We start from the raw sequence: 54905 nt of genomic DNA on the forward strand, positions 1-54905 counted from the left end.
GCGTGAACGGCATCGCAAACTAGCCATCACGCTGATCCGCGGCAATCACGACAAGCGCGCCGGCGATCCGCCAACGGCACTCAATATCCGCGTCGTCCCCGAGCCATTGCTGTTGGGCCCTTTCGCCGTGCAACACGAGCCTACCCCACATCCAAGTCGACACGTACTCGCCGGGCACGTGCACCCGGTCTACCACCTGAACGGTAAAGGCCGGCAACGCCTGCGCCTGCCTTGCTTCCGCCTCGGTAGCGAGATCAGCCTGCTACCGGCCTTCGGCGCCTTCACGGGAGGCTACCGGGTCGATCAGGACAACGACTGCAAGATCTTCGTGGTGGGCGACAACGAAATATGGCCCGTCAGTTGAAGCGATCAGGCTTCAACAACTGAAGGGCCTTTGGCTGATCAGGCTACGGGCGCGGGAGGCGGTTCGTCCGGAAGAGTCGGTTCGCCGGGTTCGGTAGGCTGTTCGTTAGGGGTATCGGGATCGGGCTGGCCAGGGATGCCGCCCGCCGCTTCAGCAGGGTGGGCCAGTAATGACCAAGCCAGGACGCCGATCTGATTGGGCTCAAGCCTTGCCAGTTCGGCACTGATTCGCGGATCGATCTTCATAGAGCAACTCCTGAGCGAAGGCCCGTTGCGCAGACGCAAAAACGGGCAGTACACCCAATAGAGTGCCTGCCCGCTCAGGAATTCCCACAGCTCGTCAGAATCAGGTACGCGGCAGTGTCACACCGCGCTGACCCTGGTATTTACCGCCACGGTCCTTGTAGGAAACTTCACATTCCTCATCGGACTCAAGGAACAACATCTGCGCCACGCCCTCGTTGGCGTAGATCTTCGCCGGCAGGGTCGTGGTGTTGGAGAACTCCAGGGTCACGTGGCCTTCCCATTCAGGTTCCAGCGGTGTCACGTTAACGATGATGCCGCAGCGGGCGTAGGTGCTTTTACCCAGGCAGATGGTCAGCACGTTGCGCGGGATGCGGAAGTACTCGACGGTGCGGGCCAGGGCGAAAGAGTTCGGCGGGATGATGCAAACGTCGCTCTTTACGTCGACGAAGCTCTTTTCATCGAAATTCTTCGGGTCGACGGTGGCCGAGTTGATGTTGGTGAACACCTTGAATTCGTCGGCGCAGCGCACATCGTAGCCGTAGCTGGAAACGCCGAAGGAAATCAGCCGGTCGGCGCCTTCGCCACGCATCTGGCGCTCTACGAAGGGCTCGATCATGCCGTGCTCTTGCGCCATGCGGCGAATCCACTTGTCCGATTTGATGCTCATGGCGGGTTTCCTGAAATAGCGAGGTGGAAAAAAACTGTCCGGCATCTTACCGGGCCGCGGGGCGGGTTCAAAGTGCGAGACGCAACTCTCGCCGATCCGCCTTGATTTCCGGGCTCTGACGGCTATCGCCATTGCCGTCAGTCATTAAAACCGAGAAACCTTCGCAAAGACCATTGGCACGTTTCGGAAAAAGGGGTAAGGTGGCGTCACTGTGTTGCTTGTGTCACTGAGAATCTCTACACGATATGTTGAATTTCGATCCAACCATCTACAAGAATTTTTCCTGCTCTTTGCACTCAGTCTCGGCCAGGGTTCTTCCTGAGTCGCAGTTATCTTTGTTCAAGGAGTTACACCATGTCTAATCGCCAAACCGGTACCGTTAAGTGGTTCAACGATGAAAAAGGCTTCGGCTTCATCACCCCACAGTCCGGTGACGATCTGTTCGTTCACTTCAAAGCTATCCAATCCGACGGCTTCAAAAGCCTGAAAGAAGGCCAACAGGTTTCTTTCATCGCTACCCGCGGTCAGAAAGGCATGCAAGCTGAAGAAGTTCAAGTTATCTAACTTGTCCTTGCTTTAGTAAGAAGCCCCGCCCTCAAAAGCGGGGCTTTTTTGTGCCTGGGTGTTTTTTGCTAGCACACAAAAAACTGTGGGAACGAGCTTGCTCGCGATAGCGGTGGATCAGCAACATCAATGTTGACTGACAGACCGCTATCGCGAGCAAGCTCGCTCCCACATTGGTTTGGTGGTTACGCGGGTTACCAGGTCACGCCAAACCCGGCGGTGTAGCGCGTCTTGCTCAGGTCGCTGTCTTCGGTCCCTTCGATGACGTCCTTTTCGGCCTTGAGGTTGAGCGACGCCCAGTCAGTGACCTTGTAGCGCAACCCGATCTCCGCGTCATAGGCGTATTCGGCCACGCCTGACAGCGGCTTGCCCACTTCGCCGTTGGTAAACAGCTCGACGCGCTTGCCGATCAGGTAACGGTTGTAGTCCCACTTCATCGCCACGGAATAGAAGTTGTCCTTGCCGCCGTCGCGGTATTCATAATCGGTGCGGTTGAGCAGCGAACCCAGGGAGAAAGCGCCCAGTTCGTCGTCCCAGAACTGATAACCCGGACCGGTACCGACCACGCGCTGGCGGGCCAGATCTTCAACCTTGTCACGCTTGTAGTTCAGGCGACCTTGCCAGAACCATTTTTCCGTGAGGAAGCGGTCGAGGGAATACTCCAGCCGCCAGTTGTCAGCCGACACCACATCATCCTGAAATTCGCGGTTGTATTCGCCTTCGGCGATGTGCCGCCATCTGCCGTGGCGCGCCGAGGTCTTGAAGTCGATGTCGTAATCGTCGGTATCGGCTTCCGCGCGCTGGTAATCCAGTGCAGCGTCGATGTTGCCCTTCCACACGAGGTCCTCGACCACCGGCTTGGGCTTGAGGATCTGCTGGATGCTTGCCAGCTCGACGGTCTTGGGCGCATCACCATTGGCCAGGGTCACCTTGCCATCCTCGGCCGCCTGCAACGCCTTGGCTTTTTCGCCGGTGTAGGCATCCTGCTTGACCAGCAGTTGCTGGTCGCTTTCAAGCGTCTTGACCTGCTTCCAATCAATCGGGATCGCGCCCGCGTAATCGGTCTGGATCAACAATTTGCCGCCGTCGAAAACGGTTATCTTGCCACTGAGCTTGTCGCCGTTCTTCAACCAGACGGTATCGGCAAGCAAAGGCATGGAGGCACTGGTAACAGCTAGGCACAACAGGGTTCTGGACAACATAAGCGATAATAGGCTCAAGTTTGCGAGGAAAAGGCGGCATTATCCCCCAGGATGACACCTCAGCAACGACTGACCTGCATAAGGATGATGAGTTCATTTATCAAATGGCCCTGTGGGCACTAATCTACAGACGGACATTTCCAGGAATCCTCTACGTGACCGACACCCCAGCGGCCCCCGAGAACGCCGCCCAGATCCGCCGCACCACGCTTTACCTGACCCTGGCCCAAGTGCCGGCCGGCCAGGTCGTCACCTATGGTCAGCTCGCCGAAATGGCGGGTCTGGGCCGCGCCGCGCGCTGGGTCGGGCGAACGCTCAGCCAGTTGCCGAACGACACGAAGCTGCCGTGGCATCGAGTCCTCGGTGCCGGTGGTCGGATCAGCCTGCCGGCGGGCAGCGCCTCGGGGGACGAACAGCGCGCTCGCCTGCGCATGGAAGGGATCAGTGTCCTGAATAATCGTGTTGATATTCAGCGTCATGGCTGGCGCCCGGTAGAGCACAGCGGTTAGAGTGCGCGCTTTGTTTTCGCAATTTTTGAGGCAGACTCCAGCCCATGCCCCGTAAAACCTGGCGCGCCGCCCTTGCCGCCTATGCCAGTCCTTCGACGCTCGTGCTGTTGCTGCTTGGCTTCGCCGCCGGCCTGCCTTACATGCTGGTGTTTTCCACGCTGTCGGTCTGGTTGCGCGAGGCCGGCGTGGCCCGCGAAACCATTGGTTACGCAAGCCTGATCGGCCTGGCCTATGCCTTCAAATGGGTCTGGTCGCCCCTTCTCGACCAATGGCGCCTGCCATTGCTCGGCAAACTGGGACGTCGACGCTCGTGGCTGGTGCTCTCCCAGGCCCTGGTGATCCTCGGCCTGGTCGGCATGGGCTTCTGTGACCCACAAAAACACTTGTCCTGGCTGATCGCGATTGCCGTCATCGTGGCCTTCGCCTCGGCCACCCAGGACATCGCCGTCGATGCCTACCGACTGGAAATCGCCGACGACACCCGCCAGGCCGCCCTGGCTGCCAGTTATATGTCCGGCTACCGCGTCGCCGCGTTGCTGGCGACCGCCGGCGCGCTGTTTTTCGCCGAAGGGTTCGGCTCCACCGGGTTCAGCTACAAGCATTCGGCCTGGGCCGGTACGTACCTGCTGTTTGGCTTACTGATGGTCCCGGCGCTGCTGACCTCGCTGTTCATGCGCGAGCCGCCCGTACCGTTGCGTACTCAATTGCAAGCCGGGCGCTATACCTTCGTCCACCAGTTGGCCTCGGTATTCGTATTGATCGTGCTGCTGGTATCGGTCCCGGCGATGTTCACCCAGCTCTACAACACCGACTTTGCCAGCGTGCTGTTCGAAGGCGTCAGCCTGCTCGACCTGCTGCTCCAGGACCGCGCCTTCCTGCGCGCCATCCTCTATATCATCCTGACCGCCCTGTGCCTGTCGTCCATGGGGCGTCGCGGCCTGGCGCCAGTGCTGACGCCGGTCAACGATTTCATCCTGCGCTACCGCTGGCAGGCCCTGCTGCTGCTCGGCCTGATCGCGACCTATCGGATGTCCGACACGGTCATGGGCGTCATGGCCAACGTTTTTTATATCGACCAGGGTTTCACCAAGGACCAGATCGCCAGCGTCAGCAAGATTTTCGGGCTGATCATGACCCTTGTCGGCGCCGGCATGGGAGGGCTGCTGATCGTGCGTTTCGGCATCCTGCCGATCCTGTTCATCGGCGGCGTGTCGTCGGCCGCCACCAACATCCTGTTCCTGATGCTGACGGACATGGGTGCCAACCTGAAGATGCTGATCGTCACGATCTCCCTCGACAACTTCAGCTCCGGCCTGGCCACCTCGGCGTTCGTCGCCTATCTGTCGAGCCTGACCAACCTGAAATTCTCCGCGACCCAATACGCCCTGCTCAGCTCGATCATGCTCTTGTTGCCGCGCCTGATCGGCGGGTACTCAGGGGTCATGGTGGAAAAATTCGGCTATCACGATTTCTTCCTGATCACCGCGTTGCTCGGCGTTCCGACCTTGCTGCTGATCGCCTTGCACTGGTATCAGGAAAATCGCCGAGAGGGCTCGACGCCTGAATCGGCGCCAGAGTCGGAATCGCCGCCGACCCGGCCCGCTCAAGAGTTGTAGGAAATCTCAACAGGCGCCGACGAAAGCGGCGCCTGAATCCGGCGACCGGCCACGCGCCTGTACGCCAGGGCATCTCGCCCGTACAATGCTGCGTCACTTCTCGTCATCAGCAACCGACAACGGCCAACCATGCGCACCAGTCAATTTTTGCTCGCCACACAGAAAGAAACGCCTTCCGACGCCGTCGTGATCAGCCACCAGCTGATGCTGCGCGCAGGCATGATCCGCAAGCTCGCCTCCGGCCTGTACACCTGGCTGCCGATGGGCCTGCGGGTGATGCGCAAGGTCGAAGCCATCGTCCGCGAAGAAATGGACGCCGCCGGCTCTCTGGAAGTGTTGATGCCGAGCACCCAGCCGGCCGAGCTGTGGCAGGAGTCGGGGCGCTGGGAGGAATACGGCCCGGAGCTGCTGCGCATCAAGGACCGCCATGGTCGCGATTTCTGCGCGGGCCCGACTCACGAAGAAGTGATCACCGACCTGATGCGCAACGAGTTGAGCAGCTACAAGCAACTGCCAATCAACCTGTATCAGATCCAGACCAAGTTCCGTGACGAGATCCGTCCACGCTTCGGCCTGATGCGCGGTCGCGAATTCATCATGAAGGATTCTTATTCGTTCCACGCCGACCTGGCCTCGCTGCAAGTCACTTACGACCGCATGCACCAGGCGTACTGCAACGTGTTCACCCGCCTGGGCCTGAAGTTCCGCCCGGTTGAAGCCGACAACGGCTCCATCGGCGGTGCCGGCTCCCACGAATTTCACGTACTGGCCGAGTCCGGCGAAGACGACATCGTCTTCAGCAACGGCTCCGACTACGCCGCGAACATCGAGAAAGCCGAAGCCGTGCCACGGGAAACCTCCCGCGCCGCACCGGCCGAAGAATTGCGTCTGGTAGACACGCCGAACGCCAAGACCATTGCCCAATTGGTGGAAGGCTACAACCTGCCCATCGAACGCACCATCAAGACCCTGATCGTGCGCGCGGAAGAAGAGGGCAAGCTGATTGCCCTGATCATCCGTGGCGACCACGAGCTGAACGAAATCAAGGCCGCCAACCAGCCTGGCGTCGCCAGCCCGCTGGTCATGGCCACCGATGCCGAGCTGCGCGATGCCATTGGTGCCGGTGCCGGCTCCCTCGGCCCGTTGAACCTGCCGTTGCCGATCATCATCGACCGCTCGGTGGAATTGATGAGCGACTTCGCCATCGGTGCCAACATTGATGACAAGCACTATTTCGGCGTGAACTGGGAACGCGACCTGCCGGTCCCAACCGTCGCCGATCTGCGCAACGTCGTGGCCGGCGACCCGAGCCCGGACGGCAAAGGCACGCTGGAAATCAAGCGCGGCATCGAAGTCGGGCATATCTTCCAGCTGGGCGACAAATACAGCAAGGCGATGAAGTGCGAAGTGCTCGGCGAGAACGGTAAGCCCGTCACGCTGCAGATGGGCTGCTACGGCATCGGCGTGTCCCGCGTGGTGGCTGCGGCCATCGAGCAGAACAACGACGAGAACGGCATCATCTGGAGCGACACGCTGGCGCCGTTCCAGGTTGCCCTCGTGCCGCTGCGCTACGAAACCGAACAGGTTCGCGAAGCGACCGACAAGCTCTACGCCGAACTGACGGCCGCCGGCTTCGAAGTACTGCTGGACGACCGCGACAAGAAAACCAGCCCCGGCATCAAGTTCGCGGACATGGAACTGATCGGCATCCCGCACCGGATCGTCGTCAGTGACCGTGGCCTGGCCGATGGCAACCTGGAATACAAGAGCCGTACCGAGGCCGAGGCGCAAGCGCTGCCGGTCGCCGACGTGCTGTCCTTCCTTCAGGCCCGTATCCGCCGCTGAGACCAGATAGAGACGTCATGTTCAAGCGAAACACCTTAGGCCTCGGGGGCGCCGCACTGTGCGGCGCCCTGCTGGTCAGCGGCTGCGCCAACCAGATGTCGCAACGCAACGAGCACGAAGAACGGATCGAGCGCAAATTGCTCGACCATAGCCTGCAGATCGATGTGGGCGAACCCAAGGTGCTCGACCTGCCGCAGCGGCGGGTGCGGATCAACGAGCAGAAGACCTTCGAGGTCACCGAGTTCGAGGTCACTCGCCATTACGATCGCTACACGCCGTACCAGCCTTGGCGGGAGGTCTACGAGATCCCGCTGGGCGCGGTGGCGGTAGTGGCCGGCGTCGGCGCGAACGTGGTCAATGTGTTCGCGCTCGGCAGCTTGCCGGACAGTGCGACCCGCGACTGGATCAGCTACGGTTTTGCCGGACTCAATCCGTTCATGAACGTGCCTTCCAATGGCCGTGCCCAGCAGAACCTGGCAGGTATCGATGAAGTCCAGCGCGACAAACGCACGGAGCATTCGAGCCTGCCCTGGAGCGAGCGTCCGGTACAGGTGAAAGCCGCCCGGCAGACATTCGAGCTGAGCACCGACCGTAACGGCGTGTTGCGCTTGAACCTGCTGGAAAGCCCGTTCGCCGAGCATGACCTGAGCCAGTTCGGCAAACTGCAGATCAGTGTGACGGACGCCCAGGACGAGGTGCACACCGACTCATCCCTGAGCGTCAGCAGTACGTTGCGCAGCAAACTGGTCGAAGCCCACGCCTTGATCTACGACGACCTGGAAGACGACGAAGTGACCCAGTGGGTTCATCGGGTCAAGCGTCTCTCGGAACTGGGGCTTGAAGAAGAGGCCAGCGAACTCGAGCAGAGCCTGATCGAACTGACCCGCAACGATCCGGAACTGCAGGCCGAATTCATCAAGGCCCTGACCAAGGATGGCGGGCGGTTGGTGGCGGACCCGGGCGCGAGCTGACTCTGGAGTGCACCCAGTGGTGAGGGACTTGCTCCCTCACCACTGGGTGTCATGTATTTTCCGAGGCCAGCGGCGTCAACGCTCAAACAACTCCAACTGCTCAAACCCGCCCCGCAAATCCTCCAACCTCACCCCTATCCCTAACAATCGCACCGGCTTGCCGCCGCGGTTGAACGCCTGGGTCAACAGTAGCTGGTAACTGCCCAGGTCCCGCCCTGCCCCGGCCTGCTCAAGGGTGGTCTGGGTGAAGTCATGGAATTTCACTTTGACGAACGGCTTGCCCGGCCGATAGCTGCTGTCGATCCGCGCCATGCGCCCGCCCAGGGTTTCCATCAGTTCGGGCAGTTTGTCGAGGCAGCTTTGCAGATCAGGCAAATCGACGTCGTAGGTGTTTTCCACGCTGATGGATTGCCGCCGGCTGTCGTTGTGCACCAGGCGCTCGTCAATTCCACGGGCGAGGCTCCAGAGTCGCTCGCCGAAACTGCCGAATTCACGCACCAGTGCCAACTTGTCCCACTCGCGCAAGTGCTGGCAGTCAATAATCCCGAGCCTGTTCAACTTGTCGGCGGTGACCTTGCCGACGCCGTGCAGCTTGCTCACCGGCAGCGCCGAGACGAAATCTTCCACTTGGTCAGGAGTGATGACGAACAGGCCGTTGGGCTTTTTCCAGTCACTGGCGATCTTGGCGAGAAACTTGTTCGGCGCCACGCCTGCGGAAACGGTGATGTGCAACTGGTTGGAAACACGCCGGCGAATATCCTGGGCGATGCGCGTGGCACTGCCGCCGAAATGCGGACTGGCGGAGACGTCCAGATAAGCCTCGTCCAGCGACAGCGGTTCGATCAGGTCGGTGTAATCGCTGAAAATCGTCTGAATTTCCCTGGAGGCCTCCCGATAGGCGTCCATCCGCGGCTTGACGATGGTCAGGTCGGGGCAGAGTTTCAGCGCGTGGCCGGAAGACATGGCTGAGCGCACACCGTAGGCCCGCGCCTCGTAATTGCAGGTCGCGATGACCCCACGCCGGTCCGCCGAGCCACCGACCGCCAGGGGTATGCCGGCCAGCCGCGGATCATCGCGCATTTCGATCGCGGCGTAGAAGCAGTCGCAGTCGACGTGGATGATTTTGCGTTGCGTCATATAAGCAGCGGTACATGCGATGGATCGGAGCGCCAGTATCTCACTCGAACCTGTACATAGCACCAGTAGTTTGAAAGATCCTTCGACATATCTGGAAAATGCCTACATGAATGTGTTTCTTCAATCGCAGCGAACCGCCCAATAGAGCGCCAGGCCTTGCCAGGCTTGCGTCACAGCGCTGTCACATTGCCTTGGCGCAGGCTAACCGATTGAAGCTGAACAGGTTTTTGCAGCAAAGGGGTTGACAGTCGGGCGATTCGCTGTAGAATGCCGCCACACAGACGCGGGATGGAGCAGTCTGGTAGCTCGTCGGGCTCATAACCCGAAGGTCGTCGGTTCAAATCCGGCTCCCGCAACCAAACATCAGAAAAGGCTACTCGAAAGAGTGGCCTTTTTTGTGCGCGCCTGTTTTCCCCTTCCGGTGCATTCCATGTCACTACGGCCATCGCAAAACGTGGAAGTTGTAGGACGATTTCCGTTTGTTTTCGCGCATTTAGGTGAACCGGCCGTTTATTTCATCCGGCGCTCTATTAACGGTTGACAGTCCGGCGTTCGCCTGTAGAATGCCGCCACACAGACGCGGGATGGAGCAGTCTGGTAGCTCGTCGGGCTCATAACCCGAAGGTCGTCGGTTCAAATCCGGCTCCCGCAACCAAATATCAAGAAAGGCTGCTCGAAAGAGTGGCCTTTTTTGTGTGTGCCGAAAAAGCTCCATTACAAATATTTTGTAATTATTTTCCGCCGCAGGGATTGGTAACTTGGCTGGATACCCCCATCCTGTCGCGCATAGCTCAAGAGGTGATTGATGCGCGCCCACTCGTCTGACCCACAAGACACTGTCAATGCGACACAACCGATCAAGGCCGAGCGATTGCGCTGGCTGGACCGGATCAGCCAGTACCGGCAACCGATCGGCCTCGCCGTCACGCTGCTGCTGTTTGCGATTGCCTTGATCGCCTGCCGTCACCTCCTGAGCGAACTCGACCTCTACGCCCTTCACGACTCGATCCTCGAGGTGCCGCGGCCGGCGCTGCTCGGTGCGATAGCCGCCACCGTGGCCGGCTTCATCATTCTGCTGGGCTATGAATGGTCCGCCACTCGCTACGCCGGCGTGAAGCTGCCCACCCAAACCCTGATTCTCGGCGGCTTCAGCGCGTTTGCCATCGGCAATGCGATCGGCCTGTCGCTGCTGTCGGGCGGTTCGGTTCGCTACCGCCTGTATGCCCGCCACGGCCTGGGGGCGGCGGACGTCGCCCACATGACATTGTTCGCCAGCCTGTCACTGGGTTGCGCGCTGCCGCCACTGGCGGCCCTGGCGACGTTGAGCAATCTGCCTGCCGCCTCTGCCGCCCTGCACCTTCCCGCCACTTTGCTGGGGGTGATCGCCGTCGCCGTGCTGCTGCTGACCAGTGCACTGGCCATCGGCATCTATCGCCGTCGCCTGCCGGAACAACCCTATCGGGATGCGCTGCTGGTCAAGGCCGGTCGCCGCACGCTGCGTCTGCCGGGCCGCCGGCTGACGTTCCTGCAACTGATCATCACCGCGCTGGACGTCGCCGCCGCTGCAACGGTGCTCTATCTGTTGCTGCCGGAGGCGCCACCGTTCGGCCCCTTCCTGCTGGTTTACCTGCTCGCGCTGGCCGCCGGCGTCCTCAGTCATGTGCCGGGCGGCGTCGGGGTGTTCGAAGCGATCCTGCTGGCCGCGTTCGCCGACAAACTCGGGGCTGCGCCGCTGGCGGCCGCCCTGCTGCTGTATCGCCTGATCTACGTGCTGCTGCCGATGCTGGTGGCGTGCGTATTGTTGTTGATCAATGAGGCGCAACGGCTGTTCCAGACCCGCCAGACCCTGCGGGCGGCGTCCGGTTTCGCGGCACCGATCCTTGCGGTGCTGGTGTTCCTGTCTGGCGTGGTGCTGCTGTTTTCCGGCGTGACGCCGGAGATCGACACGCGCCTGGAGCACATCGGTTTCCTGATCCCGCATCGCCTGGTGGACGCCTCGCACTTTGGCGCCAGCCTGGTGGGCGTGTTGTGCCTGTTGCTCGCCCAGGGCCTGCGCCGCCGCTTGTCCGCAGCCTGGATGCTGACCACTGTCCTGTTGCTGGTGGGCGCCCTGCTCTCGCTGCTCAAGGGTTTCGACTGGGAAGAGGCCACCCTGCTGACGCTGACCGCAGCCCTGCTGGCGGTCTTCCGGCGTTCCTTTTACCGTCCAAGTCGCCTGACCGAGCTGCCGTTCTCGCCGTTGTTCCTGATTGCCAGCCTGTGCGTGCTGGGTGCGTCGATCTGGCTGCTGCTGTTTGCCTATCAGGATGTGCCCTATAGCCATCAACTGTGGTGGCAGTTCACCCTGGACGCCGACGCGCCGCGTGGCCTGCGCTCGCTGCTGGGTGCCGCGGTGCTGCTGGTGGTGGTGTCCCTGACCTGGCTGCTGCGCACCGCTCGGCCGGTGATTCATCTGCCTACGGCTGAAGAACTGGAGCGCGCCAGGACGATTCTCATGGCGTCTTCGCAACCCGACGGCGGCCTGGCCCTGACCGGCGACAAGGCGCTGCTGTTTCATCCCAACGATGAAGCCTTCCTGATGTATGCCCGCCGTGGCCGCAGCCTGGTCGCGTTGTACGACCCGATCGGGCCGACCCAGCAACGGGCGGAAATGATCTGGCAGTTTCGTGACCTGTGCGACATCTACCACGCCAGGCCAGTGTTCTATCAGGTGCGCGCGGAGAACCTGCCCTATTACATGGACATCGGCCTGACCGCGATTAAGCTGGGCGAAGAAGCGCGGGTCGATCTCAAGCGTTTTGATCTCGAAGCCAAGGGCAAGGAGATGAAGGACCTGCGCTACACCTGGAACCGCGGCACCCGTGACGGCCTGTCACTGGAGATCCATGAACCGGGCCAGGCGCCGATGGACGAACTCAAGGTTATTTCCGATGCCTGGCTGACCGGCAAGAATGTGCGCGAGAAAGGTTTCTCCCTGGGGCGATTCAGCCATGATTACCTCAAGCACTTCCGCATCGCGGTGATTCGTTTCGAGGGGCGTCCGGTGGCGTTCGCCAACCTGCTGGAAACCCATAGCCATGAGCTGGCCAGCCTTGACCTGATGCGTGCTCATCCCGAAGCCCCGAAGCTGACCATGGAGTTCATGATGGTCGGCCTCATCCAGCATTACAAAAACCATGACTACGCCCGCTTCAGCCTCGGCATGGTCCCGCTCTCGGGCCTGCAACCGCGTCGCGGCGCTCCATTGACCCAGCGCCTGGGTTCGATGGTGTTTCGCCGTGGCGAGCAGCTCTACAATTTCCAGGGCCTGCGCCGCTTCAAAGACAAATTCCAGCCTGACTGGGAACCTCGTTACATGGCCGTGCCCGCCGGACTCGATCCGCTGGTGGCGCTGGCCGATACCGCCGCCCTGATTGCGGGCGGCCTGACTGGATTGGTGAAACGCTGATGATGCAACGCTCCTGGCGATACGTAGTGGCCGCCCTGCTGGTGCTGGCGGTGATTCTCGGTGGCGGCTACTGGTACTGGAACCGCCCGGCCCCGCAACCGACCCTGGAACAACTGGAGCCGGCCGATGGCGTGCCGATGACCCGAGTCATCCCCGGCACCAAGGCACTCGCCCAGGTGCTGGTGGCGGTCAACGAGGACCAGAAGCTCAGCGACACCCAATTGACGACCCTCAGCCGCAGCGGCTCGGCGCAGATCGTCCAGGTGATCCTGCCCAAGGACTGCATGCTCCAAGGGCGCGCCTTGCAAGCCGGCCTGCGGCAGCTGCACGGCCCGGCCACGCTGGTCAGCGGCATCGGTCCCGGCGCGGTGCTGGCCTGGCGCTGGCTGGCTGAACAGAAGGACGACAAGGCCCAGGCCGTCTCGGTCGACCTCGCCCTGGAAAAACCCGGCTGCACCCACCTGCTACCCAAAAGCGCCGCCCATGGTCGCTGGCTGGTGGCCTGGAACGATAACCCCGACGATACCAGCGCCGCTTTCGTGCGCGACCAGAAGAATGCCGAAACCAGCATCAGCGACTACGACATCAACCTGGCGCAGGTACTCAACAACGAGCTGCGCAAGATCCTGGTGGGCGCCGACAAGGGCAAGGGCGGCCTGAGCATCCCGGTGGTGGAAGTCCCCGCCAGCCAGGCCCGGGACACCGTGACGCTGTTTCTCTCTGGCGACGGTGGCTGGCGTGACCTGGACCGCGACGTGGCCGATGAAATGGCCAAGGTCGGTTACCCGGTGGTCGGCATCGACACCCTGCGCTATTACTGGCAGCACAAGAGCCCCGAACAGAGCGCGACCGACCTGACCGAGCTGATGCAACACTATCGCCAGATCTGGGGCACCAAACGCTTCATCCTGACCGGCTATTCCTTCGGCGCCGATGTCCTGCCGGCAATCTACAACCGCCTGCCGGCGACAGAACAGCAACGGGTCGATGCGATTATCCTGCTCGCCTTTGCCCGCACCGGCAGCTTCGAAATCGAAGTCGAGGGCTGGCTCGGCAACGCCGGCACCGAAGCCGCCACCGGCCCGGAAATGGCCAAGCTGCCGGCGGAAAAAGTGGTGTGCATCTATGGCGCGGAAGAAGCCAACGAAAGTGGCTGCACCGACAAGACCGCCGTAGGCGAAGCCATAAAGCTGCCCGGCGGCCATCACTTCGATGAAAACTACCCGGCCCTGGCCAAGCGGTTGATCGATGAGATCAACAAGCGGCAGACCACACCTGCCGCGCAGTGAGCTGATACACAGCTGACAAAAAGCCCCTGCCACCTCACGGTGCAGGGGCTTTTTAGTCGGCCGCCTGGTATCTCCCTGTGGGAGCGAGCTTGCTCGCGATAGCGTCCGGTCAGCTTACCTTGATGTTGAATGTCCCTGAGCCATCGCGAGCAAGCTCGCTCCCACAAGGGGCAAGGAGCAGGGAGCTCGCCTTGCTATCGGGCCTTGGGCCTACATCTCCACCTGCGTACCCAGCTCGATCACTCGGTTCAACGGCAGATTGAAGAAGCGCAGGTTGCCGTTGGCGTTCTTCAGCATGAAGGCGAACAGCGACTCGCGCCAGCGGGCCATGCCTTCGAGCTTGGAGGCGATGACGGTCTCGCGGCTGAGGAAGTACGTCGTGCGCATCGGGCTGAAATCCAGTTCATCCAGATGGCAGAGCTTGAGCGCCTGGGGCACGTCCGGTTCGTCGGTGAAGCCGAAATGCAGGATGACCCGGAAGAAGCCCTCGCCGTAGGCATCGACCTCGAAGCGCCGCTGCGACGGTACGCGGGGAATGTCCTCGTAGACCACGGTCAACAACACCACCTGCTCGTGCAGCACCTGATTGTGCAACAGGTTATGCAACAGCGCGTGGGGCACGGCATCCGAGCGCGCGGTCAGGAACACCGCTGTGCCCTGCACACGATGCGGCGGCTGCACGCGGATGCTGCTGATGAAAACCGGCAACGGCAACGCACCTTCGTCCAGGCGCTCCACCAGCAGTTGTTTGCCGCGCTTCCAGGTGGTCATCAGTACGAACAGGGCGATACCGGCAATGACCGGGAACGCGCCGCCCTGGATGATCTTCGGCACGTTGGCGGCGAAGTACAGCCCATCTACCAGCAGGAAACCGAACAGCACCGGCACCGCTAGCAACGGCGGCCATTTCCACAACAACAGGATCACGGCGGAGACCAGGATCGTGGTCATCAACATCGTACCGGTCACCGCCACGCCGTAGGCTGAAGCCAGCGCTCCGGACGACTCGAAGCCCAGCACCAGCAGCACCACGCCGACCATCAACGACCAATTCACCGCACCGATGTAGATCTGGCCCTGTTCGGCACTGGAGGTGTGCTGGATGTACATGCGCGGGATGTAGCCGAGCTGGATTGCCTGGCGCGTCAGCGAGAACGCGCCGGAAATCACCGCTTGCGAAGCGATCACCGTCGCCAGGGTCGACAGGCCCACCAATGGCAGTAATGCCCAGCTCGGCGCCAGCAGATAGAACGGGTTGCGCGCCGCTTCAGGGTCGCCGAGCAGCAAGGCGCCCTGGCCGAAATAGTTGAGCATAAGGCCCGGCAGCACGAGGATAAACCAGGCGCGAGCGATCGGCTTGCGACCGAAATGCCCCATGTCGGCATACAGCGCTTCAGCCCCGGTCAGCGCCAGCACCACCGCGCCAAGGATCGCCACGCCCATGCCCGGGTGGACGACAAAAAAACGCACGGCCCAGGCCGGGTTCACTGCGTTTAATACTTCCGGATGTTGGCTGATGCCATACACGCCCAGAGCGCCGAGCACGAGGAACCAAGTCACCATGATCGGGCCGAACAGGATGCCGATCCGCGCGGTGCCGTGACGCTGGATCAGGAACAACGCGACCAGCACCACCACCGAAAGCGGCACCACCCAGTGATCGATGCCTTCAAATGCCAGGCCGAGGCCTTCAACCGCCGACAGTACCGAGATCGCCGGGGTGATCATACTATCGCCATAGAACAGCGCCGCACCGATCAGCCCGCAGACCACCAGCAACGTGCGCAACCGCGCCCTGCCGGCCGCCGCCCGCCGCGCCAGGGCGGTCAGGGCCATGATCCCGCCCTCGCCCTGGTTGTCGGCGCGCAGGACGAACATCATGTATTTGATCGACACGACCCAGATCAGCGACCAGAAAATCAGCGACAGAATCCCCAGCACCCCGTCATGGTTGACCGGCACGCCATAGCCGCCGGAAAACACTTCCTTCAGGGTATACAGGGGGCTTGTGCCGATGTCGCCATATACCACTCCGACCGCCGCGACCAGCATGCTCAGCGGCTTGGTTGCCGCATGCTCGGCAGTCGCCGCCTGACTACTTGCATGACCCATCCAACACTCCTGATTCCCAGACCTGTCTTCTTTTAAAAGAAGCCTTACGCTTTGTGCCGCAGCATGCGCTGTTTTACGCTTTGTTACAGACGTTTTGTTGACTGTAGCAATCGCCAGAAGGCAAAGGCGCGAAGCATAGCGCAGCACTCGTCGTTTTTCCCTGCATAAAGCTGGTCAAGTGCGCCCGCCATGGATAGAATTGCGCACTTTTTGATCAGAGGCGCGTCAGGCGCCCTGTCTCGCACGAGACGATCCCCCTTATACCGAGGTTAGACATGTCCACCACTCCCGCGCCAGCCAACCCGAAGGTTGGCTTCGTATCCCTGGGTTGCCCGAAGGCTCTGGTCGACTCCGAGCGCATCCTGACCCAACTGCGCATGGAAGGTTATGACGTGGTGTCCACCTACCAGGACGCCGACGTGGTAGTGGTCAACACCTGCGGCTTCATCGACTCCGCCAAGGCCGAATCCCTCGAAGTCATCGGCGAAGCCATCAAGGAAAACGGCAAGGTCATCGTGACCGGCTGCATGGGCGTGGAAGAAGGCAACATCCGCAACGTGCACCCGAGCGTGTTGTCGGTGACCGGTCCGCAGCAGTACGAGCAAGTGGTCAACGCCGTGCACGAAGTCGTGCCGCCGCGCCAGGACCACAACCCGCTGATCGACCTGGTGCCGCCGCAAGGCATCAAGCTGACCCCGCGTCACTACGCCTACCTGAAGATTTCCGAAGGCTGCAACCACAGTTGCAGCTTCTGCATCATCCCGTCGATGCGCGGCAAACTGGTCAGCCGTCCGGTCGGTGATGTACTCGACGAGGCCCAGCGCCTGGTCAAGTCTGGCGTCAAGGAGCTGCTGGTGATTTCCCAGGACACCAGTGCCTATGGTGTCGACGTGAAATACCGCACCGGTTTCTGGAACGGCGCGCCGGTGAAAACCCGCATGACCGAGCTGTGCGAAGCGCTCAGCAGCCTCGGCGTCTGGGTCCGCCTGCATTACGTCTACCCGTATCCGCATGTCGACGAGCTGATCCCGCTGATGGCCGCCGGCAAGATCCTGCCGTACCTCGACATCCCGTTCCAGCACGCCAGCCCGAAAGTGCTCAAGGCGATGAAGCGCCCGGCCTTTGAAGACAAGACCCTGGCACGTATCAAGAACTGGCGCGAAATCTGCCCGGACCTGATCATCCGCTCGACCTTCATCGTCGGCTTCCCCGGCGAAACCGAGGAAGACTTCCAATACCTGCTGAATTGGCTGACCGAAGCCCAGCTCGACCGCGTCGGTTGCTTCCAGTACTCGCCGGTCGAAGGCGCACCGGCCAACGACCTGGACCTGGACGTGGTCCCGGACGAAGTCAAGCAGGAGCGTTGGGAACGCTTCATGGCGCACCAGCAGGCGATCAGCTCGGCCCGCCTGCAAATGCGCATCGGCCGTGAAATCGAAGTGCTCGTGGACGAAGTCGACGAGCAAGGCGCCGTCGGCCGCTGCTTCTTCGACGCCCCGGAAATCGACGGCAACGTCTTCATCGACAACGGCAGCAACCTCAAGCCGGGCGACAAGGTCTGGTGCAAAGTCACCGACGCCGATGAGTATGATTTGTGGGCTGAGCAGATCGGTTGAGCAGGGCCTGGACTCAAGGGGTAATGCGGTTCACTCGGGAAAAATGCTGTACCCGTGGCGAGGGAGCTTGCTCCCGCTCGGCTGCGAAGCAGTCGTAAACCGGCGGGTGCGGTGTGACTGACGCTCCGCATGCGACAGTTTTTGGGGCCGCTTCGCGGCCCAGCGGGAGCAAGCTCCCTCGCCACGGGAATGTGCATATTTTTCCGGCTGCCCTGGACTTAGAAAATCATGAAGCCCTGCTCTGTAACAAGATGCGGGGCTTTTTTACGGCTATCGTATGCAGACATAACATTTCCACCATAAGGAACAGGCGGACATGCGTCAGCATTCGGTCATCCACACACCGAAACCGAGCGATTACGAGGAATTGACCCGGGTCTGGGAAGCGTCGGTACGCGCTACCCATGACTTCCTGCCGGACAGCTACATCGAGCTGCTGAAGAACCTGGTACTCACCCGTTACCTGGACGCGGTGATGCTGATCTGTACCCGCGACCACCGTCAACGTATCACCGGGTTTGCCGGTGTGGCGGCCGGCAAGATCGAAATGCTGTTCATCGACCCGCAACACCGGGGCCAAGGCCTGGGCAAACAACTGCTGCGCTATGCCATGGAGCACCTGAACGCCAACGAGCTGGACGTCAACGAACAGAACCCGCAAGCCCTGGGCTTTTATCTCAAGCAAGGCTTTGAAGTGGTCGGGCGTTCCGCACGGGATGGCATGAACCAGCCCTACCCGTTGCTGCACATGCGCTACAAGCAACCCGACCTGAAGGCCGGACGCGGCTAAAAGCTGCCTGAGGCAAATGGACCCGCGATTAACCGGCGCCAGACAGGTACAATGCCCACCCTCTTTTTGTTACGGCCCCGTCATGACTGACCCGATTCGTCTCTCCAAACGCCTCATCGAACTCGTCGGCTGCTCCCGTCGGGAGGCTGAGCTGTTCATTGAGGGCGGCTGGGTCACCGTGGACGGCGAAGTGATCGACGAGCCGCAGTTCAAGGTCACCGGCCAGAAGGTCGAACTCGACCCGCAAGCCAAGGCCACTGCGCCGGAGCCGGTGACGATCCTGCTCAACGTCCCGGCGGGCATGGACGTCGACACCGCCATGGCAACCCTCGGACCGGAGACCCTGAGCGACGAACATCGCTTCGGCAAGCGCCCGCTCAAGGGCCATTTCCTGCGCCTGACCGCCAGCGCCGACTTGCAGGCCAATGCCAGCGGCCTGCTGGTGTTCACCCAGGACTGGAAGATCCTGCGCAAGCTCACCGCCGACGCGGCCAAGATCGAGCAGGAATACGTGGTCGAAGTCGAGGGTGAAATGGTCGCCCACGGTCTTAATCGCCTGAACCACGGCCTGACCTACAAAGGCAAGGAATTGCCTGCGGTCAAGGCCAGCTGGCAGAACGAAAACCGCCTGCGCTTCGCCATGAAGAACCCGCAACCGGGCGTCATTGCATTGTTTTGCCAGGCGGTCGGCCTGAAGGTCGTCGCTATCCGCCGCATCCGCATCGGCGGCGTGTCCATTGGCAAGGTGCCGTTGGGCCAATGGCGCTATCTATCCGCCAAAGAAAAATTCTAGATACGACTCTACTGGCGCCACACCGATCTGGGGCGCCCACTGCCGATTGATCAGGACTGCATTCATGATTCACAACGACGTACTGCGCAGCGTGCGCTACATGCTCGACATCAGCGACAAAAAAGTCATCGAGATTATCAAGCTGGGCGGCCTGGACGTTTCCCTGGAAGACCTGACTGGCTACCTCAAGAAAGACGAGGAAGAAGGCTTCGTGTTCTGCCCGGACCTGGTCATGGCGCATTTTCTCGATGGCCTGGTGATCTTCAAGCGCGGCAAGGACGAAAGCCGTCCGCCGCAGCCGATCGAAGTGCCGGTGACCAACAACATCATCCTGAAGAAACTGCGCGTGGCGTTCGAGCTGAAGGAAGACGACATGCACGCCATTCTCAAGGCCGCCGAATTCCCGGTGTCAAAGCCGGAGTTGAGCGCGCTGTTCCGCAAATTCGGCCACACCAACTATCGCCCGTGCGGCGACCAGTTGCTGCGCAATTTCCTCAAGGGCCTGACGCTGCGCGTACGCGGCTGACTTTCCAGACCTCCTGGGCCTTTGTGGCGTGGGAGCTTGCTCCCGCTGGATGCGCAGCGTCCCCTTGCAGTGTGTCAGACAAACCAGGGGGGCTGCTTCGCAGCCCAGCGGGAGCAAGCTCCCTCGCCACAGAGAACAGTGCCAACCTGGCCCCTCGCGTTATGATGTCTTTTCAACCTCGCTCCGATTCCAACCCATGACCTACAACGTTTCCCCCATCGGCTTCGTCCGCTCCTGCTTCAAGGAGAAGTTCGCCATTCCGCGCCAGCCACACCTGGCCCCGGCCGCGCGTGGCGTGCTGGAGCTGGTGGCGCCGTTCGACCAGGGCGAAGCGGTGCAGGGCCTGGAGCAGGTCAGTCATGTCTGGCTGCTGTTCCTGTTCCACCAGGCCCTGGAGGAAAAACCACGATTGAAGGTGCGTCCGCCCCGACTGGGCGGCAACAAGTCCATGGGCGTATTCGCCACCCGCGCCACCCATCGCCCCAACGGCATCGGTCAGTCAGTGGTGAAACTGGAACGGGTCGAAGCGGGTCGGCTGTGGATTTCGGGCATCGATCTGCTGGACGCGACGCCAGTGCTGGACATCAAGCCCTACGTGCCCTACGCCGACATCATCGGCTCGGCGACGAACAGCATCGCCAGCGCAGCGCCTGAGTTGATTCCGGTGCAATGGGCGGATACCGCCCTGCTGCAAGCATGCGAGCATGCCATGCGCCTGGGGGAACCCCTGGTGGAGCTGATTGAACAATGCCTGGCCCAAGACCCACGTCCGGCGTATCAGGTCCCCGCAGCCGAACGGGAATACGGCGCGCAGTTCTGGGACCTGGATGTGCGCTGGCATTATCCGCAGCCGGGATTGATTCGGGTACTGGAAGTGATCCCGGCGCGGGAATAATCGCTGGAAACGAAAAAGCCCGCGCGGCCTGGATCAGGCGGCGCGGGCTTTTTTGTGGGCTACTGCTGGACCGAGGCGCCTTCTTCGCGAGCAGGCTCGCTCCCACAGGGTTTTGTGTTGTGTCAGATCTCTCGAACAACACAAATCAACTGTGGGAGCGAGCCTACTCGCGAAGGCGATCGGTCAGCCACCGCATAAATCGCGGTTTATTTCTCTACAAACGCCCGCTCGATCAGGTAATCACCCGGCTCACGCATACGCGGCGAAACGGTCAGGCCGAAGCTGTTGAGCACTTCGCTGGTCTCGTCGAGCATGCTTGGGCTGCCGCACAACATGGCGCGGTCGTCCTGCGGGTTGATCGGTGGCAGGCCGATGTCGCGGAACAGCTTGCCGCTGCGCATCAGGTCGGTCAGGCGGCCTTCGTTCTCGAAGGGCTCGCGGGTCACGGTCGGGTAGTAGATCAGCTTTTCGCGGAGCGCTTCGCCGAAGAATTCGTTCTGTGGCAGATGCTCGGTAATGAATTCGCGGTAGGCGACTTCATTGACGTAACGCACGCCGTGGCACAGGATCACTTTCTCGAAACGCTCGTAGGTTTCCGGATCCTGGATCACGCTCATGAATGGCGCCAGCCCGGTGCCGGTGCTGAGCAGATACAGATGCTTGCCAGGCTTGAGGTCGTCGAGCACCAGCGTGCCGGTAGGCTTCTTGCTGATGATGATCTCGTCGCCTTCCTTCAGGTGCTGCAGCTGGGAAGTCAGCGGACCGTCGGGAACCTTGATGCTGAAAAATTCGAGATGCTCTTCCCAATTCGGGCTGGCAATTGAGTAAGCGCGCATAAGCGGGCGGCCGTTGGGCTGCTGCAGGCCGATCATCACGAACTGACCGTTCTCAAAGCGCAGGCCCGGATCGCGGGTGCACTTGAAGCTGAACAGAGTGTCGTTCCAGTGATGAACACTGAGGACACGCTCGTGGTTCATGTTGCTCATGTACGGGGGACTCCTGGAAATGATGCCTGCGCCGATAATCTGCGCAATTGCATCGCATTCTAATGGCGGCGACAATATCTGTTAAATGGATTATTAAGATAAGGGTTATCGGTTATATCGATATGCGATTTACTCTACGTCAACTTCAAGTCTTCGTCGCCGTCGCCCAGCAGGAAAGCGTGTCCCGTGCTGCGGGCCTGCTCAACCTGTCGCAGTCGGCCGCCAGCACTTCCATCACCGAATTGGAGCGCCAGTCCAGCTGCCAACTCTTCGACCGCGCCGGCAAACGCCTGAGCCTCAACGCCCTCGGCAAGCAACTGCTACCCCAAGCGGTGGCGTTGCTGGACCAGGCCAAGGAGATCGAAGACCTGCTCAACGGCAAGTCCGGCTTCGGTTCACTGGCGGTCGGCGCCACCCTGACCATTGGCAATTACCTGGCGACCCTGTTGATCGGCGGCTTCATGCAGCGCCATCCGGAAAGCCAGGTGAAGCTGCATGTGCAAAACACTGCCAACATCGTGCACCAAGTTGCTCACTATGAAATTGATCTGGGTCTGATCGAAGGCGACTGCAGCCACCCGGACATCGAGGTGCAGAGCTGGGTCGAGGATGAATTGGTGGTGTTCTGCGCGCCCCAGCATCCGTTGGCCAAACGCGGCCAGGCGACTATGGAGGAGTTGACCCGCGAAGCCTGGATCCTCCGTGAACAGGGTTCCGGCACTCGCCTGACCTTCGACCAGGCCATGCGTCACCACCGTAGCGCGTTGAATATCCGCCTGGAGCTGGAACACACCGAAGCGATCAAGCGCGCCGTGGAGTCCGGCCTGGGGATAGGCTGTATCTCGCGCCTGGCCCTGCGTGACGCTTTTCGCCGCGGCAGCCTGGTGGCCGTGGAAACCCCGGACATGGATCTGGCGCGGCAATTTTATTTCATCTGGCACAAACAGAAATACCAGACGTCGGCCATGCGTGAGTTTCTTGATCTGTGCCGGGCGTTCACCGCCGGGGTGCAGCGCAGCGACGAGATCGTCCTGCCCGCCATCGCCTGAAACTCAGAGCAGTATCAGGCCCCACACCAGGGCAATCATCGTCAGGGCGACCAACTGGGCGGCGCTGCCCATGTCCTTGGCGTTTTTCGACAGTGGGTGCAGCTCCAGGGAAATGCGGTCGATGGCCGCTTCTACCGCCGAGTTCAGCAACTCCACGATCAGGGCCAGCAGGCACACCGCAATCAGCAAGGCCTGCTCGACGCGGCTGACGTTAAGGAAGAACGACAGCGGAATCAGGATGACGTTGAGCAGCACCAATTGACGGAAAGCGGCTTCGCCAACGAACGCCGCACGCAGGCCGTCCAGGGAATAGCCGGAGGCGTTGAGGATGCGTTTCAGGCCGGTTTGGCCTTTAAAAGGTGACATAAGGTAGGCACTGATCGAAAGGAATGGAGAAGCTAATGGAACCGCAGTCAAAAAAGCGTGAATTCAGACACTACGACTGCGGCGAAATTGACTCGAGTTGTTGCAGCAACAAGGCCGCCTGCGTTCGGGTGCGCACGTTGAGTTTACGAAAGATCGCCGTAACGTGGGCCTTGATAGTCGCCTCGGACACATTCAGCTCATAGGCAATCTGCTTGTTCAGCAGGCCTTCGCAGACCATGGTCAGCACCCGGAATTGCTGCGGCGTGAGGCTGGCCAGCCCTTCGCTGGCGGCCTTGGCTTCCGCGGAAACACTCACCGCTTCGAACGCCTGGGGCGGCCAGGATACATCGCCATCGAGGACGGCCTTCACCGCTCTTTGAATCATTTCCATGGAGCTGGATTTGGGAATGAACCCGCTGGCGCCGAACTCGCGGGCCTTGACCATCACCGAGGCCTCTTCCTGGGCCGAGACCATCACCACCGGAATCTGCGGGTATTGCCCACGCAACAGCACCAGGCCAGAAAACCCATACGCACCGGGCATGTTCAGATCCAGCAGCACCAGGTCCCAGTCGGCCTTTTCAGCCAATCGGGTTTCCAGTTCCGCGATGCTGGCCACCTCCGTCAATCGGACAGCCGGGCCAAGGCCCAGGGTCACTGCCTGATGCAACGCGCTGCGAAAGAGCGGGTGGTCATCGGCAATCAGGATTTCGTATGTGGCCATTTTTCCAATGATCCTGTTTTTAGTGGCAGGCCCGATGCATTCGCGCCTCGCCGAACAACTCAAGACACCGCCACGCAGCGGTATCAACAGGGGGCACGTTCAACGCCAATCACAGCGTTTCAAACTCCAGCCGCACCCTGGTCGGCGCCAAGCATGCCCAGCGAAGCCGGGGTGGTCAAGCAGCACGGTCACGGCCTTATCCAGTATGGGCCACTACTGGGCCAACAGCGCAGGAGCCGCGCGAACGAAGGGCTGCAGCTCGGCATGGGCCGGCGTGGACTCGTTCACCTCCTGCTGGCGCTTGGCGCCGAGGTAATGCTGGCTGAACACATCGAAATAGGCGTCAAGGGCCGACGCCGCGTCGCTGTCCCCCGCCAGTTCCAGGCACAGCGCCGCCACTTCGGCGGTACACAGGTGTTCGCTGCGGGTCGAGCGACGCAAGCGATAACGAGACAACTTGTCGGGCAACAGGCTCAGGATGGGCAATCGGTCGAAATACGGGCTTTTGCGAAACATCTTGCGCGCTTCCGTCCAGGTCGCGTCCAGCAGAATGAACAACGGACGCTTGCCCTGATCGAGCGCCACCGTGTGGGTGACACGGGACGGTTCGACATACTCGCCTGGAAACACCAGATAAGGCTGCCATTGCGGGTCATTCAGCAAAGCCAGCAATTGCCCGTCGACATCGGTACGCGACCAGATGAAGGCATGGTTGTCGCGCACCACATCGGCGATCAGCCAACCGGTATTGCTCGGCTTGAAGACTTCTTTGTTGGTCATGATCAGGCAGACCCCGGAACGGGTCTCGACGCTCGGGCGCCAGGCACACAGGCAATGGCTTTCAATCACCCGACACGCGCTACAACGAGGCGCGCGCCAGCCACGGGCCTGGAGCGGCTTGATGCCTTCGTCGACGCGCTGGTCGCGCAGGCGGGCTACGGCGTTGGGGGCATGGATCATAGCGGGCGACGCCCACGGGCAAGAGAACTCGACACGAACAACACTCGGCAGGACAACAAAGCCCGGCAGTCTACCAGAGCGCGCAAGCCTGTACCGTCTACCCGGGCTCCCCTATAATCGCCGCCACTGAACGCACAGTCACGTGACCGGTCGAACCCCCTGTCACTGAACCAGGAGAGTTTCATGCTGCGCCTTATCGTCCCTACCGTTGCCGTTCTGCTGGCGACGTCCATCAGCGCTCAGGCCGCGTCGCTGAAAGAACTCGAACTGAACAAGATGCTGCAGAACGTGGCCACGCAAAGCAGCGTCGGCACTCCGCGCGCCATCAACGAAGACATTCTCGATCAGGGTTATACCGTCGAAGGCACCGAGCTGATCAACCATCTCAGCGTGCAAAGCAGCCACGCCCAGAAAATGCGCGCCGACCCCAAGGCGGTCTACTTCCAGCTGGGCTCCACGGTGTGCACCAACCCAGGCTTTCGCAAGCTGATGGCCAAGGGCGCAACCATGCGTTACGAATTCACCGAAGTTAAGACCAATCGTCCGGTCGCCACCGAACGCTTCCAGGAATCGGACTGCCCGAAACCGGCCAAGACCAAGAAATAATCAACCCGAGCTGGCGCGCCGCTGCTCATCGTCGGCGCGCAGCTCCGCCACCAGCGCCTGCAAATAGCGCGAGCGCCATTCCCTGCCCTCCAGCCGACGGCAGCACTCCTCTTCAAGGCTCACCTGATTGGCCTGAGCCGCTTTCAACAGCATCAGGTACAACTGCTTGTCGAGCTCCAGAGTTACCCTGGTCATTTGTCCCGCCTCCCTGCCCCGAAATGCTTAACTCCCCAGCGTGGACGCCCAACCCTGGACGTCGAATAACGTCAGCACGCTTGTTATTGAGTAAATCAGAGCGGGACGTAGCCAGTCGGTGAACTGACGAGCGGCGCATTACCCACTATCAGAGCTGGAGCGCCGGACGGCTTCGCGAGCAGGCTCGCTCCCACAGGAGTTTTACCGAACGCATACCTGATGTTCACTGAAGATCAATTGTGGGAGCGAGCCTGCTCGCGATGACGGGTTCCAACAAGGCGAGGTGACGGTTGCAAACCGTCATCTGCGAGCGCCATGATCAACAAGAGGCTAGATTCAAAATATCGCCTGTTACCGGGCAGAACGAGGCTGCCCTTGCCAATACCCTGACGCTTGATTTTTTTCATCCAAGGGAAACAGCAGAATCCGTTGGCTGGCTTGATCGCCTTGCTGCAATTTGCGTCGAGCCAGGTTGAATGCCCGGGCATACGCCGGGCTGACGACGGCACAGGAAGTGCCGTGGCCCTGACGAATCTCTCGTTCGGGCCAGGTTCTGTTCAGAAGGAGAAGCTGAATGCCTTACAAACCGAATGACCTGCTCAGTCGGCATTTTGAGAACCATGGCCACGACCTCACCCGCAAGGTCGAAGAGCAACTCAACCTGGTATCACCCAACAGTCCCAATCTCCCCATTTACCGTGACATGATCCTGACCGTGCTGCGCATGGCCCAGGAAGATCACAACCGCTGGAACGCCAAAATCACGCTGCAGGCACTGCGCGAACTGGAACATGCCTTCCGCACGCTCGAACAGTTCAAGGGCCGTCGAAAAGTCACGGTCTTTGGCTCGGCCCGAACGCCCATCGAGCATCCGCTGTATGGCTTGGCGCGAGAACTGGGGGCGGCGCTGGCCCGGTCGGACATGATGGTCATCACCGGCGCAGGCGGAGGCATCATGGCCGCCGCCCATGAAGGCGCAGGCCGCGAGCACAGCCTGGGTTTCAACATCACCCTCCCCTTCGAACAACATGCGAACCCGACCGTCGAAGGCACGCAGAACCTCCTCCCGTTCCATTTCTTCTTCACCCGCAAGCTGTTCTTCGTCAAGGAAGCAGATGCGTTAGTGCTCTGCCCAGGTGGTTTCGGCACCCTTGATGAAGCATTGGAAGTCTTGACGCTGGTGCAGACGGGCAAGAGCCCATTGGTACCGATAGTGCTGCTGGATGTGCCGGGAGGTAAATTCTGGCAGAGCGCCCTGGATTTCATCCATGAACAATTGGGAGAAAACCGCTACATCCTGCCCACCGACATGAAGTTGATGCGCCTGGTATACACCGCCGAGGACGCGGTGGAAGAAATCAATCAGTTCTATCGCAACTTCCATTCCAGCCGCTGGCTCAAGCATCAGTTCGTGATCCGCATGAATCATGCGCTCACCGAACAGGCGATGCAGCAGATGCAGGTCCAATTTGCCGATCTATGCCTGAACGACTGTTTCCATCAGCATGCCTACAGCGGCGAGGAGCCGGAGGAGGCGCCTTTTAGCCACCTGACGCGCCTGGCGTTCACCTTCAACGCCCGCGATCACGGTCGACTTAGAGAACTGGTGGACTATATCAACCTACCGGAAAACTGGGCCCAGCCTGCCGCCCAGCCCCACCCGCTGACCTGGGAACCAATCGAGGTGACCTGAGCCCAAAAAAAACGGCCTGCTATCGAAATAGCGGGCCGTTTTATCTAGTCATCCATGCTACGACCGCTGAACAGCCGATTGATCATTTCCATGGAGTATCCTCGATACGCCAGGAAACGCCCTTGCCTGGCCCGCTCCTTCGCATCAATGGGCAGATGCCCTGAGAACTTGCGACGCCAGGTATCGATTAACTGTTCCTGCCAATCGATACCGCTTTCACGCAACGCAAGTTCGATATCCGGTCGTTGCAAGCCACGCTGGCCAAGTTCTTCGCGAATACGCATCGGGCCATAACCAGAGCGGGCGCGATAAGAAACAAAGCTTTCAAGGTAGCGCGACTCCGACAACAGCCCATCTTCCGTCAAACGGTCGAGGGCCGTGTCGATCAATTCGTCAGGAGCGCCACGCTGACGCAGTTTACGCGTCAGCTCGACTCGACCGTGCTCGCGTCTGGCGAGCAGGTCCATTGCGGTTCGCCGCACCGCGACGAGGGTATCGAGTACGGCGGTCATCGGATCGATCAGATATCAGCGTCAGCCAGATCGTCTGCAGTCTCGCGGTTGGCCACGGCCTTGACGTCTGCAACCGGGCTCAACAGTTTGTCGCGCAGTTGCTTTTCAAGAGCTGCCGCGACTTCCGGGTTGTCCGCCAGGAACTTGGCCGAGTTGGCCTTGCCCTGACCGATCTTGGTACCGTTGTAGGCATACCAGGCGCCGGATTTCTCGACGAAACCGTGCAGCACACCCAGGTCGATCATCTCGCCGTTGAGGTAGATGCCCTTGCCGTACAGGATCTGGAATTCGGCCTGACGGAACGGCGATGCCACCTTGTTTTTCACGACCTTGACGCGGGTTTCACTGCCGACAACCTCATCACCTTCTTTCACCGCGCCGGTACGACGGATGTCCAGGCGAACCGAGGCGTAGAACTTCAGCGCGTTACCACCGGTGGTGGTTTCAGGACTGCCGAACATCACGCCAATTTTCATGCGGATCTGGTTGATGAAAATCACCAGGCAGTTGGCATTCTTGATGTTACCGGTGATCTTGCGCAGGGCCTGGGACATCAGGCGAGCCTGGAGGCCCACGTGCATGTCACCCATTTCACCTTCGATTTCCGCTTTGGGTACCAGTGCCGCTACGGAGTCGACGATGATCACGTCAACCGCGTTGGAGCGCACCAGCATGTCGGTGATTTCCAGGGCCTGTTCGCCAGTGTCCGGCTGGGAAACCAGCAGGTCATCGACGTTGACGCCCAGCTTGCCGGCGTATTCCGGGTCCAGGGCGTGTTCGGCGTCGACGAAGGCGCAGGTCGCACCGGCTTTTTGAGCCTGGGCGATCACGGACAGGGTCAGCGTGGTTTTACCGGACGATTCAGGACCGTAGATTTCAACAATACGACCTTTTGGCAAGCCGCCGATGCCAAGCGCGATGTCCAGGCCCAGGGAGCCGGTGGAGATGGAAGGAATAGCCTGGCGGTCCTGATCGCCCATACGCATTACGGCACCCTTGCCGAATTGACGTTCGATCTGACCCAAGGCCGCAGCCAAGGCTTTCTTCTTGTTGTCGTCCATTAAAGTCCTCACGTAATCAATAAGGCCTGACGGCCAACACCTGTATAAGTAGCCAGTATTATTCCACAGCGATTCAGGATCGCCTACCCCTGATTTGAGATTTCTGTGGCGGCATGTTGTAACAGCCCGTCTAGCGCGGCCTTCACCGTTTGTCGGCGGACCTCGTCGCGATTGCCTGGAAAGAAGCGCCGCTCGCTGAACACCGCCTCGCCAACGCCCCAGGCGAGCCATACGGTGCCCACCGGCTTGCTCGGCGAGCCTCCGTCCGGCCCGGCCACGCCGCTGACCGCCACGGCGAAACGCGCCAGGCTTTTCTGCTGGGCGCCCCGCGCCATCGCCTCCACCACCTCGCGGCTGACCGCGCCGACCTTGTCGAACAATTCGAGGGGCACACCCAACTGCTGGGTTTTCTGGCGATTGGAATAGGTGACGTAACCGGCTTCGAACCAGGCCGAACTCCCCGGGATCCGCGTGATCGCCTCGGCAATCCCGCCACCGGTACAGGATTCGGCGGTGGTGACATGGGCATTGAGCACCTGCAAGCGCCTGCCCAACTCAGCGGCCAGTCCGGTAATGTCATCCATGCTGCTCTCCTGATTCGACGCGGTTGGCGCCTACCGTACACCAGCAGCCACAGCTTGCAAGGTCCGGCAGATTACCGGGCCAGCGCTCTTACATAGGCCTGGCAGGCCTGCAAGGCGATCAGTCCACGGTCGCCCTCGTCGGTGATGGCGATAATTCGTTGAGCATGCGTCGGGTCAAGTCGGGCGCGTGGGGCGCCATGATCCATGCCGCCGGCGGCGGTGGCGGCAGGCACTGCACAACCGGCGGCAACATCGTCGGCGTCGAGGAGGACTGACAGCCGGACATCGGCAGTAGCAAGGCGATCGCGCAGGCGATCCTGGTCACGTTGGGCATCGCTCAAGGCTCGGTAGTGGGTTTGTTCGCTGGCGGAGAGTTGTTGTTCCAGGGCGAGGCGTTTGTCCTGCTCGGCCTTTTGCTGCATCGCTGCCGCCTGGGTCAGGCGATTGAGCGTCTCGGACTGCGACTGCGCCAGTTGCGCCAGTTGCCTGCCGTACCGCCACTCCTGGAGCCGCCACGCCAACATGGCCGGACCACCGATCAGCAGCGCCACCAATACAACGACACCTAGCGTCCGGCAGGAAAACGGCATCAGGCCGAAGGTTGGCATAACACTTCCCGCGCCCGCGCCCAGAGTTGCAAGCGATCCTGCAAGCCATTCAGGCCACCATTGATGCGGCGGGTAATACGGTTGAACTGGTCACGATCAGCCAGCTCGTTCAGGCCGCTCTGCGCCCAGAACCAGGCGGCGGATTGCGCCGCCCATTGCGGTTGTTCGAGCAGTTCGGGTAAGGCAAGCAAACGTTCGTCGCCGAACAGCCCCAGGCTGCAACGAAGGTAATTGTCGTGGCCGGTAATCTGGATCAAGCCCCGGCCGCGATACTTCTGACCGTCACCGTCGGGCTGGGTCGAGTTGCCCAGGCGAACGGCCAGGGCTCCGGTGTCGTATTTGCTCAGGTATTGCTCGCTGCCCAGCTCTCGTACATAACGCAACTGCCCCGATTCGTGACCGACCTGGGCCAGGAATGCGGCGATGCGCTTGGGAGTGTCAATGCGGTAACGAGCCATCGCGGTGTTCAACGCTGGAATAAAAACGCCCGCTTGGGCGCGGGCGTCGGGCATGATCTTGATGAGTTGCTGTTGCGTAAGGTCCATGTTCGGGTCACCGCACATACATGATCAAAGCTGCCCGACCAGCCAGGACGGCGCGGCCGGACGGTGTTCGGCGGCTGGAAAGTGCTCGTCCTGCGGCCATTCCCTCAGGGCCCGGCGATAAGCCTGCAACTGCGTGTACTGCGCCTGGTCCAGCGTCGTGCCACCGCCGTCGTCCATTTCGTCGCGATCGCGCGCTATGAGGCGGTCGGTGGCGGTGAGCTGGGCGTTGCGCCACGCATATTCATTTTCCGAAGCCTGGGCCAATGTCAGAGCAGGGGGATCTACGAGAATGGGATAACCGTTGTCGGGGTTGGCTGAAACACGCTTGGGTGAAATGGCGAGTTGCTGAAGCAGCGACAGCCAGTAGGCTTTGGGGATTTCGATCACATCGTCCGGAATATCGGAAACATTGATTCCAGGAGCATAGGCTCCGCACGTGCTTGGACTGAACAACAAAGTGAATTCATTCATTCAATAACCCTTCGCAAAATAGTAAACGCCCCATCCCGCGCCGACGTGCCCAGAATAGTCCCGGACTTTCAGGCGCACGCCTTGGCGGGTAGCGGTTCCACTTACCACCATCACCATCGCTCCATCACCGCCCACATGGTTCGCCACAACCGAAACAAAAGTATTGGGGAATGAAATCGGGAACGTAACAAACACCTCCCCATTAGCGTCAGTTGTACCGTAACCCCACTGATCGATGTTTCCGCTCGCGTACCTTTGGTAACCCGGATTTCCCAATTGACCTGAAAACAACGAGGTGTATTTCAAAAGAACGGTGCCGCCGATCAACCGCCATTGATTGTCCAGCTTGACGAACTCTGCCGTTTCGCCACGGCCCAGATCGATGGGTCCAAGAGCTGAAGATGAAGGTCCCAGAGTATCGGTAGGCGAGGCTGTCGATACCTTCACCGCGGTCCCTACGTTGATAAGCGTGAGCGTCGCCCCATGCAAGATTCCCACTGTGTTGGGGAGCGTGACGTCGATTGCGGTGGCACTGGAAAAGCTGACGGCACCGCCGACATGGGCCGGTGTCAACGCGGTACTGACTGCGTATGCGAAAAAACCGGAGTATTGAATCCCGCTGCGCCTTACGAACTCCGTTGTCGCCACGGATCTGTCGTTATCAAATTGAGGCGCCGTGGTGAACAATTCGCTGCCACGCAAGGCCGTTAACAACTGATTGTTCAATTGTTCCGACGGCGTCTGACCGGCAGCTTGAATAACATTAAGCAACTCCAGCGTTACACCATTGCCCCAACTGGCGGGAATCAACGATCCCGGCGTTCCCGCCAACGGATCTTCATCCACGAACCTGCCGTTCGATAGACCTGCGCTGGGCACACTTTTTGGATAGTCCACTTTTCACTCCTGATGGGCCAAAGACAAAAAACAGGCGAGACAAAGCCTCACCGGCAATACGTGATGGCGTGGGATTGTTTGGGAAATTCTGAGAGGCTGCCCCAGGCTGGTTAAAGGGCAGGCTCGGGCAGGACAGGCCAAGTGATAGCGGCTGGAAAACCAGCTTGATGCTGGATGCGATTCAACTCGACGCTATAAAGCTTCCATTCCATCAGGGCCAGTTGCTCCTGATCGCTGGCGTCGCCGATGTCTTCGGCGTACTGAAGCGGGGCAATTTTCTGAACAGCCTCACGCAGCAGTTTGTCGCGTTTTGCCAAGACCTCGCGCTTGAGATCAGCCTGCTGAAGCGTCTCGTCAAATACCCAGCTGTTCTCTCGCCAGACATGATAACTGCCCGGCCACGGTTCGGCGGTATAGGTGTCCGGCAACTCGCCGAATTCGGTCCACTGCAGTAGAACGCCGTTGTCCTTGCGGTACACCGCGCCGCGCCAGTCGACCATTTCTCGCGGAACGCCATTAACCATGACCCATGAATGATGATCCTGGGCAGCGGGCAACTGAAAGGAGAGCTGGATGCCGTTGCTTGGAATCTGGATGCCCATGCCCGGCGTGACCGGAAGTTCAACCGGGCCGGACAGAACACCATCGTCGTCAAATAAATAAATGAACATAGTGGCCTCAGATCAACTTGATTCGAGCGGGATAGGCGACGTTTCTGGGGCGAGTTTCGCTGCTGAAACTGCCGATACTGCCGACAGAATCGCCGCCGCTATAAGCCGGATTAGGAAATGTCGTGCCAAGGGTGCCTGACACAGGGGCCGAATTAACGTCATGCGTCAAGTCCCATAGGCTGTCGGGAATACTCGGCGTTGGGCGCACAGTACTGCCCGAACTGGTGGGCAAAAAGTGGTTGTGATTTTCAAGGGCGTACATTTGCCTGCTGCCCGGCGAACGATCGATATCCACGCCTCTGGCTTCATCCAGCACACGCAGGAATTCGCCACGAATATCGGGAACCCGAAAAGTTGTCGCCCCGTCACCGGTCGTCCAAGCGCCTTCATTTCCCGGTCTGCTGGCTTCGCTCACCAACGCACCGGACGACTGCGCGTAATCCCACAACCACGGCCAATCGCTACGCACCAGCAGGTTGCCGTTGAGCACGGCATACCCACCGGGAATGACTTGGCGTGTGCTCTCGAACGAGACGCGCCCCAGCGCCGTTGCATCAAACCGGCCCACCGGCCACCAGGATCCGCTTTCATCACTGCGCAAATGCCACCAATCGCCGCTGCCCATCAACACCAGAAATGGATAGCCGCTGGCCGCCAGGTGCGTGTGAAACCTTATCCTGTCGGTACCGGCGGCGCGCACCGTCAGGCGGTTACCACTGTTATCGATGCGTCGCACAATCACATCACGAATGCCTAGCGCCGCGTTGGCCGCCGGTAAGGTCAAGGTACTCGCGCCCGCGCTCGCGTCGATCAGCACAAGGCCTGACTCCTCGGCCTTCAGGACTTGAGAGGTGCTGATCCGCGTGATGACTGAACGCATCGGACTGCTACGCCCGATAATGCTTTGCAGCGCCTTGATCAACTGCCCGGTGTCCGCTTCGGACGGGGTCAGGTTTGCGGCGGAAATAACGCCCAGGATCTCCTGCGTGACGCTGTTTCCCCACACCGCAGGAATCAAGGATCCCGGCGAGCCTTCGACGGGATTTTCATCCACGAACCGACCGTTCACCAGCCCGACGCTGGGAACACTTTTTGGATAATCCATGTTTTGTCTCTCTATGAGATGGGAATCAAGCCCGAAGGCGTAGCGTCCGGATGGCCGCGAGCGCGTCATCGGCGGCTTGAGTGGCAAGATCCGATTTGCCCTTGGCTAGGTGCGCGCGAATCTGCGTCTTGGACTTGAGGCGTAACTCGCGAAGCGCCAGCAGGTTCGCGTCGAATTCAGCGGCCTTGGCGAGGATCTGGTCCGCCGCCTGCCTGGCTGTGCGGCCCTTGACGACCCAGGCAGAAACCGACAACGGAACAGCTTTTTTCGGGTAGCCCTGATCCTTGAACGCCTGCGCTTGCAGGGCCGCTTGTTGATATTCCAGGGCCCGTAACGGATCACCGGCCAAAACGCGACGGGCGCTGTCGGCAGCGGCATCGATCTTGTCGCACAGGCGCTCGCCTTCCAGGCGCAGCAGTTCAGCAGCGTTCTCGTCGGTCAGCACCCATGTGCCGTCCTCCCAGGTGTGGGCCGCAGAGGGCGGAGGCGGACGCAGTCCCTCTTCGTACTGGTGCAGTTCTTGAATGACATTCATCGGATCAGCTCCCAGGACAGATGGACATTGACTGCGTTGGTGAAATTGATGCCGATACCAACGCTGTAGTCGGCGAGTGCCTGGTGCCCCTTGATCCCCATGCTCAAGAGCAACTCGTCACTTTCCGCACTGGTTGAGCCTAATGTGTGCTCGGCCTGATACGACTGCCAAAGGGAACGTAATTGGGTATGGTCGAAACTGGCCGTGACCGTGGTAACGGTAACGTCATTGACAAAGTTGCTGGAGAACAGCACGCAGGTATAAGGGCTTGCCAGGTCGGTCCAGCCCGCAGGGTTGTTGCTGATAGTTGGCGAAGCGGGTGACATATAGCTGTAATTGGCGCCCAGCCACCCGGTCGTGGCGAAACTCAGCGAGGTCAAGGTATTCGCCGGCGGCGTGGGATTACCTGTAACAAGCCGCCCCGCACGCGCATGTGGATCCAGCGGCAGATAAACCACCCCGGTACCATTTACAGTTTGGGTCCAGGTCAAGCGAGCCCGGTTGTAGATCGTGCGAATCATCGGCAGGGAGCCAGGCGTCCCGGTCACCACCCAGGCCAGGCACATGTCCAGGGGGGTCGATGGGAATCCACCGCCAGCCGCTCCGTTGACGGTGCCCTTGAGAGATTCCGGAGCAAGGTCATACAGGCTTCCCCGCTGCACATAGAACGTCAGCGCATCACCGACTACCTGCGCCCGCAAAAAATAACTGGAGCTGGGCAAAAGATCGGCGCTGCTCCAGGCCGTCGTCACGTAGGTACGTGTCCGCCCCAACCGTCCTGCTACCACCTCTTGCCCGATGCTGACGTACACGCCCGCCGGAATCGAGACACGTCCGCCACTGGTGGACAGCGCTGCTGGAGTGACGGCCAAACGGCTGTCCGCCGTGGCAATCGTCGGCAGCGGCAACGCTGCGATCGGCAGAGCGAAGTCCTGGTTCCAGCCCTTGGCGGTTACCGTCCGAATCGCCCCGAGCAATTGATCGCTGCGGGTCTCATCCGGCGTCAGATCTCCCGCCTTGATGACATTCACGATCTCCTGCGTCACCCCATTCCCCCAATCCGCCGGAATCAATGACCCCGGCGTCCCGGTCAACGGATTTTCATCGACGAACCTCCCATTCACTAATCCGGCGCTGGGTACACTTTTCGGATAATCCATCCGTCTACTCCCTAGTCATAATTGATGTGAACCTTGGTATGCGCCGGCGCACTGCGGTGAATAAGGCACTCCAGCGCCGACCCCGGATTGACGCCAAAACGTTCGCCCCAATAGCTCGCACCAAAGCGCCGTCCCAGCAGCAGCCGGCCGCCGGTGTTGAGGGTCCACATGAATTGCGCCTGCCACGTCCCGAAGTGCGCTTCGCCGAACCGTGAACGGCCCATGCGCGGCGCCTTGAGTTCGGTAATCGTTGCGTTGGGGTAGCCCTGGCTCTTGGCGATTTCCACGTAATAGGCGATGGCCTGGCTGCCCACCGCCAGCAGCCGCCGCCGCACCGCCAGACGGCGATCGTCATATAGCGGCGTGGCGCCAAGGCACGGATCCGGCAGCTCCATCACCCGTTCCCAATCCGGCACCAGCTCGCTGACTCCCGCCGGGTCCATCTCGTTGAGCAGGTCGGCGGCGCGGGCGTCCAGGCGAGCCAGCTCCTGGGCGATGCCTTGCAACACTTCGTCCAGCTCCGGCACGCGCTCCGGGTCCCACGCCGGGCCGCTGGGCAGCAGGCTGCGCAGTTGGGCCTGGTATTGTTCGGCGGTTCTTATCCCAGCCATGTGCAGCCTCCGAAGGTCAGCAACTGGTTGCTGGCGGCGACGACATCGGCGGCGGGTGCGCTGAGCTTGTGGTCGGTTTCGCCGGTGGCGCTGCTGATCGCTTCGGCGATATGACTCAGCAACAGTGTTTCGCCGAGGCCGGCTTCGCGGTTATGCAGGTCGCGCAGTTGGGCCTCGATGGCGGCGCGCACGGCGCTGGTGTCCGGGGTGATGCGCAGCTTGTAGTTCACCGGCACCTGGGTCGGGGCCAGCACATGCAGTTCGGCGGTCACCGGGCGCAAGGGCTCGATGTAGGCCCGCACTTCCTCCAGTTGCTCGGCGTTGGGGATCGGTTGCGGATCGTCGTCGCGCATCACGAACAGGCCGACGGTCCCCGGCCCCAGATAACTGCCGCGACACCAGGCGCGGGTAACGCCGGGACACTCCAGAGCCCAGGTCTCGTAGTCCTGGGCCGAACCGCCGTGAGGGATGACCCGATAGGAACGGATCACCCTCGACCGCAGGGATTCAAGGCTTTCCCGGGCAACACCGCCGGTCAGCCCTGGCGCCAGCACGGTAAAGCTGTTGCCGATGCCCAACAGCGGCTGCACCGGCGTGAGCGCCAGGCCGACATCGGCATTGCCCAGGCTACCGGCCTCCAGCGCCGCAATAGCGGCGGTGTTCAGGCCATTGCTGGTGGTTCGCGCGGTGATCACTTTATACGTTCGGCCATCGGGCGCTTGCAGCAGCGTGTCGGCATCCAGCACGGCACCCGCCGTGGCGGTGAAGCTGACGCTGCCGGTGGCCACTTGGGCGGCCTTGCGCGCCTGGTTCAGGCGCAGCGCGGCGATGCGTTCCAGGGTCGATTCATCGGCCTTGTCCGGGAGGATCTGCTCGGCGATCCAATCCAGATAGCCATACAGGCCATAGGCGGCGCCGCCGAGGGTACGCGCCAGGACCTGGGCGTCGGACTGGCGCAGCGAATCGCTGGCCAGGTCGCTTTGGGCGCGCTTGATCAGCACCGGCAGCGAAGGGGTTTCAAACGGCATAGGTCACCTGCCAGCTGTGGTCGGGGTTGATGTCCAGGCGCTCGCCATTGGCCAGGGTCAGGACCGTGCGCAGGTTCAGACGCTGGGCGTCGAGGCGTTCGCTGATAATGTCGATGGCGCTGCAATGACCGTCATCAATGAGCCATTGCAGCGCCTCGCGGGCATAAAATTCGGCGTCGAGTTGGGTCTGGCGGGTCAGCTTGACCCGCCGCAACAGCCACAGCCGTGAGCCGATGCGATCGTCGGCGACCGTGGGAAAGGTGTCGCCCCACCAGCCGAAACGCTCGTCGTCATCGACCGCATCGCCAGCGGCGGCGCGGCGCCAGGTGAACAGGCTGATCAGCACCGAGCGGGTCAGCGCGGCGTGCAGGTTCTGGCTGATGAACATCACTGGCCTCCCGCCGGCGCACCGGTCTGGCCGTTGCCGGCCTGTACGCCGACATGCACGTGCTTGATCTGGCTGATACCGCCGGCGATCTGGTCGCCCTGGGAAACGATCCTGCCGGTGTGGTTGATGACGGGGCTGTCGATGTTCACCGCGCTGCTGGCGCGGATGTTCAGCGTCGCGGTCTCGATGTCGATGACCCGGCCGCGCTTGAAGTGGAGCTTGTCACCTTCATCGGTGTAGAGCGCGACTTCGCCCGGGGCCAGGGCCTTAAGACGAAAGCGTCGATCTGCGACCACCAGCACCACCGCGTGGGAGCGGTCGCCGCCGAGAAAAGTGGCGATGCCCTCGGCGCCGGCCAGCGGGTTGCTGGTGAAGCCATAGGGCTCGAAATGCTCCATGTCGTCGCTCACTTCGCCAGCGGTGAGGCGCATTTGCAGTGATTGCAATTTATTCGCCGAATGGGCGAGCACGACAGTGCCGCGCGCCAGGAGGCGGGTCAGTAGGCTCATTGGGTTTTCCTTCGGAATCGGGTTAACAGCCCCGGGACACTGTGGGAGCGAGCTTGCTCGCGATAGCGGTCTGACATTCGAAACGGATGTTGACTGACACAACGCCATCGCGAGCAAGCTCGCTCCCACAAGGGATTGGTGATCGGGCGGTATCGATGTCGGGCTCAGGCCTTGGGTGGCACCGGGTTGGCGTCGAAGGTATGCGGCGGGGCGACTTGCAAGGTGGTGATCGAACCCTGGGCGGACAGCGAATAGGTGACCTTGGAGATCAGCATGTCAGCGTCAAACCCCAGCACCGGATCGATCACCCGCACCAAGGTGTTGTGCCGCCAGAGATCGCCGTTGGCCTGGCGCCAGCCCTGCACGCGGTAGGTGGTGGTCAGGGCGCGGCCGCTGCGAATCGCGCTTTCCCAGTCGGCTCGTTGCTGGGCCAGCGCCGGGGTCAACTGAGCGCTTTCGCTGATGACGGTCACCCGCTTGCGCTTGAAGCCCAGGTCAGTGGCGGTGCCCGAAACCTCGCTCACCGCCGCCCCGCTCTGCTGGTCATTGCCTTTGTGCTGGCCGATGACCCGGTATTCGGAAAATACCTGGCTGTAGTCCATCGGCGCGTTGCCCGAAAGAATGTTCTTGCCCAGTTCCAACACATCGCTGGCCCGCCCACCACTGCCGGGCTTGGCCAGCAGCACGCGACCCTGCGGGTCATCGGTGGAGAACACTCGGAACAATGTCAACAAACGGTCGATGGATTGAAACACCGTTTCTCCAGGCACGATGCTGTGCTCGCTCAGGCGCGCGGTTTCCGGGATCTCGCTGACCACCCCCACGGCATAGGGCGATGCTAGCGCCTGGACGATGCTCAGCAATGTTTGCCCGCGCCATTGCGTCGGGCGGTTGATCGCCGCGCAGTCCACCAGGTCCTGAGTCTTGGAGCCGCCTTCGATGCTCAGGCTGATCTGCCGGCCGTCGTAGCTGATGGGCGCCTTGAACACGTAGCCGCTGAGCAGCAGGTCGGCGCCGATGCGCACCTGGCATTCGTCACCGGGACGAATCGGCACCGCCTGGGTCTGCCCCGGCCATTGCCAGGTGATGTCGAGTTTGAAGGTGCGGAACTGGCGCTCCAGGTCCGCACTGATTTCCACGCTTTTCCAGCCGCCGTAATCCAGCCCGCCGACGGTGAGCGTGACAGCGTTGTCGAGCTCATTCATGGCTCACTCCCCGGAGACTTTCAGGTCGTTGGGCGGCAGGAAGCCAGGATGCGCCACGCCGTTGCGCTGGGTCACCTCGGTCACCCGGGTAGCGTCAGCAAATTGCTGATACGCCACCACCAGTGCCGGCAGGCTTTGCTTGAACGACAGGTTGATCAGCCGGACACCGGACGACGCCACGGCCGTCAAGTGCGCGGCCATTTGCTGACGCAGGTTGTTCATTGCCTGGTAGTGATCCGGAGCGGCCTTGAGGGAAGCCTGCCAGATGGCTTCGTTGAGGGCATCGCGCAAGGCGAGCACGTCATCGGCCACCGGCACGTCTCGGCGCTGGACCGGTTGCACCGCCTGTTGCGCCACCGATGGATTGGCGTCCAGCTTGACCACCGGCGCCGCCACTGGCATCGCCGCAATCCATTGCGCCGCTTGCACCAGCAAGGTGTCCTGGACCAGATCGGCAACCGCCTGGGCCGCCGCAGTGGTGTCCTTGCCGGTGGTGAGTTTGGGCGCGTCCGCCTGACGGATGGCTTCCACCTGTTGCGACACGCTGGCAATCACGCCGCGATAGCCGTCACGGGCAAAATCCTTCAGCTCCCGAATGTCACCCAGCAATCCCTTGAATTCCGCCGCCACTTCCTTGGGCAGCTCCTTCACCGCCTTCACCAGATCGCTGAGTTGCCGATAGGTCTCGATCAATGGTTTGAGCTCCTGCTCGATGACGCCATAAACCTCCTTGAGGCTGTTGCGCAGATCCGCGATGCCGATCCGCGCCGCCTTGATCAGGCTCATGGCGTCTTCGAAACGCCGCACCGCCGAGCCGAGGAAACTGTCGGCCGAGACCAGCAGCAGTTTCTGGCTGTTGACCGCCGCCGAAGGAAACTGCAGCGGCTGGTCGGGGTAGAACTTCAGGGCAAACGTGACCAGCCCGCCGTCCTGGCGGGTCTGGGTCATGTCGCATTCGCCCACTTTGACCTGCAGGCGCCCCAACCATGGATGCACCAGTTCACCGCTGCCCTGCTCCAAGGCTGCGAGCAGTTTGTCGCGCTGCTCCAGGCAATCGGGGCCGACGATGAACGCCGTCAACTCGTGGATGCGTGCCTGCCGGCCGAGCCCCTCGAAATACGGCAGGTCACGCTGCGGGTACTCATGCAACTGGCCTTTATGACCGATCGGGGTTTTCGCCTGGTCGACCCAGAACCCGACGCCACGAAACGACGCCGGCAACAAACGATCACGCCAGCTCATTGGAACCTCCTGCGGAAAGTGAGCGATAACCGATGCGCGAACTCACCGCCAGGCCCGGTTGATTGGTCTGGGGCGGGTCGGCGCGCAAACCCGCCGGCGCGTTTTCGAAGCGCACCGTCAGGCCGCCTTCCAGTTGCGTGCGGCTGTTGGCGGCGCTTTGTTGCACCAGGGCGCTGGAAGTCTGCGGCAATACGCCGGGCGTCAAGGACGCTCTGGGCGACGCAGTGGCGGGTGTCGGCGCAAGGCTTGAAGACAGCCCCGAAGGCTGCTCGCTGGCCCCGCCAAAAAACGCCGGTGCCAGCTCACCCTTACCTTCGGCATTGGTGGCGCGCTGCGCCTCGGCCAATCCCTCGACCTTGCCAGTGAACGAGGCAATCACCTCGCCGAAGCCGCCGTTGAAGAACGCCTTGATCGGCGCGATCACGCCCTGCAACTCGACCCACCATTGGCTGAACCATTCGCCCACCGGTCCCCACTGCCGGGTCAGGCCCTCGATGGGCGACCAGTCGAACAGGCCGCTGAACACCGCCAGCATGATCGAAACCTGATTGCGAATGCCCTCCCAGATCCCGGCGAAGACTTCGCCGATCGTGCCCCAGTTGGCCATGATCAGCCCCAACGGTGTCCAGTCGAACAGGCCTTTCAGCGCGTCCATCACCGGCACGGTCAAGGCCTTGAGCAAATCCCAGATTGCCGCGAACATCCCGCTCAGGGGCGTCCAGTTGGCAATGATCAACCCCAGGGGCGACCAGGCGAACAGCGTCTGCATGAAACCGATGATCGGCGTCGCCGCCGCCACGATCACATTCCAGAGTGCGCCAAAAAAGCTGCTGATCGGCCCCCAATTGCTGATCACCTGCCCCATCGGGGTAAAGGCGAACAGCGTCTTGAAGAACTCGACCATTGGCAGGACGATCGGCGCCAACCGTTGCCAGAGCCCGGCAAAAAATGCCGAGATCGGTGTCCAGTGGGCAATGATCATCCCTGCCGCCAAGGCGATGCCCATGGCAATCAAGCCGATGGGGTTCATCTTCAAGACCAGGTTGATCACTTCCATTGCCTGGCTCGCGCCGCTGACTGCCGTCTGGATCGCGTTGAACGCGACGACGCCATTCGCCAGGCCTTGTACCAATTGCGGGTTGTCCTGCAGCACCTGGGCCACGCCGCTGACCATCGGCTGCAAACCGACCGCCACCGCGTTGACCGCAGGCCCCAGCGCCGAGCCGAACTGCACCGACACATTGCTGATGGAAGTCTTCAATCCCTCCAGGTTCTGTGCCGCTACGCGAGGCGCTTCCGGCGCCTGGATGGCACTGGCTACCGCGCTCGCTGCGCCGGCTTCGTCCTTGAAGGCCAGCGCCGACTTGAGCCCGTCCATGAACGGTTGGGCCAGACCACCGCTGGGCAGCAGCCCGGACATATCCAGGCTGCCCAGGCCCGTGGCGTCGAGGTTCTGCTTGAAACTCGCGACCTTCGCTCGCAGGCTGGCGAGCTTGGGCGACAGTTCGTCGATACCGGTTAGCAGTAGCGCCTTTTTCTCTACCTTCTGTGTCTCTGCCATCACTGCACCTGCTGCATCGCATTGATCCGTTGCGCGTGCTCCAGGGATTCGCGGAGCACATCCAGTGGCCTGGCCATCATCTGTTCGGGGTCAACCTTCCAGAACCAGGCCAGGTCATAGGTGGCGGTGATCAGGTCGCCGATGGCTGCGACGCCGCACTCATGAAAAAACTCGCGACGGCCCAGCTCAGCGCGTTGAGGTCAGCCAGGTCCAACTGGTTGACCGACGATGGTGGAATCCCGGCGCAGACCGCGATGTATCTGGCCGCGACATCCATGTCCAGGCTGACCTCCTCGCTCTTGTCGATCTTGTACGGCAGCGCCTTGATCGCACGGACCTCCTGCACCGTCGGACGGCGCAGGGTCAGTTCGCTCAACGGCTCGCCGTGGGCCTCGATGGCCACGCGCAACGCCACGACGTCAGTCATTGCCAGGTCCCCTTGATGCCCTCGAATTTCAGCTCGATGGTGGCGTCGTCACCTTTGGATACCGGCTCTTCCACCAGATACGCGCCAGCCAGCACGTAGACCTTGCCGTTGCTGAACTCGCAGGTGACGGTCATGTCAGTGCCGGCGACCAGCTGCTTGAGCGGGAAGTCGGCGGTGTGCAGCGCGGTGACCTTGAACGACGGCGCGATGTCGGTTTCCTTGTAGAAACCCGGTACGACGGTTTCGCGTTTGGTAAACATCAGTGGCGCTTCGCAGCCGCCGTTGATGGTCAGTTGAGCGCCGTCCACTTTGACGTAGCAGGTGCCCGCAATCAGTTGACCCATGGTGTTTCTCCCTTCAATAAAAAGCCCACGCGAGGTGGGCTGAATTCATGCAACTGAGTGCCACTGTCAGGCAGCGGCGTCGTATTGCAGGCGGAATTGGTTGAGCAGCGCGAACACGCGCAGACCGTTGATGTAGTCCGGCGGGAACAGCACGTTGACCCGGCTCGGGTCCTGGCTGTCGCGTTCGACGATCAAGTGCTCGGCAAACAGCTCGGCATTTTCCACATGGCCTTCCAACTCAAGCTTGGCGTACTGGGCGATCAACTCACCGCGAATGGTGCTCGGGGTGACGATGGGCTGGCCGGCGCCGAAACGGGTGCCGTCGGAGGCCAGTTTGTGGCGACCGTATTTGCTGGTGATCACGCTTTGCAGGCGCCGCACGATGAACGCCGACTGGTGCATGGTTTCGCTGTCCAGGTAGGAGTTGTCCGCCTGGCCGAAGGCATTCTTCTGATAGGTGGTGATGGAACGCTGGATACGAACGTAGCCGCCTTCGTAGTAAGCGGTCGCGATGCCGTAGTTGAGCAACGACTGTCGCTCGGTCAGGGTGAAGCGCTCGCTGGCCGATGCCGGATCGAGCCCCGGCAGGCTGCCGCTTTGGGTCGGGCGGCTGGCGTCGGCGGAAATGAACACCGCAGTGCGCGCGGCCAGCGCAGCGGCCTGTACCCAGAACGGTTGCGGCACGCCCGGCTCCAGGGCCTGGATGGTCATGTGCTGATCGTTGCGGGCCTGGCCGGCGGCGACAAGAGTGCCGAGGGTGCCGCGCTTGGCACTGTAGACGTGACCGAACAACTGCTTGGCCCAAGACCAGCGGCCGGTGCTGTCATCCATGACCGCTTGCCAGGTGTCGAGGCTCGACACATCGGACCACGGCATGGCAATGAACTCGAACGGCTCATCGCCCAGGGCGGCGACGGCGGCAGTCTGGTCCGGCACACCGGCGCCGCCGGCCATGGCAGTGATGGCCGTGGCCAAGCCGGCCGGGGTGTCTTCGCCGTTGCTCTTGCCCAGGCGATTGAATTGCAGGCTGATGTCATTGCCGCTGGCGCCGGTCCATTTGGCACTCAGGGTCACCACGCCTTCGGCGGCCGCGGCGGTCACCGGCAGGTCGGCGGATGCGTTGATCTTGAGGGTCAGCGCCGTGGCCGCCTGGGCTGCGCTGGCACCTTTGACGACAGCGGCCTGGACACGCACACCACCGACGTACAGGTTGAGCACGCCGCTCTCCGCAGCGCTGCCGGTCAGCGTCAGCGTACCTTGGGCAATCGCCCCTTCGACGTTATGCAGCGGCAGGCACCAGATCTCACCGATCGGGTCGGTCTTGCGCCAGGTTTCGTACATCGACGCCAGCATCGAGCCTTGCCCGCCAATGCTCTTGGCCAGCGCGACGCTGGACACCAGCACCAGCTTGCCGGCTTCGGCCGGGGCGACGTTGTCGTTGACCTGGGCGACGATCAACCGGCGCATGGCCGACGACGCGCTATTGGCGGCCGAATTGTCCATCTCGGCGTAGAACAGCGGAACACGAATGTCCGCGGGAATGTTGCTGAATCCAATCGCCATTATTTGGCTCCCTTTGGTTTTGCCGCTTGCACGGCTTTGGTAGTGATATCGCCATCGGCCAGACGTCGACGCCACCAGGCGTTGTCCGGCACTTCACGGCCTTCGAGGGGCAACAGGTCGCCCGCTTCCGGGTCCGGTACGGCGCGGCCAGGGGCCGGCAGCACGGTGATGCGTTTGCTCATGGGGTTACGTCTCCAGAGAAAGTCAGTTCCAGGCGCCCGTCGGGGCCGGGACGTTTCAGGTTGGGGTCCGCCGGGTCGATGGCATCGACGCGCACGGTGGCCCCGGTAAAGGACGACAAGCCGTCCAGTTCACACTCATGCCAGCTTTCGGCAGGCTGGCCCGGCAGATTGCGGCCCAGTTGGAATTCGGCGAAAAAGCGCAGCCGGTACAACACGCGACTGCTATTGATGGAAACCAGCTCGCTGCCGTCGTACTCGACGCCGGTGTACTCAGCGCCCGGCTTGAACCCCACCAGCGCGCGCCACAGTTCAGCCCGCAGGTCGTGCAACAGATCCAGCGCTTTTGTCGCGTCAGTCGCGTCGAGCACCAGCACGGCATCGAAACGATCGCGTACCGCTTGCAGCGTGACGTTCTGCGCCGCGTTCTTGCTGGCAACGTCGGCGGTTGCAAGGACATAGGCGCAGGGGGTTTGCAGCGGGGCCTGGGCTTGCAGCGTGGCAAGGTCAAAGCCTGCCGCCACGCGTTGGGCGAGCGTGGGGCATTGCTCACGCAGTTGCGTGAGGATCGGGGTGATCTTCATGGGGGGGGTCCAATTGACAGGGAAGGTGCGGTCAGAAAACCTGTGGGAGCGAGCTTGCTCGCGATAGCGATGTGTCAGTCGATGGAGATGTTGGATGTCAGAGTGCAATCGCGAGCAAGCCCGCTCCCACAGGGGATAAGTGTCAGGCCCTGGCATCCAGGCAGGTCGCATCGATCTTGCAGCGGCGGCGGGAAATCAGTCGGAACGGGAATCGCGCGGCGGTAGCTCACTGATGCCCATCCGCTTGGCGGCCCAACGCTCGTAAAGCCCGATGGCCACGTCGGCCCCGGCCATCGCGGTCAGGCAACCGAAGGCACCGGCGGCCCAGATCGACAGGCCCATGGCGTACAGCAGCATGATCGCCGAGACGCCACAGATCATGCAGGCGCCGGAGCGCAGGGCCAGGCGCCGCAGCAGTGACCAGCCACGGGCGCCCTCCTTGTCGGCACGCCACATCTCGCCAGTCACCCCGCCCACCAGGGCGAGCACGATGACCAGCCAGATCGGCATGTCCAGCAACGCTTGTTGCTCGTTTGTCATGTCTCGTTTCCTGGGGAGATGGATGAAAGAACGGGGGTCAGGCCTGGACAGCCAGATAACGTTCTACAGTCGCTCAACGATTACGTTGTCGATAAAGGCATAGTTGGCATACGGATTCTGCTCATTGGAAAAAGCCAGGGTTGTCTGAGGCGAGGTCGCGATGAAGTCATACGTAATGGTGCTCCACTCAACAGCTCTACCTTTTGCTGAAGGGGTGTTGAAAGTGACACTTTGGCCCGCCACTTTTATTTGGATAACACCTTCACCGGAACGACTTGCGTAACGCGAATTACCTGCGCTGAAGGTCAAGCGGTACTTGGCGCCAACGGAGGTTGCAAAGTTCTGCTGAATGCCGCCGCCGTTGCTATAGATATAGTTAGCCAAGTCGACAATTACGACGCCATCCGCCGCCAGGGAACCGCCAATCGAAGCGGGCATGTTGAAATACTCGGCTCCAGACAGGAACGTCGTCCAACCCGTAATGAAGTTGGCTTGCGCTGGAGTATTCAATATGCAACTTGCGCTGCAGCCTGGCTGTTCGAAGCTACCGTTGACCAGAAGGTTGGCAGCAACAGCGTTGCCTCCGACACCGAACAGGACGCCGCAGAGCATCAGCGGGGTAGCGTATTTCTTGAAACGATTCATGATCCACCTGTTGAGTTAGTGATTGATTGCACGGTTGATACATTGCTCGCCGGCGTTCACTCGAGGCTCAACGGCCTTCACATGATTCAATGTCCCGCAACGGGGACACTTGATCTGGAGTTCGGTGTTCTCGCCCATGCGGGCAAGAAGTCTTTTGCAGTGACCGCATCTGAAATCCTTCAGCATTTAAAGCCCTCCCACGGCGGCGGTTTGAAGTACCTCGCGGCACAGGCATTCCAAAAAGCCCGGTCGCCCAGGCTTTTCAGTAATGCGCTTGATCTTTCGGCGCGACTGGCGCGGTACGGATCCATTCAAATTGTTCCTCCGACCGCGGTCCCTGCCCGCCGGATAACTGCTTCTGGTGCTTTACGCTGCACACCCGGGTCAGTTGCCAACCCTCTGAACCGTTAAGGCCGGTTCATCGCTGCCTGTTGGTGGAACTAAAGAGCTTTGTTGCCAGCCGCTTTGTCGAGCGGCTTGGACACAGAATATGCACGGATGCATATACAGTCAATGCGTAAATGCATTTATTTATGCACAAAGAATGCGCAGATGCATGTAGCCCGCGTAAGTACCGGGTTTGAAGGTTTCCAGGAGGCGAAAAAAAACCCGCACGACGGCGGGTTTTATCTGACAGCGGAAGGGTTAACGGGCGTACATGCCCCACCAGAAGACGTGACCGAGGATGACGATTTGCTCGTCCTGCATTTCCTGGAAGGTGTAGTCCTCGTCCGGGTGTTCATCGCGGTTGAAGCTGCGCAGGCGGATGCCGGTTGGCAGGCGGTAAAGCTGCTTCACCCGCAATTGGCCGTTGTGGTTGATGGCGTAGAGGTCACCGTCGACGATGTCGCCGATCCCGCATTTGCCCGCGTTCACCCCGACCGTGGCGCCGTCGCGCAGCACCGGCAACATGCTGTTGCCGCGCACCGTCACGCACTTGGCCTGGTCGAACTGCACGCCGTTGTGGCGCAGGCTGCGCTTGCCGAAACGCAGGCTTGAGCGCTCGCTTTCCTCGATGACGAATCTTCCTGATCCAGCAGCCAATTCAACCTCACGCAGAAAAGGAACGGACACCTCGTCTTCCTCGACGGGCGTGTCATCGTCCCACAGGCTTATGTCCTTGAGTTCGGAATGTGGCTCTTCGCGGCGGCTGTTGCTGGCAGGCGCAACGTCGACCCGCCCACGCAACTGGTCGGTGCTCACGGCGAAATATTCGGCGATCTTCGAGATGTGTTTATCCGAAGGGTCGACGATCTTGCCGCTGAGGATCCGCGAGAGGGTGGACTGAGGCACGCCGGTACGCCGGTGAAGCTCCGTGGGGGAGATCCCGTGCTGATCGAGCAATGCTCTTAATACGGTAGAAACGTTGCGTTTTTGCATAACGCGCATAATGCTTGTTCTTTTCGCGGAAGACAAATGCTGTTTTGCATAAATACGCAAACACTGTGCTTAAGCTCTGCCAGATGCTTTTGTGGCGAGGGAGCTTGCTCCCGCTTGAGTGCGCAGCGCTCACAAAAGGGGCTGCTGCGCAGCCCAGCGGGAGCAAGCTCCCTCGCCACGGGATTTGCCCTACACAGCTCTAGGAAAAACCTCCCACCCCGTCCTTCAAATGCGCATCGCGAGACTACGTTGCCTTGCGCCTCTGCCTACAACTACGCCAGAATCCGCCGGCTTGTGCGCCTTGGGCCCCACCGGTACTTTTGATCTTGTCACTGCCCATCAGTGATCGGGTTTAGTAGCCCGGCATTCCAAGACGTACATCGCTCCGCTCAGCCAGGTATTTTTACCTGCGCTCAATGGTAGCTGTGCGCAGGGCGCCCTAGGGCGCGCCGGTTTCTTGGATCCCCGGTCTACTAACCTGCGTACAGCTGCCGCCCATCTCGTTTAGTAGCGGATTGGTAGTGGCTCCAACTCAAGGATCCAAGACTATGTCCAAACAGATACCAAATCCCCTCGAAGATGACCTCAAGCCAAAAGCCGACGAGGAAAGGTCCGATACCCTCTATCTTATTGCTCCCAACATCGACGCCGAATGCCCGCTCGCCAACCTCAGCGAAACCCTGGCCTCGGCCAACGCCATGGTGAGCGATCTCGCGTTTGACCTGGAAGGCTCGCGACGACATATCGCCCTAGGGATCCTCCAGATGATCGAGCTGAGCCAGTTGCTGGCGAATCGGGCATTGGATGTGGTGGATCCCAAATAAAACAGGCCGATTCGACGAGAAACAAAAAAAGCCTGCATGTCGCAAAGCTGTTCATTCAAGAAGGACAACCCCCTATGGCGAGGGGGCTTGCTCCCGCCGGGTTACGCAGTTACCCCGCTTCTAGCGGCCGCTGCGCCCCCAAAGCGGGAGCAAGCTCCCTCGCCACGTCGTTATCAACTATAAATGGGCAGCAATAAGCACAAAGAGGCCTGGGGAGTTCGATACAACAGTCAGACCATCGAAAAGGGATCGGATTAATGACGGAAAATGCCGATACACGCAGCCGGCTACTGGCCTCAGCAGACCAAGCCGTCCATGAAGACGCATTGCGCTTCGCTCGGTCCAATAAAAAAGCAATCGCGAAGCGACTGACAGATAAGGCTCTTTATCCGCCAGAGGAAGCGCCGGTGTCAGTTTTTATGGCAGGCTCTCCGGGCGCCGGTAAAACCGAGGCATCAATAGCGTTGGTGAATCTGTTCGCAGATTCAGCGATCCTACGCATAGACGCTGATGAGCTGCGAAGCGAGTTTTCAGCTTACGCTGGAGCAAACTCCTGGCTTTTTCAGGGAGGAGTTTCGATTCTGGTCGATAAAATGTTGGATTTCGCATTGGATCAAAGGCAGTCCTTCATCCTTGATGGAACGTTTTCCAACATAGACGTAGCAAGACGAAACGTAGATCGCTCCTTGAGAAAAGGCCGATTCGTACAAATTCTTTATGTATATCAGTCGCCTGTACTCGCCTGGGGATTCGTTAATGCTCGCGAGGCGGCCGAAGGCAGGAGGATCCGCAAAGAACATTTCATCAAGCAATATTTCGCCGCACGTGACGTAGTGAACGCGCTTAAGCTAGAGTATCGCGGCGATGTCCATGTGGACCTGTTACTCAAACATATCGACAATTCGGGACGACTTTACAAAGCTGGTGTCGATAAAATTGACTACCATATCCCTGAGCAACACACGCGGGCCGACCTAGAGGCCATGCTCGAGCCACCATCAGGAGGGCACCTATGATTTCGATCAAGCTGGGCTTGTCCAAAGGAACCAAAAGCACCTTTGCCGATTTTATTCGTAATGCTAAATCGGACCAAAAGAAACGTGTTTATAGCGAGGTTTTGACAGAGGCTACCAAGCAGCAAAACCTTGTGATGATGCAGGCCGAGGCGAAACGAGGCTGATATCAAAATTCAAGCGAAGCCCGACTACATGTCGGGCTTTTTGTTGCCAGATTTACCTGGCCAGAGGGTTTTCCGCCACATTCTGGGAAAACAATCGAAGCCACTCATCCCTGGGTCGCACCAGACCGCCCATGTTAACCTTGCGCCCATCGCGGAAAAGCCGGGCCAATGCCCCACTTTTGCCCCACACCTTTCAACGAGCTTTGCCTGACACCCATGAATACAGCCGTGAACGACCTGTCCTCCCACACGCCGATGATGCAGCAATACTGGCGCCTGAAGAACCAGCACCCCGATCAGCTGATGTTCTATCGCATGGGCGACTTCTACGAGATCTTCTACGAGGACGCGAAGAAGGCCGCCAAGCTGTTGGACATCACCCTGACGGCGCGTGGGCAATCGGCGGGCATGGCGATTCCGATGTGTGGGATTCCTTACCACGCGGCGGAAGGCTACCTGGCGAAACTGGTCAAGCTGGGCGAGTCCGTGGTGATTTGCGAACAGGTCGGCGATCCGGCCACCAGCAAGGGCCCGGTGGAGCGCCAGGTCGTGCGGATCATCACTCCCGGCACAGTCAGTGACGAGGCATTGCTGGATGAACGTCGGGACAACCTGATCGCCGCCGTCCTCGGCGATGAGCGCCTGTTCGGCCTGGCCGTGCTGGACATCACCAGCGGCAACTTCTCGGTATTGGAAATCAAAGGCTGGGAAAACCTGCTGGCGGAACTGGAGCGGGTCAATCCGGTGGAGTTGTTGATTCCGGATGACTGGCCCAAAGACCTGCCAGCGGAAAAACGCCGTGGCGTACGTCGCCGGGCGCCGTGGGATTTCGAGCGCGACTCGGGGTTGAAAAGTCTCTGCCAGCAGTTTTCCACCCAGGACCTCAAGGGCTTCGGCTGCGAGAACCTGACCCTGGCCATCGGCGCCGCCGGCTGCCTGCTGGCCTACGCCAAGGAAACCCAGCGCACCGCCCTGCCCCATCTGCGCAGCCTGCGTCACGAACGCCTGGATGACACGGTCGTGCTGGACGGCGCGAGCCGACGCAACCTGGAACTGGACACCAACCTGGCCGGTGGCCGCGATAACACCCTGCAATCGGTCGTCGATCGCTGCCAGACCGCCATGGGCAGCCGCCTGCTGACCCGCTGGCTGAACCGACCGCTGCGGGACCTGACGGTACTGCAAGCACGCCAGTCTTCCATTACTTGCCTGCTGGACCGGTATCGTTTCGAGCAGTTGCAACCGCAGCTCAAGGAAATCGGCGATATCGAGCGGATCCTCGCGCGGATCGGCCTGCGCAACGCCCGTCCTCGCGACTTGGCGCGCCTGCGCGACGCACTCGGCGCGCTGCCCGAACTTCAGGTGGCGATGACCGACCTTGAAGCACCTCACCTGCAGCAGCTGGCGCGCACCACCAGCACCTACCCGGAACTGGCCGCGCTGCTGGAAAAAGCCATTATCGACAATCCGCCAGCGGTAATTCGGGACGGCGGCGTGCTGAAAACCGGTTACGACGCCGAACTGGACGAGCTGCAATCGTTGAGCGAAAACGCCGGCCAATTCCTGATCGACCTCGAAGCCCGGGAAAAGGCCCGTACCGGCCTTGCCAACCTCAAGGTCGGCTACAACCGCATCCATGGCTACTTCATCGAGCTGCCGAGCAAGCAGGCCGAGCAAGCCCCGGCCGATTACATTCGCCGCCAGACCCTCAAGGGCGCCGAGCGTTTCATCACGCCGGAACTCAAGGCTTTCGAAGACAAGGCCCTGTCAGCCAAGAGTCGTGCCCTCGCCCGGGAAAAGATGCTCTACGAAGCGCTGCTCGAAGATTTGATCAGCCAGCTCCCACCGTTGCAGGACACCGCCGCCGCCCTGGCGGAACTGGACGTGTTGAGCAACCTGGCCGAGCGCGCGCTGAACCTGGACCTCAATTGCCCACGCTTCGTCAGCGAGCCGTGCATGCGCATCAGCCAGGGTCGCCATCCGGTGGTCGAGCAGGTATTGACCACGCCGTTCGTGGCCAACGACCTGAGCCTGGACGACAATACCCGCATGCTGGTGATCACCGGTCCGAACATGGGCGGTAAATCCACCTACATGCGCCAGACCGCGCTGATCGTATTGCTGGCTCACATCGGCAGCTTTGTCCCGGCGGCCAGTTGCGAACTGTCCCTGGTGGACCGGATCTTCACCCGGATCGGCTCCAGCGATGACCTGGCCGGTGGGCGTTCGACCTTCATGGTGGAAATGAGCGAAACCGCGAACATCCTGCACAATGCCACCGAGCGCAGCCTGGTGCTGATGGACGAAGTCGGTCGCGGCACCAGCACCTTCGACGGCCTGTCCCTGGCCTGGGCGGCCGCTGAACGCCTGGCCCAGTTGCGCGCTTATACGCTATTCGCCACGCACTATTTCGAATTGACGGTGTTGCCGGAGAGCCAGCCGCTGGTGGCCAACGTCCACCTCAACGCCACCGAGCACAACGAACGCATCGTGTTCCTTCACCACGTACTGCCCGGCCCGGCCAGCCAGAGCTACGGCCTGGCGGTGGCACAACTGGCCGGTGTGCCGAGCGACGTCATCACCCGCGCTCGCGAGCACCTCAGCCGCCTGGAGACCACCAGCTTGCCGCACGAGGTACCGCGCCCGACCAAAGGCAAACCGGCCGCGCCGCAGCAAAGCGACCTGTTCGCCAGCCTGCCGCATCCGGTGCTCGACGAACTGGCCAAGCTCGACCTCGACGACATGACCCCGCGCCGGGCGCTGGATTTACTCTATACATTGAAGACACGGGTCTAACGCACAGGCTTTCAAGCTGTTAGAATCTCGCGCGGTTTGGGATGCTGCGGCCTATTAGCCTGGGTTTGCAGACAATCGCTCCCGAACCTCGCGACCCCTACCGTGATGGGGCTTCGCCGCAGCCGCCTGAGGAGAGAATTAGAAATGACCTTCGTCGTCACCGACAACTGCATCAAGTGCAAGTACACCGACTGCGTAGAAGTCTGTCCGGTGGACTGCTTTTACGAAGGCCCGAACTTCCTGGTCATTCACCCGGACGAGTGCATCGACTGCGCCCTGTGTGAACCGGAATGCCCGGCGAACGCCATTTTCTCGGAAGACGAAGTGCCGGCCGGTATGGAGAACTTCATCGCGCTGAACGCCGAACTGGCGGATATCTGGCCAAACATCACCGAGAAGAAAGACGCCCTGCCCGACGCCGAAGAATGGGATGGCAAGACTGGCAAGATTGCAGACCTGGAACGCTGATTACCCAGCGTTCGCTGAAAAGGCCCCTTGCGGGCCTTTTTGCTGCCTGGAACAAAATCGCGGGCAAAAAAAAGGGGCGGTTTGACCCGCCCACATTTTTTCCATAATCCCTTTAATCCTTTTCATCGTCCTGATGAATCGCGTCCTGCGATGTCCTTCCTGTCCCATCGTCCTTGACGGGTGTGTCTGTCCGTCGACACAGGATTGATATTAGTGTTTTCCCAAACGAGTGCAATGCCTCGGCAGCGCTCCGCCGGCACTGTCACGAGCCATTCACACTTATAAAACTCTTTTAAAAACAGTTAGTTGCAAGCTTATAAAACGCTTTATTAGCAATCTGTCCCATCATCGTGGAACCGAACGCTTACGTAACACTAGGCAAAAGCTTACAAACTGAAGCTACAAAAAATGGGCTGACGAGAAATTCTCTCTGCCGACAAAAGCAAAAGCCCCGAACTCAGTCGGGGCTTTCTCTGCTGCGCTTGCCTGGTTTACTGGAACAACGACTCGCTAGACAGGCCGTTCTTCTCCAGGATCTCCCGGAGGCGCTTGAGGCCTTCGACCTGGATCTGCCTGACCCGCTCACGGGTCAAACCAATCTCCAGACCCACGTCTTCAAGGGTGCTGCTTTCATGACCACGCAAGCCGAAGCGGCGGATCACCACTTCCCTTTGCTTGTCCGTGAGCTCCGAGAGCCATTGGTCGATGCTTTGGGACAAGTCATCATCCTGGAGCAACTCGCATGGATCGGTCGGACGGTCGTCGGTAAGGGTGTCGAGCAGCGTCTTGTCCGAGTCTGGCCCCAGTGAAACGTCGACCGATGAGACCCGCTCGTTGAGACCGAGCATGCGCTTGACCTCGCCCACCGGTTTTTCCAGCAGGTTGGCGATTTCCTCGGGTGAAGGTTCGTGGTCGAGCTTCTGGGTCAACTCGCGGGCGGCCCGCAGGTAGACGTTGAGCTCCTTGACCACGTGGATCGGCAGCCGGATGGTCCGGGTCTGATTCATGATCGCCCGTTCGATGGTCTGGCGGATCCACCAGGTCGCATAGGTCGAGAAACGGAAGCCGCGCTCGGGGTCGAACTTCTCGACGGCGCGAATCAGGCCCAGGTTGCCCTCTTCGATCAGGTCCAGCAGCGAAAGCCCACGATTGACGTAGCGTCGGGCGATTTTCACCACCAGGCGCAGGTTGCTTTCAATCATGCGTTTTCGACCCGCCGGGTCGCCACTTTGCGACAAGCGCGCAAAATGAACTTCTTCCTCGGGGGAGAGCAGTGGTGAGAAGCCGATTTCGTTGAGGTACAGCTGAGTGGCGTCCAGCGCCCGGGTGTAATCGATGTACTTATGTTGTTTAAGTGAAGCGGAGTGTTTGGATTTGGCACGAACGGAAGGTGGAGTCGCCCCTTCATCATTCGACATCGAATCCATAGCGATGCCGGTCTCCATAAGGAGGACCTCATCGTCGATGTCAAACTCCGGCACTTCTTTACTGAGAGCCATTGTTATAGTCCTTTGGTGAGTTCGACCTCAAGCTCAAGCGACGCCTTTATCCTTGGCAACGCTGGAGCCTGTTCCCTCTACGCGACGGAACAGGCTGACAAGCAAATCAACGACGTGGCAGGAATTGCAGCGGATCCACAGGTTTACCTTGTCGGCGAATCTCAAAATGCAGTTTCACTCGATCCGTACCCGTTGAGCCCATTTCGGCAATTGTCTGTCCGACCTTGACCTGCTGCCCCTCCCGAACCAACAGCCTGCGGTTGTGACCGTAGGCACTGACGTAGGTATCGCTGTGTTTGATGATCACGAGTTCGCCGTAGCCCCTTAAACCACTCCCGGCGTACACGACCGTGCCATCAGACGCTGCCAAAACAGGCTGTCCCAAATCCCCGGCGATATCAATTCCTTTATTCAAACTACCGTTTGAAGAGAATTTTCCAATGAGAACGCCATTAGAAGGCCATCCCCAGCCGGTCGGGGCGGGGCCCGCCGGAGGCATCGGAGCGGGTGCCGGCTTGTTCGCGACGGACGGTACAGTCGCCGTTGCGGCACCGGCCGGACGACGGATAACCGTGGTTTTGCTCGAGGATGACGGGGTCGAACCCGACTGCGTCA

Annotated in this window: 61 protein-coding genes and 2 tRNA genes (2 of these 63 cut by a window edge); 24 read left to right on the forward strand and 39 right to left on the reverse strand. The window is 60.7% G+C overall.

All coding sequences use genetic code 11. The features are described from left to right. Positions 1-364 carry the 3' portion of a ligase-associated DNA damage response endonuclease PdeM gene (gene pdeM, locus J3P91_RS21340; RefSeq protein WP_434601674.1) on the forward strand. The gene continues 293 nt to the left of window position 1, outside the view, so only the last 364 of its 657 coding nucleotides appear in the window; the start codon falls outside the window, past its left edge; the stop codon is at positions 362-364. A 38-nt stretch (positions 365-402) separates the two neighbouring features. Here pdeM and J3P91_RS21345 read toward each other — a convergent pair whose 3' ends face one another. Both J3P91_RS21345 and dcd read right to left on the reverse strand, forming a co-directional pair. Further along, a complete protein-coding gene (locus J3P91_RS21345; RefSeq protein WP_305499193.1) occupies positions 403-609 on the reverse strand; it encodes a hypothetical protein in 207 nt (68 codons plus the stop codon). A 100-nt stretch (positions 610-709) separates the two neighbouring features. Then, complete coding sequence (gene dcd / locus J3P91_RS21350) at positions 710-1276, reverse strand: dCTP deaminase (protein WP_003184751.1); 567 nt, start codon at positions 1274-1276, stop codon at positions 710-712. A 354-nt stretch (positions 1277-1630) separates the two neighbouring features. Between dcd and J3P91_RS21355 the strand changes: the two genes are divergently transcribed. After that, the gene (locus J3P91_RS21355; protein ID WP_002554837.1) at positions 1631-1840 is read left to right on the forward strand and encodes a cold-shock protein; all 210 of its coding nucleotides are present in this window, start codon (positions 1631-1633) and stop codon (positions 1838-1840) included. Positions 1841-2034: 194 nt separating this feature from the next. Here the strand turns inward: J3P91_RS21355 and J3P91_RS21360 are convergent, their stop codons facing one another. After that, positions 2035-3042: a DUF481 domain-containing protein gene (locus J3P91_RS21360; RefSeq protein ID WP_434601675.1), complete on the reverse strand. Its 1008-nt coding sequence runs from the start codon at positions 3040-3042 to the stop codon at positions 2035-2037. A 104-nt stretch (positions 3043-3146) separates the two neighbouring features. On the opposite strand from J3P91_RS21360, the gene J3P91_RS21365 reads away from it, so the two are divergent. From J3P91_RS21365 to J3P91_RS21380, 4 genes are all read left to right on the forward strand, one after another. Continuing rightward, a complete protein-coding gene (locus J3P91_RS21365; RefSeq protein WP_434601676.1) occupies positions 3147-3551 on the forward strand; it encodes an MGMT family protein in 405 nt (134 codons plus the stop codon). 44 nt (positions 3552-3595) lie between these two features. Continuing rightward, complete coding sequence (locus tag J3P91_RS21370) at positions 3596-5167, forward strand: AmpG family muropeptide MFS transporter (RefSeq protein WP_434601677.1); 1572 nt, start codon at positions 3596-3598, stop codon at positions 5165-5167. Positions 5168-5296: 129 nt separating this feature from the next. After that, a complete protein-coding gene (locus tag J3P91_RS21375) occupies positions 5297-7012 on the forward strand; it encodes a proline--tRNA ligase (RefSeq protein ID WP_434601678.1) in 1716 nt (571 codons plus the stop codon). A gap of 17 nt (positions 7013-7029) precedes the next feature. Next, entirely contained in the window at positions 7030-7983 is a 954-nt protein-coding gene (locus J3P91_RS21380; RefSeq protein WP_434601679.1) for a hypothetical protein, read from the forward strand. A gap of 75 nt (positions 7984-8058) precedes the next feature. Here J3P91_RS21380 and dinB read toward each other — a convergent pair whose 3' ends face one another. Further along, a complete protein-coding gene (dinB, locus tag J3P91_RS21385; RefSeq protein WP_434572205.1) occupies positions 8059-9120 on the reverse strand; it encodes a DNA polymerase IV in 1062 nt (353 codons plus the stop codon). Between the two features lie 282 nt (positions 9121-9402). On the opposite strand from dinB, the gene J3P91_RS21390 reads away from it, so the two are divergent. From J3P91_RS21390 to J3P91_RS21405, 4 genes are all read left to right on the forward strand, one after another. After that, a tRNA-Met gene (locus J3P91_RS21390) sits at positions 9403-9479 on the forward strand. Between the two features lie 219 nt (positions 9480-9698). Beyond that, positions 9699-9775: transfer RNA gene (locus J3P91_RS21395), tRNA-Met, on the forward strand. Between the two features lie 150 nt (positions 9776-9925). Then, positions 9926-12568 (forward strand): bifunctional lysylphosphatidylglycerol flippase/synthetase MprF, encoded by a 2643-nt coding sequence (mprF, locus tag J3P91_RS21400; protein WP_434601680.1) that lies wholly within the window; start codon positions 9926-9928, stop codon positions 12566-12568. Further along, entirely contained in the window at positions 12568-13857 is a 1290-nt protein-coding gene (locus J3P91_RS21405; protein ID WP_434601681.1) for a virulence factor family protein, read from the forward strand. The genes mprF and J3P91_RS21405 overlap by 1 nt, the downstream gene beginning before the upstream one ends. Positions 13858-14067: 210 nt before the next feature. Here the strand turns inward: J3P91_RS21405 and J3P91_RS21410 are convergent, their stop codons facing one another. After that, entirely contained in the window at positions 14068-15909 is a 1842-nt protein-coding gene (locus tag J3P91_RS21410) for a potassium transporter Kup (protein WP_434605199.1), read from the reverse strand. A 335-nt stretch (positions 15910-16244) separates the two neighbouring features. On the opposite strand from J3P91_RS21410, the gene rimO reads away from it, so the two are divergent. The 5 genes from rimO (at position 16245) to tsaA (ending at position 20589) form a co-directional block, all read left to right on the forward strand. Next, the gene (gene rimO / locus J3P91_RS21415; RefSeq protein WP_434601682.1) at positions 16245-17585 is read left to right on the forward strand and encodes a 30S ribosomal protein S12 methylthiotransferase RimO; all 1341 of its coding nucleotides are present in this window, start codon (positions 16245-16247) and stop codon (positions 17583-17585) included. A 316-nt stretch (positions 17586-17901) separates the two neighbouring features. Continuing rightward, on the forward strand, positions 17902-18375 hold the full coding sequence (locus J3P91_RS21420) for a GNAT family N-acetyltransferase (protein WP_434572200.1): 474 nt from the start codon (positions 17902-17904) through the stop codon (positions 18373-18375). Positions 18376-18457: 82 nt separating this feature from the next. Then, on the forward strand, positions 18458-19168 hold the full coding sequence (locus tag J3P91_RS21425; protein WP_434601683.1) for an rRNA pseudouridine synthase: 711 nt from the start codon (positions 18458-18460) through the stop codon (positions 19166-19168). A gap of 64 nt (positions 19169-19232) precedes the next feature. Continuing rightward, on the forward strand, positions 19233-19694 hold the full coding sequence (locus tag J3P91_RS21430; RefSeq protein WP_305499176.1) for a DUF1456 family protein: 462 nt from the start codon (positions 19233-19235) through the stop codon (positions 19692-19694). A 196-nt stretch (positions 19695-19890) separates the two neighbouring features. Continuing rightward, the gene (gene tsaA, locus J3P91_RS21435) at positions 19891-20589 is read left to right on the forward strand and encodes a tRNA (N6-threonylcarbamoyladenosine(37)-N6)-methyltransferase TrmO (protein WP_434601684.1); all 699 of its coding nucleotides are present in this window, start codon (positions 19891-19893) and stop codon (positions 20587-20589) included. Positions 20590-20795: 206 nt separating this feature from the next. On the opposite strand, the gene fpr is transcribed toward tsaA, so the two are convergent. Next, a complete protein-coding gene (gene fpr, locus J3P91_RS21440; RefSeq protein ID WP_003198368.1) occupies positions 20796-21575 on the reverse strand; it encodes a ferredoxin-NADP reductase in 780 nt (259 codons plus the stop codon). Positions 21576-21697: 122 nt separating this feature from the next. On the opposite strand from fpr, the gene J3P91_RS21445 reads away from it, so the two are divergent. Continuing rightward, complete coding sequence (locus J3P91_RS21445) at positions 21698-22624, forward strand: LysR family transcriptional regulator (protein ID WP_181289263.1); 927 nt, start codon at positions 21698-21700, stop codon at positions 22622-22624. Between the two features lie 3 nt (positions 22625-22627). Here J3P91_RS21445 and J3P91_RS21450 read toward each other — a convergent pair whose 3' ends face one another. The 3 genes from J3P91_RS21450 to J3P91_RS21460 all read right to left on the reverse strand — a co-directional run bounded on the left by J3P91_RS21450 (position 22628) and on the right by J3P91_RS21460 (position 24674). Further along, on the reverse strand, positions 22628-22990 hold the full coding sequence (locus tag J3P91_RS21450; protein ID WP_305499171.1) for a diacylglycerol kinase: 363 nt from the start codon (positions 22988-22990) through the stop codon (positions 22628-22630). A gap of 70 nt (positions 22991-23060) precedes the next feature. After that, positions 23061-23714 (reverse strand): response regulator transcription factor ErdR, encoded by a 654-nt coding sequence (erdR, locus tag J3P91_RS21455; protein WP_434572193.1) that lies wholly within the window; start codon positions 23712-23714, stop codon positions 23061-23063. Positions 23715-23927: 213 nt separating this feature from the next. Next, positions 23928-24674, reverse strand: coding sequence for a tRNA-uridine aminocarboxypropyltransferase (locus J3P91_RS21460; RefSeq protein ID WP_434601685.1), 747 nt, complete (start codon positions 24672-24674; stop codon positions 23928-23930). A 183-nt stretch (positions 24675-24857) separates the two neighbouring features. Between J3P91_RS21460 and J3P91_RS21465 the strand changes: the two genes are divergently transcribed. Further along, positions 24858-25280 carry a quorum-sensing-regulated virulence factor family protein gene (locus tag J3P91_RS21465; protein ID WP_305499165.1) on the forward strand — a complete coding sequence of 141 codons (423 nt, stop codon included), beginning with the start codon at positions 24858-24860 and terminating at the stop codon, positions 25278-25280. On the opposite strand, the gene J3P91_RS21470 is transcribed toward J3P91_RS21465, so the two are convergent. Continuing rightward, positions 25281-25475 carry a hypothetical protein gene (locus J3P91_RS21470; protein WP_434601686.1) on the reverse strand — a complete coding sequence of 65 codons (195 nt, stop codon included), beginning with the start codon at positions 25473-25475 and terminating at the stop codon, positions 25281-25283. A 290-nt stretch (positions 25476-25765) separates the two neighbouring features. On the opposite strand from J3P91_RS21470, the gene J3P91_RS21475 reads away from it, so the two are divergent. Both J3P91_RS21475 and J3P91_RS21480 read left to right on the forward strand, forming a co-directional pair. Then, positions 25766-25951, forward strand: a complete 186-nt coding sequence (locus tag J3P91_RS21475) for a hypothetical protein (protein ID WP_434601687.1) — start codon at positions 25766-25768, stop codon at positions 25949-25951. A gap of 98 nt (positions 25952-26049) precedes the next feature. Continuing rightward, positions 26050-27168, forward strand: a complete 1119-nt coding sequence (locus J3P91_RS21480; protein ID WP_434601688.1) for a TIGR00730 family Rossman fold protein — start codon at positions 26050-26052, stop codon at positions 27166-27168. A 44-nt stretch (positions 27169-27212) separates the two neighbouring features. Here the strand turns inward: J3P91_RS21480 and recX are convergent, their stop codons facing one another. The 27 genes from recX to J3P91_RS21615 form a co-directional block, all read right to left on the reverse strand. Further along, on the reverse strand, positions 27213-27680 hold the full coding sequence (recX, locus tag J3P91_RS21485) for a recombination regulator RecX (RefSeq protein WP_434601689.1): 468 nt from the start codon (positions 27678-27680) through the stop codon (positions 27213-27215). A gap of 8 nt (positions 27681-27688) precedes the next feature. Then, a complete protein-coding gene (gene recA, locus J3P91_RS21490) occupies positions 27689-28741 on the reverse strand; it encodes a recombinase RecA (protein ID WP_079303629.1) in 1053 nt (350 codons plus the stop codon). Positions 28742-28824: 83 nt separating this feature from the next. Further along, the gene (locus J3P91_RS21495; protein WP_434601690.1) at positions 28825-29325 is read right to left on the reverse strand and encodes a CinA family protein; all 501 of its coding nucleotides are present in this window, start codon (positions 29323-29325) and stop codon (positions 28825-28827) included. A gap of 71 nt (positions 29326-29396) precedes the next feature. Further along, complete coding sequence (locus tag J3P91_RS21500; protein ID WP_434601691.1) at positions 29397-29933, reverse strand: lysis system i-spanin subunit Rz; 537 nt, start codon at positions 29931-29933, stop codon at positions 29397-29399. Further along, positions 29915-30478, reverse strand: coding sequence for a glycoside hydrolase family 19 protein (locus J3P91_RS21505; RefSeq protein ID WP_434601692.1), 564 nt, complete (start codon positions 30476-30478; stop codon positions 29915-29917). The genes J3P91_RS21500 and J3P91_RS21505 overlap by 19 nt, the downstream gene beginning before the upstream one ends. Positions 30479-30502: 24 nt before the next feature. Then, positions 30503-30949 (reverse strand): phage tail assembly chaperone, encoded by a 447-nt coding sequence (locus tag J3P91_RS21510; protein ID WP_434601693.1) that lies wholly within the window; start codon positions 30947-30949, stop codon positions 30503-30505. Next, entirely contained in the window at positions 30950-31846 is an 897-nt protein-coding gene (locus J3P91_RS21515) for a gp53-like domain-containing protein (protein WP_434601694.1), read from the reverse strand. Between the two features lie 110 nt (positions 31847-31956). Further along, entirely contained in the window at positions 31957-32517 is a 561-nt protein-coding gene (locus tag J3P91_RS21520; RefSeq protein ID WP_434601695.1) for a tail fiber assembly protein, read from the reverse strand. A 7-nt stretch (positions 32518-32524) separates the two neighbouring features. Further along, the gene (locus J3P91_RS21525; protein WP_434601696.1) at positions 32525-33622 is read right to left on the reverse strand and encodes a phage tail protein; all 1098 of its coding nucleotides are present in this window, start codon (positions 33620-33622) and stop codon (positions 32525-32527) included. Positions 33623-33647: 25 nt separating this feature from the next. Beyond that, positions 33648-34157, reverse strand: coding sequence for a phage tail protein (locus tag J3P91_RS21530; RefSeq protein ID WP_434601697.1), 510 nt, complete (start codon positions 34155-34157; stop codon positions 33648-33650). Continuing rightward, complete coding sequence (locus tag J3P91_RS21535; RefSeq protein WP_434601698.1) at positions 34154-35317, reverse strand: phage tail protein; 1164 nt, start codon at positions 35315-35317, stop codon at positions 34154-34156. Before J3P91_RS21535 ends, J3P91_RS21530 begins: the two co-directional genes overlap by 4 nt. 11 nt (positions 35318-35328) lie before the next feature. Further along, entirely contained in the window at positions 35329-35928 is a 600-nt protein-coding gene (locus J3P91_RS21540; protein WP_434572170.1) for a YmfQ family protein, read from the reverse strand. Continuing rightward, entirely contained in the window at positions 35916-36956 is a 1041-nt protein-coding gene (locus J3P91_RS21545; RefSeq protein ID WP_434601699.1) for a baseplate J/gp47 family protein, read from the reverse strand. The genes J3P91_RS21540 and J3P91_RS21545 overlap by 13 nt, the downstream gene beginning before the upstream one ends. Next, positions 36946-37344 carry a phage GP46 family protein gene (locus tag J3P91_RS21550; protein ID WP_434572167.1) on the reverse strand — a complete coding sequence of 133 codons (399 nt, stop codon included), beginning with the start codon at positions 37342-37344 and terminating at the stop codon, positions 36946-36948. The genes J3P91_RS21545 and J3P91_RS21550 overlap by 11 nt, the downstream gene beginning before the upstream one ends. Beyond that, positions 37344-37853, reverse strand: coding sequence for a phage baseplate assembly protein V (locus tag J3P91_RS21555; RefSeq protein WP_434572165.1), 510 nt, complete (start codon positions 37851-37853; stop codon positions 37344-37346). Before J3P91_RS21555 ends, J3P91_RS21550 begins: the two co-directional genes overlap by 1 nt. 164 nt (positions 37854-38017) lie before the next feature. Next, entirely contained in the window at positions 38018-39058 is a 1041-nt protein-coding gene (locus J3P91_RS21560) for a phage baseplate assembly protein (protein ID WP_434601700.1), read from the reverse strand. Between the two features lie 3 nt (positions 39059-39061). After that, positions 39062-40300 carry a DNA circularization protein gene (locus tag J3P91_RS21565; protein ID WP_434601701.1) on the reverse strand — a complete coding sequence of 413 codons (1239 nt, stop codon included), beginning with the start codon at positions 40298-40300 and terminating at the stop codon, positions 39062-39064. Continuing rightward, positions 40287-41861 (reverse strand): phage tail protein, encoded by a 1575-nt coding sequence (locus J3P91_RS21570; RefSeq protein WP_434601702.1) that lies wholly within the window; start codon positions 41859-41861, stop codon positions 40287-40289. Before J3P91_RS21570 ends, J3P91_RS21565 begins: the two co-directional genes overlap by 14 nt. Positions 41862-41991: 130 nt before the next feature. After that, complete coding sequence (locus J3P91_RS21575) at positions 41992-42288, reverse strand: phage tail assembly protein (RefSeq protein WP_434572159.1); 297 nt, start codon at positions 42286-42288, stop codon at positions 41992-41994. Then, positions 42285-42632, reverse strand: coding sequence for a phage tail tube protein (locus J3P91_RS21580; RefSeq protein WP_024780162.1), 348 nt, complete (start codon positions 42630-42632; stop codon positions 42285-42287). Before J3P91_RS21580 ends, J3P91_RS21575 begins: the two co-directional genes overlap by 4 nt. A gap of 66 nt (positions 42633-42698) precedes the next feature. Next, the gene (locus J3P91_RS21585; protein ID WP_434601703.1) at positions 42699-44195 is read right to left on the reverse strand and encodes a phage tail sheath subtilisin-like domain-containing protein; all 1497 of its coding nucleotides are present in this window, start codon (positions 44193-44195) and stop codon (positions 42699-42701) included. Then, a complete protein-coding gene (locus J3P91_RS21590) occupies positions 44195-44377 on the reverse strand; it encodes a DUF2635 domain-containing protein (RefSeq protein ID WP_434601704.1) in 183 nt (60 codons plus the stop codon). The genes J3P91_RS21585 and J3P91_RS21590 overlap by 1 nt, the downstream gene beginning before the upstream one ends. Further along, positions 44374-44958, reverse strand: coding sequence for a phage tail terminator protein (locus J3P91_RS21595; RefSeq protein ID WP_434601705.1), 585 nt, complete (start codon positions 44956-44958; stop codon positions 44374-44376). The genes J3P91_RS21590 and J3P91_RS21595 overlap by 4 nt, the downstream gene beginning before the upstream one ends. 195 nt (positions 44959-45153) lie before the next feature. Continuing rightward, positions 45154-45498, reverse strand: a complete 345-nt coding sequence (locus J3P91_RS21600) for a phage holin family protein (protein WP_434572152.1) — start codon at positions 45496-45498, stop codon at positions 45154-45156. 63 nt (positions 45499-45561) lie between these two features. Beyond that, positions 45562-46143, reverse strand: a complete 582-nt coding sequence (locus J3P91_RS21605; protein ID WP_434601706.1) for a DUF642 domain-containing protein — start codon at positions 46141-46143, stop codon at positions 45562-45564. 15 nt (positions 46144-46158) lie between these two features. Further along, positions 46159-46329 (reverse strand): Com family DNA-binding transcriptional regulator, encoded by a 171-nt coding sequence (locus J3P91_RS21610; RefSeq protein WP_434572148.1) that lies wholly within the window; start codon positions 46327-46329, stop codon positions 46159-46161. Between the two features lie 459 nt (positions 46330-46788). Further along, positions 46789-47523, reverse strand: coding sequence for a LexA family transcriptional regulator (locus J3P91_RS21615; RefSeq protein WP_434605201.1), 735 nt, complete (start codon positions 47521-47523; stop codon positions 46789-46791). Between the two features lie 521 nt (positions 47524-48044). Here J3P91_RS21615 and J3P91_RS21620 point away from each other — a divergent pair. From J3P91_RS21620 to fdxA, 5 genes are all read left to right on the forward strand, one after another. Continuing rightward, positions 48045-48347 (forward strand): DUF6124 family protein, encoded by a 303-nt coding sequence (locus J3P91_RS21620; protein ID WP_434601707.1) that lies wholly within the window; start codon positions 48045-48047, stop codon positions 48345-48347. 257 nt (positions 48348-48604) lie between these two features. Then, positions 48605-49363 carry a zeta toxin family protein gene (locus J3P91_RS21625; protein WP_434601708.1) on the forward strand — a complete coding sequence of 253 codons (759 nt, stop codon included), beginning with the start codon at positions 48605-48607 and terminating at the stop codon, positions 49361-49363. Further along, positions 49360-49527, forward strand: coding sequence for a hypothetical protein (locus J3P91_RS21630; RefSeq protein ID WP_305499122.1), 168 nt, complete (start codon positions 49360-49362; stop codon positions 49525-49527). The genes J3P91_RS21625 and J3P91_RS21630 overlap by 4 nt, the downstream gene beginning before the upstream one ends. 228 nt (positions 49528-49755) lie before the next feature. Next, positions 49756-52323, forward strand: coding sequence for a DNA mismatch repair protein MutS (mutS, locus tag J3P91_RS21635; protein WP_434601709.1), 2568 nt, complete (start codon positions 49756-49758; stop codon positions 52321-52323). A gap of 144 nt (positions 52324-52467) precedes the next feature. Further along, positions 52468-52791, forward strand: coding sequence for a ferredoxin FdxA (gene fdxA / locus J3P91_RS21640; protein ID WP_034111970.1), 324 nt, complete (start codon positions 52468-52470; stop codon positions 52789-52791). Between the two features lie 491 nt (positions 52792-53282). On the opposite strand, the gene rpoS is transcribed toward fdxA, so the two are convergent. Together rpoS and J3P91_RS21650 are read right to left on the reverse strand one after the other, a co-directional pair. After that, a complete protein-coding gene (rpoS, locus tag J3P91_RS21645) occupies positions 53283-54290 on the reverse strand; it encodes an RNA polymerase sigma factor RpoS (protein WP_003198289.1) in 1008 nt (335 codons plus the stop codon). Between the two features lie 106 nt (positions 54291-54396). After that, positions 54397-54905: the 3' portion of a peptidoglycan DD-metalloendopeptidase family protein gene (locus tag J3P91_RS21650; protein WP_305499117.1), read on the reverse strand. It continues 337 nt past the right edge of the window; the window shows 509 of its 846 coding nt (coding positions 338-846); its start codon lies off the right edge, out of view; it ends in the stop codon at positions 54397-54399.

The sequence above is a fragment of the Pseudomonas sp. Z4-7 genome (genome assembly GCF_051131965.1).
GTDB lineage: Bacteria > Pseudomonadota > Gammaproteobacteria > Pseudomonadales > Pseudomonadaceae > Aquipseudomonas.

Excerpts from the sequence above, each read along its gene's own strand:
- J3P91_RS21345 (WP_305499193.1), bottom strand. The coding sequence starts at position 609 with ATGAAGATCGATCCGCGAATCAGTGCCGAACTGGCAAGGCTTGAGCCC.
- dcd (WP_003184751.1), bottom strand. The coding sequence starts at position 1,276 with ATGAGCATCAAATCGGACAAGTGGATTCGCCGCATGGCGCAAGAGCAC.
- J3P91_RS21355 (WP_002554837.1), top strand. The coding sequence starts at position 1,631 with ATGTCTAATCGCCAAACCGGTACCGTTAAGTGGTTCAACGATGAAAAA.
- J3P91_RS21360 (WP_434601675.1), bottom strand. The coding sequence starts at position 3,042 with ATGTTGTCCAGAACCCTGTTGTGCCTAGCTGTTACCAGTGCCTCCATG.
- J3P91_RS21365 (WP_434601676.1), top strand. The coding sequence starts at position 3,147 with ATGGCCCTGTGGGCACTAATCTACAGACGGACATTTCCAGGAATCCTC.
- J3P91_RS21370 (WP_434601677.1), top strand. The coding sequence starts at position 3,596 with ATGCCCCGTAAAACCTGGCGCGCCGCCCTTGCCGCCTATGCCAGTCCT.
- J3P91_RS21375 (WP_434601678.1), top strand. The coding sequence starts at position 5,297 with ATGCGCACCAGTCAATTTTTGCTCGCCACACAGAAAGAAACGCCTTCC.
- J3P91_RS21380 (WP_434601679.1), top strand. The coding sequence starts at position 7,030 with ATGTTCAAGCGAAACACCTTAGGCCTCGGGGGCGCCGCACTGTGCGGC.
- dinB (WP_434572205.1), bottom strand. The coding sequence starts at position 9,120 with ATGACGCAACGCAAAATCATCCACGTCGACTGCGACTGCTTCTACGCC.
- mprF (WP_434601680.1), top strand. The coding sequence starts at position 9,926 with ATGCGCGCCCACTCGTCTGACCCACAAGACACTGTCAATGCGACACAA.
- J3P91_RS21405 (WP_434601681.1), top strand. The coding sequence starts at position 12,568 with ATGATGCAACGCTCCTGGCGATACGTAGTGGCCGCCCTGCTGGTGCTG.
- J3P91_RS21410 (WP_434605199.1), bottom strand. The coding sequence starts at position 15,909 with ATGCTGGTCGCGGCGGTCGGAGTGGTATATGGCGACATCGGCACAAGC.
- rimO (WP_434601682.1), top strand. The coding sequence starts at position 16,245 with ATGTCCACCACTCCCGCGCCAGCCAACCCGAAGGTTGGCTTCGTATCC.
- J3P91_RS21420 (WP_434572200.1), top strand. The coding sequence starts at position 17,902 with ATGCGTCAGCATTCGGTCATCCACACACCGAAACCGAGCGATTACGAG.
- J3P91_RS21425 (WP_434601683.1), top strand. The coding sequence starts at position 18,458 with ATGACTGACCCGATTCGTCTCTCCAAACGCCTCATCGAACTCGTCGGC.
- J3P91_RS21430 (WP_305499176.1), top strand. The coding sequence starts at position 19,233 with ATGATTCACAACGACGTACTGCGCAGCGTGCGCTACATGCTCGACATC.
- tsaA (WP_434601684.1), top strand. The coding sequence starts at position 19,891 with ATGACCTACAACGTTTCCCCCATCGGCTTCGTCCGCTCCTGCTTCAAG.
- fpr (WP_003198368.1), bottom strand. The coding sequence starts at position 21,575 with ATGAGCAACATGAACCACGAGCGTGTCCTCAGTGTTCATCACTGGAAC.
- J3P91_RS21445 (WP_181289263.1), top strand. The coding sequence starts at position 21,698 with ATGCGATTTACTCTACGTCAACTTCAAGTCTTCGTCGCCGTCGCCCAG.
- J3P91_RS21450 (WP_305499171.1), bottom strand. The coding sequence starts at position 22,990 with ATGTCACCTTTTAAAGGCCAAACCGGCCTGAAACGCATCCTCAACGCC.
- erdR (WP_434572193.1), bottom strand. The coding sequence starts at position 23,714 with ATGGCCACATACGAAATCCTGATTGCCGATGACCACCCGCTCTTTCGC.
- J3P91_RS21460 (WP_434601685.1), bottom strand. The coding sequence starts at position 24,674 with ATGATCCATGCCCCCAACGCCGTAGCCCGCCTGCGCGACCAGCGCGTC.
- J3P91_RS21465 (WP_305499165.1), top strand. The coding sequence starts at position 24,858 with ATGCTGCGCCTTATCGTCCCTACCGTTGCCGTTCTGCTGGCGACGTCC.
- J3P91_RS21470 (WP_434601686.1), bottom strand. The coding sequence starts at position 25,475 with ATGACCAGGGTAACTCTGGAGCTCGACAAGCAGTTGTACCTGATGCTG.
- J3P91_RS21480 (WP_434601688.1), top strand. The coding sequence starts at position 26,050 with ATGCCTTACAAACCGAATGACCTGCTCAGTCGGCATTTTGAGAACCAT.
- recX (WP_434601689.1), bottom strand. The coding sequence starts at position 27,680 with ATGACCGCCGTACTCGATACCCTCGTCGCGGTGCGGCGAACCGCAATG.
- recA (WP_079303629.1), bottom strand. The coding sequence starts at position 28,741 with ATGGACGACAACAAGAAGAAAGCCTTGGCTGCGGCCTTGGGTCAGATC.
- J3P91_RS21495 (WP_434601690.1), bottom strand. The coding sequence starts at position 29,325 with ATGGATGACATTACCGGACTGGCCGCTGAGTTGGGCAGGCGCTTGCAG.
- J3P91_RS21500 (WP_434601691.1), bottom strand. The coding sequence starts at position 29,933 with ATGCCAACCTTCGGCCTGATGCCGTTTTCCTGCCGGACGCTAGGTGTC.
- J3P91_RS21505 (WP_434601692.1), bottom strand. The coding sequence starts at position 30,478 with ATGGACCTTACGCAACAGCAACTCATCAAGATCATGCCCGACGCCCGC.
- J3P91_RS21510 (WP_434601693.1), bottom strand. The coding sequence starts at position 30,949 with ATGAATGAATTCACTTTGTTGTTCAGTCCAAGCACGTGCGGAGCCTAT.
- J3P91_RS21520 (WP_434601695.1), bottom strand. The coding sequence starts at position 32,517 with ATGTTCATTTATTTATTTGACGACGATGGTGTTCTGTCCGGCCCGGTT.
- J3P91_RS21525 (WP_434601696.1), bottom strand. The coding sequence starts at position 33,622 with ATGGATTATCCAAAAAGTGTTCCCAGCGTCGGGCTGGTGAACGGTCGG.
- J3P91_RS21530 (WP_434601697.1), bottom strand. The coding sequence starts at position 34,157 with ATGAATGTCATTCAAGAACTGCACCAGTACGAAGAGGGACTGCGTCCG.
- J3P91_RS21535 (WP_434601698.1), bottom strand. The coding sequence starts at position 35,317 with ATGGATTATCCGAAAAGTGTACCCAGCGCCGGATTAGTGAATGGGAGG.
- J3P91_RS21540 (WP_434572170.1), bottom strand. The coding sequence starts at position 35,928 with ATGGCTGGGATAAGAACCGCCGAACAATACCAGGCCCAACTGCGCAGC.
- J3P91_RS21545 (WP_434601699.1), bottom strand. The coding sequence starts at position 36,956 with ATGCCGTTTGAAACCCCTTCGCTGCCGGTGCTGATCAAGCGCGCCCAA.
- J3P91_RS21550 (WP_434572167.1), bottom strand. The coding sequence starts at position 37,344 with ATGTTCATCAGCCAGAACCTGCACGCCGCGCTGACCCGCTCGGTGCTG.
- J3P91_RS21555 (WP_434572165.1), bottom strand. The coding sequence starts at position 37,853 with ATGAGCCTACTGACCCGCCTCCTGGCGCGCGGCACTGTCGTGCTCGCC.
- J3P91_RS21560 (WP_434601700.1), bottom strand. The coding sequence starts at position 39,058 with ATGAATGAGCTCGACAACGCTGTCACGCTCACCGTCGGCGGGCTGGAT.
- J3P91_RS21565 (WP_434601701.1), bottom strand. The coding sequence starts at position 40,300 with ATGAGCTGGCGTGATCGTTTGTTGCCGGCGTCGTTTCGTGGCGTCGGG.
- J3P91_RS21570 (WP_434601702.1), bottom strand. The coding sequence starts at position 41,861 with ATGGCAGAGACACAGAAGGTAGAGAAAAAGGCGCTACTGCTAACCGGT.
- J3P91_RS21575 (WP_434572159.1), bottom strand. The coding sequence starts at position 42,288 with ATGACTGACGTCGTGGCGTTGCGCGTGGCCATCGAGGCCCACGGCGAG.
- J3P91_RS21580 (WP_024780162.1), bottom strand. The coding sequence starts at position 42,632 with ATGGGTCAACTGATTGCGGGCACCTGCTACGTCAAAGTGGACGGCGCT.
- J3P91_RS21585 (WP_434601703.1), bottom strand. The coding sequence starts at position 44,195 with ATGGCGATTGGATTCAGCAACATTCCCGCGGACATTCGTGTTCCGCTG.
- J3P91_RS21590 (WP_434601704.1), bottom strand. The coding sequence starts at position 44,377 with ATGAGCAAACGCATCACCGTGCTGCCGGCCCCTGGCCGCGCCGTACCG.
- J3P91_RS21595 (WP_434601705.1), bottom strand. The coding sequence starts at position 44,958 with ATGAAGATCACCCCGATCCTCACGCAACTGCGTGAGCAATGCCCCACG.
- J3P91_RS21600 (WP_434572152.1), bottom strand. The coding sequence starts at position 45,498 with ATGACAAACGAGCAACAAGCGTTGCTGGACATGCCGATCTGGCTGGTC.
- J3P91_RS21605 (WP_434601706.1), bottom strand. The coding sequence starts at position 46,143 with ATGAATCGTTTCAAGAAATACGCTACCCCGCTGATGCTCTGCGGCGTC.
- J3P91_RS21610 (WP_434572148.1), bottom strand. The coding sequence starts at position 46,329 with ATGCTGAAGGATTTCAGATGCGGTCACTGCAAAAGACTTCTTGCCCGC.
- J3P91_RS21615 (WP_434605201.1), bottom strand. The coding sequence starts at position 47,523 with ATGCAAAAACGCAACGTTTCTACCGTATTAAGAGCATTGCTCGATCAG.
- J3P91_RS21625 (WP_434601708.1), top strand. The coding sequence starts at position 48,605 with ATGACGGAAAATGCCGATACACGCAGCCGGCTACTGGCCTCAGCAGAC.
- J3P91_RS21630 (WP_305499122.1), top strand. The coding sequence starts at position 49,360 with ATGATTTCGATCAAGCTGGGCTTGTCCAAAGGAACCAAAAGCACCTTT.
- fdxA (WP_034111970.1), top strand. The coding sequence starts at position 52,468 with ATGACCTTCGTCGTCACCGACAACTGCATCAAGTGCAAGTACACCGAC.
- rpoS (WP_003198289.1), bottom strand. The coding sequence starts at position 54,290 with ATGGCTCTCAGTAAAGAAGTGCCGGAGTTTGACATCGACGATGAGGTC.